Source organism: Marinicella gelatinilytica (assembly GCF_026410405.1).
GTDB classification, from domain to species: domain Bacteria; phylum Pseudomonadota; class Gammaproteobacteria; order Xanthomonadales; family Marinicellaceae; genus Marinicella; species Marinicella gelatinilytica.
Map to the genome: position 1 here is coordinate 1 of NZ_JAPMLN010000010.1, position 57671 is coordinate 57671.

Here is a 57671-nt window from a genome sequence, read left to right on the forward strand (position 1 = left end):
ACCCGTGGTGCATTTAGGCGATCTTGATTTTTAGGTTGTTAATATTCCTGTTTTCCAAATAATTTATCCATTGAATTATGGTCAGTGCAGTGATTTTTGCCATGATTCTGGTGGCGAACCCTTTAAATGTTTTTGCATAGTTTCTGCGAATCATAAATTGATCACACAGTTGAGAAAATAAGGTTTCAATGCGTTTTCTTGCCTTGCTGTAAACCCAAGGTAACCTCTTGTAATTTAATTGATTTTTTCTCATAGGAGTATGCAGGTTTATGTTCGATGCATCAAATAAATCCAGTTGCAAAGGATGACTCAAATAGCCTTTGTCTCCAATGATATGACAGTCTTTCATTAGCCCTTTTATATCATTGAGGTAATGTATGTCATGGACAGATGCAGGTGATAAGTCAAAATGTTTAAAAACGCCATCCACAGAACATACCGCATGTAATTTGTAACCGTAATATCTCATGCTTTGAGAGGCACAATAACCATGATTAGGTGCTGTATCGACATCATCGTTACAAATAGTTGAACGCCCTGCACGAGAAATCTTACACACTTCCAAGGGCATGCTGTCGATTAAAAAATGATCTTCTCCAGAGGTCATTTGATCTGCCATTTGTTGCCTAAGTGCTTCAATATAAATGAATAATTGTCTTTTTCGTCGGTTGTAAACCGAACGTTCTATCTGATCAAATAAGCTGGCAGGTAATCTGCGAAATAACTCCCTTTCTGAATCAATATTTAAGTATTCAGCTGTTAAAGCCAACGCGATAACTTCAATATCTGATAGTTTAGGTATTCTGATTTGATTCAAAAAGTTAGATTGTTCAATTAATTGCTGTAAGACAGACAATATTTTGATATAACTGCATTCTAAGTTACTCATAGCATTGGTAATTTTCAAGTTTCGAGACTTATAAATATACCGCATTTTGCTATGAGTAACTTCTTGTTTTTCAACTATTTTCTAAATGCACCACGGGTATAAGATATTGAACTATAAGGGATATTAGGCTTTTTTAATTTGACTGGAAAAAGCCGTTTTATTAATATCACCATTGGAATATGAGAGGTTATCGCTGTTAAATGGTATTAATAAACTTCCTTTGCTGATACTTTTGAGGAACTTAGAAGGAAGGTATTTTTGAGTTCATGACATAGCTGTTCAATTTAAATAAAAACACCCAGCAGATAACATCATACATTTATGCGTATAAATCCGGTAAATCATGATGGTTAGGTTTTTGTGATGTCTGAGGTGTTAGCAAACCCTGTTTATACAACTGATGCCAATCAATGGATTTATGATTAAAGTCTTTGTTGTAAAGTTGATTTTGTAATGTATCCAGTGCCTGGTGTGCTTCATTATCAGACAATTGTTGTCGAATTTGGCCGAGGTTAGTGACATGTTGGTTGGTTTGCTGATTCCACCATTTTATAAGTTTCACCTGTTGTTCAGCTGGGGTAAGGTGCTTGGTGTTTTTTAGCGATAAGGTTTGTTTTGGCAATTCCGGACGCTGTGGTGTTTGAATTGTTGGCCGTGCTTGTAGCTTTATAAGCAGAAAAACAACGGTCAATAACCACAAGGCAGCAAAGCCGAAGGTGCCGTAGCGCCACCAAGGGTTTTGCGTGCTGGATTTAACACCTATGGTTGATTCATCGGCAATCGGAACCTGGCTTGGTGATGGATCCGGGGCATCGAAATTAGCGGCTTGGGGCGGGGCTTGTTGTTGCTGTCCACCGGTAGCTGGTTTAATGTCCAAGGTGATGGCGGGTAAGCGCGTGGTTTGGGCTTCGCCGGTTTCGGTGTTAAACCATTCAATATCAAATCCAGGGATTTTAAGTGCACCCGCTTTGGTGGGAATTACAGCTTGGCTGATGGTTTTTGAGGACACCAGGTGATTACCGTTATTTCGGGTAATGGTGTCAGTTTTATCTTGGTAGATGCGGGCACCCTCAATATCAGTCACAGGGATTTCGGGTAATTGGGTTTCGGACAAACCTTGCGCAGTGATCTCCAGTTGACGCGTAATCGGCTCGCCGACTCGGTAGATTTGATTTTGTGGCCAGCTTTGTTCAAGGTTGAAGGTGGTGGCGGGCAACCAAGGTTTGCGAACAAAATCCGGGGGAATTTGTTTAATCTCCAGGTTTAGCATGGTTGATGATATTCTCACCGGTCGGCCTTGCCGTATAAACCCCCATTGGTCTCTGGTTTGGGGGTCTAATATCTCACCTTGAAATACCACCGGTGGAATAGTCAGTTCTCCGCTTTGCTCGGCAAATAAGGCGTATTTACGTTCCAATACCTGATAATCAATGCCATTTCTGCGGGTCGTGTATTGAATGGATTTATTGATGGGATAAACAATCAATCCGTCGGTTTTGGGGTCACTCAGACTGGCATTGTTAAGGCCCACCGCATAGAATAATTTAACGGTTAAAATAATTTCTTCTTGCACATAGGCACTGTCCTTATTAGTTGACCATTCAATAAATAAGTTTCCTTGTGTGGTGGCATTGGGGTCGGGTTTTTTAACTGTAATTTTAAGGGCCTGGGTTTGTTCGTTGCCGACATTGATGGGCGGAATAATATGACTGCCCAATGATTTAGGTACTAAAGTAACAGTCCAGCGGGTTTCACTTGAGACCGAGCCGTTGATGATTTTAGTGGACATTGAGCGGCCGGTTTCACCGACGTCAAAGACTGCAGATAACATATCAAAGTCAGGGTTGTTGCGTGTCGCCTCGTCGCTGGTAATGGTCAGGTTAACAGATTCTCCCAAAGCAATTTCTTGGCGGTCAATGGTTGCGGTTACAGTGGCACCGACCAGAGTAAAAAAACCGATTAATATCAGGCTAAGAAGTATTTGTTGGGTATGTACAGTTGGCTTCATGGTCACCAATCCTCAGTTGTTTGGTTATCGTAGGGTGTGCCGTCGGGGTTCTGGCGGTGATATTGATACAGAAACTTACGGCGCATTAATCCACCCGGATCATCGTCAATTCGTCTTAACCATTGTTCAATGGCTTGTTTTTCTTCGGCATCCAATGCCTCTTGCTGGGCCAGTTTTTCGGCCTGCTCGGCTTGGTCCTGTTGTTCTTCAGGGGTCAGTTCCTGCTGTTGCTTTTGCTCGTCAGTTTGTTCGTCATTTTGCGGCTCGGCAGCTTGTTGTTTGCTGTCTTCTTTTGCCGCGTCTTTTTCTGCTTGTTGTTTTTGTTGTTCGGATTCTTGGGCCTGTTGTTCCGGGTTGGCTTGGCTGTCCTGACCTTCTTGACCTTCTTGACTTTCTTGGTCTTGGCCATCGCTGTCCTGTTGCTCGGAGTCTGAATTTTGTTGTTGTTGCTGATCGTCGCCTTGTTGATTCTGATCTGAGTCCGATTGTTCTTGTTGTTGCTGTTGCTGTTGTTTTAAGGCTTGTTCGACGATGTTTTTGTTATGTATGGTGTCCTCATCTTCCGGCTTAAGGGCTAAAGCTTTGTTATATTGATTCAAAGCAGCTTCTAAATTACCGGCTTGTGCCATGGCATTTCCCAGATTGTATAAATCGTCGGCATTGGGCTGTTCTAGTCCTTTTAGCTGTTCAATGGCTTGCTGATAATCTTGGGCACGGTAAGCGGCCGTGCCTTTAAGGCGTGGGTTTTTGGCTAGTTGTTCGGCTAATTCGGGATTTTCGTCCAGTTTTTTAAAGGCTTGTTGATCTTTAGTGAGCCATAAATCCTGCCATTTAAATGCATGGCTGATTTGTGGGTGTATAAAGAATCCTAACGCCAAAACCATGAGCAAACCCCGACGGTACAGCAATGCGGTTAACGGTACAATCAGTATTAACAACCAAATGCCGTCATCCACAAACTGGTTATGCCCGGCAGTTGTCTCCGACTGATCATCGCCACTGTTATCGGCTTGGTCGTATAAGTTCATGTCATTGCGTTGATTCGACAGTACACTGAAACGGCCGTTGCCGGCTTCGGCGGCTTGTTTTAAGGTTTTAAAATCCACTTTGGGAATCACCACTTGCCCTCTCAAGTCTTTAACAAAACCACGGTTGGTTTTAATGGGGGCGCCTTCGGTGGTACCCACCGCCAGGATGTGGGTCTTGATGTTTTTAGCCGCCAAGGCAGTTAATTTTTCTTGGCTTTTGTGCATTTTGATGTCATCAGTAATCAATAAAATCTGACCTTCCGTTAATCCTGATTGATTTAATAAAGCTTCACCTTTTTCTAAGGCCGCGTTGGTGTTGGTGCCTGAAGTGGGCATAATGCCCGGCTCAATAACATCCAGCAGATTAACAATGGTTTCGGTGTCATCGGTTAACGGTGTGACCACAAAAGCGTCACCGGAAAAAGCAATTAAAGCGGTGAGACCATCTTTTCGTGAGGCCAATAAATCGCGTATTTTAAATTTAGCGCGACTCAGGCGATTGGGTTTTAAATCATCGGCCAACATACTGCGAGAAACATCTAAGGCAATTATCAGAGCTGCTTGACTTTTCACCACAGGCACATCTTTTTGCCGAATTGCAGGACCCGCTAAAGCCAGGATGCCAATCAAAACCACCGGCCAAAATAGATAACGCCAACGACTGGCCGTTCTACCACTGTTGACCCGCATGGCTGCTAATAAGTCCGGGTCACAATGTTGTTGCCAGCCGTCTTGGCTATGGCCTTGACGATGCCAACGGTAAAGTAGCCAGACAGCGGGAAGCAGTAACCACAGCATATGCGGCCTTAATAAATGAAAATTTGACCACAGAATTTCAGTCATAGCCACCGCCTTTGCAACCATAAACTAAACAACATAAGCCCCATGAAAACACCCATAGGCCAATAGTAAAGTGCTTTAGTCGGGCGATAAAACCGGTCTTCTTCCGCCAATGGCTCCAATTCATTCAGCCGATCATAAATGGCTTCAAGTTCACGGGTATTGGTGGCCCGAAAATACTGTCCACCGGTGAGTTCGGCGATACGGGTCATGGTGGCCTCATCTAAATCGGAAGATGGGTTGATGCGACGTTGTCCGCCAAAAAAGCTATTAACAATCATTTCATCGGCACCAAAACCAATGGTATAGATTTTAACATCTTCGGCTTTGGCCAATTGAGCTGCTTTTAAGGGTGTAATGACCCCGGCGGTGTTGGCGCCGTCTGTTAGCAATATGAGTACCCGGTTACCCGAATCCATGGTACGCATTTTTTTAACCGCTAAGCCAACGGCGTCACCAATGGCTGTGGACTTACCCGCCAAACCAATGACCGCTTCTTGTAACAAGCGATTTACGGTGAGAATATCAAAAGTGAAAGGTGCCTGTAAGTACGCTTTTTCACCAAACAAAATGAGGCCTAAGCGATCGCCTTGTCTGCGTTTAATAAAATTACCGGCAACATCTTTTAAAGCTGTTAAACGATCCACCGGTTGGCCGTTTAATTGCATGTCTTGTTGTTCCATGCTGCCTGATAAATCAATGGCAAGCATCAAGTCACGACCTTCAACCGGTAACGCCACCGCATCGCCGACCCATTGTGGCCGTGCCAATGCCGTCAATAGCGCCAACCACATCAGCCAACTAATTATTTTAAGCCAAGACTGTGCGCCGCTTGCAGATTTTTGGTCCGCAGGTAACTGTGCAAATATGGGGTAGCGAATGGTGCTTAATTGGTGACCGGATACCCGCGGAAGTTTTGCCATTATAAATGGCAGTGGTACAAGCATAAAAACCCAAGGCCACAGCATTTGGATCATGATTGACTCCGTTTTGGCTGTAAGCAGTGATGCTTCAAGAACTGATGGACTGCTTGTAATAAGGCCTGTGTTTGGTAATCATGTTGTTGTTGATAAAGTCCTGAATTTAAGGTGTTTGAAAACTGATCAAAGACCGGTTCTTTTAAACCTTTATTAAGAAAAACAACCCATTGTTCGCCGGATAAACCCGCTGCTTGTGGGTTTGTTAGCTGATGACGCACAAAGCGTCGCAGCAAATTAGATAAATCACGGGCTAATTTTGAGTCATCGCCGTGTGATTGATGATCTTGTTGAATGTTGTGCCACAATTGGCGCATTGTGCGCCATTGTTTTTGGCGTTGTCTTCGTTGGTACCAGCGAATAGAGAACCACACCAATAATGCCAATAAAATGGTCGCCAGTAACCACCAACCGGGTGCCGGTGGCCATAATCCCGGTTCTGCCGGTAAATGTATGTCCCGTAACGGTAGTTGTTGCTCGGCTGTCGGATTCATACAGTATCCTTGAGCCATTGTTGCATGGCTTGTTGTGGCCTGTTGAGGCCTTGTTTTGTTTGTATGACCCAGTCACTGTCGGTGGTAATCGGTAACAACGGTACGCCGGCATGAATAATGTTTTCAACCAGGCGCTGTTGATGTTTTTGTTGTTGCTGCTTCAAGCGATTACGGATTTTACGGTTGCGGAGATTGATGATGCGGTTACCCTGGTCACTGTGAACACCGTATAAAGCCGGTGGAGGCGTATCATGTTCAAACGGATCACTGACATAAACGGCTAACACATCATTGTGTTTGCGTAATTGCACCAAGTGCTTTTTACAATGTCTACCCAGGTTCAAAAAGTCACTAATAACAATCACCAGACTGCCCGGTCTAAGAACGCTGCGTAACTGTTTTAAGGTTAAGTCCAAAGGCACCTGTTCGGATCCCGCTTGATCCGCTTTGACCAGTTGTTGAATGACCGCCATCATGCCGCGTTTTCCGGCAGTGGCTTTCAAAATATCAATGCCACCGTGACCAAAGGTCATAACACCGACCCGGTCGCCTTGTTGTACCGCAGACCAACCTAAAGCGGTGGCAATTTGAGCGGCTATGACTGATTTAAATTGCCCGCGTGTGGCAAAATGCATGCTTTGATTACAGTCCACTAAGAGATAAACAGGTCGTTCTCGTTCTTCTTGAAATAATTTGGTGTGGGCAGTACCGGTTCGTGCTGTCACCCGCCAATCCATATTGCGAATATCGTCACCGGCTTGATAAGCGCGAGATTCCTGATAATCCATTCCTCGACCACGAAACCTTGAATCGTGTAGCCCAGATATCGCGGAGGTGGCTTTTTTAATGGCCGTTAAATTAAACAGACGAACATGACGTCGGGTGTTGACCAGGGTTTTCGTCAAGACCTGTGTTTTCGCTGTTATTGTGTCAGCATTGACCGCTGTCATGATATTAAGGTAAAGGTACTTTTTGCAGTAACTGATCCACCACCTGGTCAACAGTGAGACCTTCGGCTTCCGCTTCAAATGTTAAAATAATGCGGTGTCTTAAAACGTCGTGAATCACATTATGGATATCTTCAGGCAGCATGTGATCGCGTCCTTGTAAAAAAGCATGGGCCCGAGCACAACGGTCCAGGGCAATGGTGGCCCGTGGTGAGCCGCCATAGGCAATCTGTTGAGCCAACTGTTGGTCATAAGTGCTGGCATCTCGTGTGGCTAAAATCAACGCCACCAAATATTGCTGCAAATTATCAGCGACAAAAATATCCTGTACCGCTTGTTGCGCCGCAAACACCGCCTGCTGAGACAATTGTGTCGGCTTATTGGTTTCTTGACTGTAATTGCGTCGGCTTTGTTGCTGGGATAGCTTTAGAATATCCATTTCCGTGGATGCTTCGGGATAATCGATGGTGACGTGCATTAAAAAACGGTCTAATTGAGCTTCCGGTAAGGGGTAAGTGCCTTCTTGTTCAATGGGGTTTTGAGTGGCCATCACTAAAAACAGCTCAGGTAAATTATAGGTGGTTTTACCCACCGTAATTTGTTGTTCACCCATGGCTTCCAATAAGGCTGATTGGACTTTCGCCGGTGCGCGATTGACTTCATCTGCTAACACTAAATTATGAAACAAAGGGCCTTTTTGAAACTCAAAACTGGCGGTTTCGGCATGATAAACGTCGGTACCGGTTAAATCAGCTGGCAATAAATCCGGGGTAAATTGAATGCGATGAAAATCACCTTCGATACATTCAGAGAGTACCTTAATGGCGGTGGTTTTGGCCAAGCCCGGTGCGCCTTCCACCAGTAAATGGCCATGAGACAACAGTGCCATTAATAATCGATCAACTAATTTTTGCTGACCTAAAATCTGGGTGCTGATATATTGGCGTGTTTGTTGAAAAGCTTGGCTGAATTCAGCGATAGTTTGATCCATGGTTTTCCCGTAATTTTTTTAACGTCTTTGACTCGTCAGGCTTTTATAAGTTCCTGTCAATGGGCAGATTATAGGCAGAATTAAGACAGCTTAAAAGGATTGCCTGCTGTCTTGATATTTTTAATTCATAATATCCTTTGTGGGAGTTGATTCAAATCAATAATGCCCCCATTAATATTACAGCGCAAAGTTAAGCGTGCTATTATGCTTTTTTTAATCAAACAGTCTTAATTTAATCATGTACAGTCTTACCAGTGAACCCTTTAAACTCGAACGTGATGTGGAAGCCATTGCAGTTCCTAATGGCGATACCATCGATTTGCCGGCCGGTGTGGTGGGTTACATTACTCAGGCCTTAGGCGGCAGTTTTACGGTATTTGTTGATGGCAGTATGTTTATGATTCTGGGGCACAATGCCGATGCCTTAGGTCGTGAGCCTTTGCCGAGACCTGTGTTACCCGAAAACGCCACTTTCAAGGATGTGGAAGAGGCTGTCTGGGCTCAACTTCAAAACGTCTATGATCCTGAAATTCCGGTGAGTATTGTGGAGCTGGGTTTGGTTTATGAGTGTGAGTTAAAAAAATTAGATGACGGTTATCATGTGGTCATTGAAATGACCTTAACAGCACCCGGCTGCGGTATGGGCGAAGTGATTGTATCAGACGCACGAGAAAAGATTAAATTAATTCCGGAAATTAAATCTGTTGATTGTCGCATTGTTTTTGATCCGCCCTGGGATCAATCCATGATGTCTGAAGAGGCTAAATTAGAAACCGGCATGCTTTAACCTGACCATTTCGTTATACCGGTTTTAACTGCTCATCTTATAAATTTAGTTAAAGGGTAACCAATTCTTCTGCTGAAGTTGGATGAATACCAATGGTTTTTTGTAGTTGACGCCGGGTTAGGCCTTGTTTAATGGCGACCGCAAAGCCCTGGATTATCTCACCGGCATCTGTACCGACGATATGTATGCCGAGTACCTTGTCGCTGTCTTCGCAAACAATCACTTTCATAAATGTTTTTTCAGTGACTTCGCTCATGGCATATTTCATGGCGCGAAAAGTACTGGTATAGCATTTTACATTTTTATACTGTTCACTGGCTTCGGCCTCAGTTAAACCGCATCGACCAATTTCAGGCATCGAAAAAACAGTGCTCGCAATGTTATCGTATTCCATCAACCGTTCGCTGTCCTTAAATAACCGGTCCACCAGTAAATGACCTTCTTTAATGGCCACAGGTGTTAACTGATCGATGTTACTGACATCGCCGACAGCAAAAATATGATCAACATTGGTGGCTTGATGGTCATTGACTCGAATGCGTCCATCATCTTCAGTATCTACACCAATTTTATCTAAATTAAGTCCTTGAATATTGGGCACTCTGCCGGTGGCAAAAAACACACAGTCACTGTCAATCACGTTGCCGTCATCTGTCACACATTGATAGCCTTTAGAAGTTTTTTCAATGGCTTTAAGACTGGTGTTGGTGATAACTTCAATGCCTGATTCGCTGAATGATTGCTGAGCAAATTTGGCCACTTCATCATCAAAACCGCGCAACAATTGGGGGCCTCTGTAAACCAGTTTAACCGCCACACCCAGGGCATTAAAAATTCCGGCGAATTCCACTGCGATATAACCACCACCATAAATGACCATGGATTGCGGCAATTCCGGCAAGTCCAAAGCCTGATTAGAGTTAATAACATATTCAACACCCGGTATGTCAGGCATCTGTGGTAAACCACCTGTGGCAATAATGATGTGTTTGCCAGTTATTGTTTTATCACCGACTTGAATCGTGTGTTGATCCACAAAACTGGCAAAGTGTGGATGTAAAGTAACACCGGCATTGTTAATTAAATTATGATAAATCTGATTCAAACGATGAACTTCTTCGTCTTTATTTTTTAATAAGGTCGGCCAGTCAAAGTGGCTGTCAACTTCCCAACCAAAAGCTTTCGCCGCTTTGAACATTTTTTGATAGCCGGCGGCGTAAACCATCAGCTTTTTTGGAACACAGCCACGTATGACACAGGTGCCACCCAGTTTGTCGGCTTCACATAACGCCACTTTCTTGCCATAACCTCCGGCAATTCGAGCCGCCCGAACACCACCTGAGCCACCGCCAATCACAATTAAATCATAGTCATACTGAGTCATTTTTGTCACCTTAAAGTAAATAGTTTGCTATTAACAGGTTAACCATTTTTATATGTGCTTAAAAAATTTAGGTCAATGTTGCAAAATAGCGCTGTTGTTCACCATCATCATTCTTAACTGACATATTGAGGTTAAATGTATGCTTTATTTGTGCCAATTGTGAACAGAATATGGATTTCATGTTAAATAATAGTAAAAAAAGGTTGCTAATATACCCTTTATTGCTTATAAAATATAAGCACAAGGACGGATTCATGCTTATTGCTTGCTTATTTTATAAATAAAGGGGTTTGTGGCATCAATAAGTTTCGACATTGAATACAATAACATGAATTGAGGTTTAGACATAGGCTTCACAATAACAGTCGATGTAATTGTCACAAATCGTGATACTATAAAAAGAGGTCGATATCACAGCAATTTTTGGGAAAATTGCTGTGATATCATTTTAACGGTAATTAATACAAACATTTTTGCATTCCGTAAAAAACCGCATAGCTTCAAATCCACCTTCGCGACCCATACCTGAAGCTTTCATGCCACCAAAAGGGGTGCGTAAATCCCTCAATAGCCAACAGTTCACCCAAACAATTCCGGCCTCGATGTCTGAGGACATTTGATGGGCGCGTTTCAAATCATTGGTCCAAATACTGGCAGCTAAACCATAAGGACTGTCGTTGGCTAACTGCAATACCTCAGACTGACTGGAAAATTTTTGGATAGTTGCAACAGGGCCGAAGATTTCTTCTTGATTACTGCGACATTGGTTATTGAGGCCGATGATAAGTGTTGGTTTCAAAAAATAGCCTTCTTGACAACGAATTGGTAATTCAAGATCTTGATTGGTGGTTAAAATCTCGCCACCTTCGGCTTTAGCCAAATCCAAATAAGATTGCACTTTGGCTAAATGGTTGGCTGAAACCAGTGCGCCAAAATCCACTTTTGGATCAATCGGGTCACCCACATTGAGTTGTTTCATTCGTTCAATCATGGCAGCGACAAAGTCATCGTAAATACTGTCTTCCACATAAATGCGGGAACCACACAGACAGATTTGCCCTTGGTTGCTAAAAGCAGCGCGACAAGCGGTTTCCACGGCCTGTTTAAAATCACAATCGGCAAACACAATAAAAGGATTTTTACCGCCCAGTTCCAGAGAGATTTTTTTGTGTTGGCGCAATGTGGCTTGTTTAATGGCAATGCCGGTTTCAGTGCCGCCGGTAAAGCTGATGGCTTTAATGTCATCGTGAGTGGTTAACGCGGCACCGGCTTGTTGGCCGGTGCCGTGAACAATATTCAAGACACCGGCCGGAAAGCCGATGTCTATACACAGTTGCGATAATAAATAAGCGGTATATGGGGTAACTTCTGAGGGCTTAGCAACCACGGTATTGCCAGCGGCCAAAGCCGGTGCAATTTTCCAGGTGAGTAAATACAGCGGTAAATTCCAAGGGCTGATGCAAGCCACAGGCCCCAAAGGTTGACGTAAGGTGTAATTTATAGTGCGTGGATTGGTGGCATGAGACTCACTGCTGAATTGGGTGGCGGCATGGGCAAAAAAACGCAGATTATCATGTGCTCTTTGGATATCAACTGTACGGGTTAATTGTATGGGCTTTCCGGTATCTTTTGATTCTGCCTGAGCCAACATTTCATGGTTATCAGCAATGGCATCGGCTAATTTCTGAAGCCAATGACTGCGTTCACCGGGATTGAGACTTGACCATTGCGGAAATGCTTTTTGAGCAGCTTGTAGCGCGTTGTTAACATCTTGCTCGTTGCTTTGAGGTAAACGACTGTATACCTGGCCAGTGGCCGGTTGTACATTATCAAGGTATTGGTCATTTGTGGGGGGGCATAGCTTGCCGTTAATGTAATTGTCTAAAGTAATGACAGACATGTTACAAGCAGCCGGTACGTCCGCCGTCTACGGGCAAATTGATGCCATTAATATATGCGCCGGCATCGGAGGCTAAAAACCCCACCACATTGGCGAATTCTTCGGGTTCAGCAAAACGCCGCAAGGGGATGGCTTGCTTTTCTGAAGCGATCACCTCATCCAAGGTTTTGTTTTGGTTTTTGGCCTTATTTTCAAAAATCGCAGTCAGTCGTTTAGTATTGGTGGCGCCGGGAAGGACATTGTTCACAGTAATGTTATCAGGGCCCAGCTCTGAAGCCAGAGTTTTGGCCCAATTGGCCACCGCACCGCGGATGGTGTTAGAGACCCCTAAATTGGTAATCGGCTGTTTTACGGAGGTTGAAATAATGTTAATAATTCGACCCCATTGTTGCTGACGCATGTGTGGAATAACCGCTTGTGTGAACAATTGGTTGGCAATTAAATGTTGTCTAAAAGCATTGATATATTCTTCTGGTTCGGCTTTGTGGGCCGGTCCCGGGGCCGGCCCACCACTGTTATTAATAAGAATATCAATGTTGGTCTGCTGATTGGTTAATGTTTTTAACGAAGCCACCGCCTGTTCAGCTTGTTGTAAATCGACACTGATAAATCGGTGGTTTTGTTGATTGGGTGTGGGTAATTGTTGACAAGCTTTCACTAAGTTTTCTTCGTTGCGCGCCATCAGAATGATGCTCGCGCCTTGTGTGGCCAGTTGTTTCGCCACCGCCAGTCCGATACCCTGAGAAGAGCCGCCTACCAACGCTGTTTTGTTGATTAAGTCAATATTCATGCTTGTGTCTCTTTAAGTGCTTTGGTTAATAAGCCACGTGCTAAAACCGCTTCAGCGTGATTAGGGAATTTAAATTGCAATAAGTCATCGATAACTTTGACGTTAAACTGGCTATTTTTTTGGTCTTCGGCAACAAACACAGCACTGACAAAAACCACCTTATTTAACACCAAAGTAAAACCTTTTAGGTCGTAAAGTTGCATATTGTTGAGATTGCTTAACAAACATTGATTGTAATGATTTGTGATAAGAAAGTCAGCAATAAAAGCCCCGATACAAGATGAACTGTGTCGAGGCTTTTTAAAAATTACTGAGCTTCTTCAGTGTTATTTTGTGGCCATTCATTAAATGGAAATGGCTTATTATCGGTTTGCATGGCAATGTACTGCAAAAGCTGTTTTTGAAAACCAACCAATTGTCCGCCAAATTGATCCAATCGTTGATTTTTGTCGCCATCAAAAATAAGAAAACCAAATTGAACGACCACATAAGCAGCCAATACCCATAATGATAACCAGCCCACAAAAACAAATAATACCGTTAATAGAATGCGTGAGAATACTGAATTGCCATCATTTTTTTGGTTGTCTGAGGCATCAGTGTCGTGGTTTAATTCTTGTGTTGTCATGTTTAATACCTGTAATTTAACTTATAATTATTATCTCAAACAGTCCCCCAAAATAGATAGTGCCATTGGTAACGGGTTTAAATTCAGTGTTTATTCAGTGACCAATGGTTAATATAGCCTTATGTTAAAAAAAAACCGACGACCATGATTAAACGACTTTTTCCTTTAGCAGCGTTATTTTTAGTGGCCTGTGCCAGTAATGATTACCGCTATGACGATGATTATTATTACAGTGACAGCTATTATGGCAGTCAAGATGCCTATGATCCTTATTACGGCTATGGTAGCGACTACTCATCGGCCGGAGGTGGTGTTTATTATAATAATTATAATTACTACCCAGATCGCTGGGGTATAAATTACAGCACGGTTTATTACAGCCCTTATCGCTATCCACGTGTTGGCTTCTATTACAGTAGCAGTCGTTGTGGTTATGGTTGGTATAGTGGTTGTTATCCGGGTTATGGCTATGTATACAACAGTTGGCCAAGCTATGGTTTTAGTTGGGGTTTGGGTTTAAGCTACAGTAGTTATTCTTACCACTACTATAATAACAATTATTGGTGGTACAACCACTGGCGTAATCGTAATTACGAACCCTACCGGTACAACTCACGCTATAATAGTCGTTACCCGACAAATCGAGGGTATTATTCAACTCGGAATGAAGCCAGACGGTTGACTGATCGACAACGCTCGAGCAATTATAAAGGTCAGATAAATAACTCACGGTATAACAATACCCGACAATCGGTTCCCAGCCGTCGTCCTGTTAATCGACAGCCGTCTTCAAGTAACCGCAGTCCAAGTAACACGCAGCGTTATAAAAATAACACGCGGTCAAATCAGCAGATGAATTTGCCCTCGCGCAGTCGCTCAACATCGACTCGAGACAGCCACAGTAATGGACGCCAAAATCTTCGCTCCAATTATCAAAAACCGGCATCAACTGAACAAAGCCGTGGTTCAGATTCAGCCACCAGCCAAGTGATTAGACAGCGTTACCAAAATAATCAAAAAACGCCGTCCACAAGTCGTCAATCGAACAGACCCACGGTTATCAATCAAAGACAAACACCGGTTCGTTCACTGAACAACCAAAACCGCAGTCGACAAGTTGAACCACGTCAACCGATTAATGTGCAACGGCCTGTCAATCAACGTGTCATGCCAGGTTCAATCCAATCACAGCCGAATCGATACAGACAACCAAGCTCCACAGGCAATACCCATTTATCTAGACCAAATGCACCTGTAAATAATGTATATCGATCTCAAGCACCCACGCAGCCTCGGGCGATGCCAACCAGACCTGCGAACACTCAAGCACCGAATCGTGCAGCTGGTTCCGTCACAAGTGGCTATTCAAAACCAAAATCAAATGTCAGTACTAAACCGGCCGTGCGTGCACCAAAAGCACGTCCAAGCCAGTCACAAAGGCGTTCATCATCGCGCCAACGTGACCCTAATTAAACCTGTTAACAAAACATCTACTAAAAGCCGGCGCGTTCTTGTCGGCTTTTTTATTGGCAATAATCAATCGCCATCGATGCTGAATTTTTACCTGCCTTTGATGTAGAATGGCTTTACTTAAAACACATTGAATCACATGAAAAAAATATTCTTATTGTTCGCTGTGATGGCGTTGGCGGCCTGTCAATCACAACAGACCCGTCCTGATGAAAACAGCAAAAATACGGTAACGCAGCAAGATGCCGCTGAATTTTTACAAACCGTTGAGGACACATACATTAAGGAAAGTGAGTATGCCGCCCGTGTTGCATGGGTCCAGGCCAACTTCATCACCGAAGATACGGTTTGGTTGGGTGCGAAAAGTATCGAAAAAATGGGGGCGCTGCAAGTTAAGTTCGCCAACCAAGCAAAAAAATTCGACCATTTGGACTTGCCCGCCGATATGCGACGTCGTTTAGAAAAAATCAAAGGCAGTTTGACGTTGGCCGCACCGGATGATGTTGAAAAAAATGCCGAACTGGCACAAATTATGGCCAAATTAGAGGCCATGTACGGCGCTGGTAAATACTGTGTCGATGGTGAATGTCGCGATTTAGGAGAATTGTCTAAAGTGATTGCGGAATCCAGAAACCACAAAGAGTTATTAGACGCCTGGACCGGTTGGCGCACCATTTCCGTACCCATGCGTGATAAGTATGAACGTATGGTTGAATTGGCCAATGAAGGTGCCCGTGAGCTCGGTTTTGCCGATACCGGTGCCATGTGGCGTGCCGGCTATGATATGCCTGCGGATGATTTTGCAGTTGAATTAGATCGCCTTTGGGGTCAGGTTGAGCCATTGTATAATGCCTTGCAATGCCACGTACGCAGTGAACTGACTGAGCAATATGGTGAAGAAGTGATGGGTGATGATGGTATGATTCCGGCACACCTGTTGGGAAATATGTGGGCACAAGATTGGACCGCCGTTTATGATTTGGTTAAGCCTGCCAATGCCGGAGAAACCATTGATGTGACCGCGCGTTTAAAAGCACAAAACTACGACGCCAAGAAAATGGTTAAAACCGCGGAAAACTTTTTTGTTTCATTGGGTCTTGACCCTTTGCCTGAGACTTTCTGGGAGCGTTCTTTATTCTTAAAACCACAAGACCGAGATGTGGTTTGTCATGCCAGTGCCTGGGACATCGACAATGAAGAAGATATCCGCATTAAAATGTGTATTAAAGAAGATTATGAGGATTTTGTCACCGTACACCATGAGCTCGGTCATAACTTCTACCAACGCGCTTATAAAGATAAAAGCATTTTGTATCGCAATGGCGCCAATGATGGTTTTCATGAGGCCATAGGTGACACCATTGCGTTATCGATGACACCCAAATATTTTAAGGACATTGGTCTTATTGACGAAGTCCCTGAATCAGACAATGATTTGGGCATGTTGATGAGTAAAGCCTTGGAAAAAGTCGCCTTCGTGCCTTTTGGTTTAATGATTGATCAATGGCGTTGGCAGGTCTTTAACGGCGAAATTTCAGCCGATGAATACAATGCCGGTTGGTGGCGACTTCGTAACCAATACCAAGGTGTTAAGTCACCAGTTGAACGTGACGAGTCACAGTTTGACCCTGGTGCTAAATACCATATTCCCGGCAACACGCCTTATACACGTTACTTTTTAGCCCATATTTTACAATTTCAATTCCATCGTGAACTGTGTAAAGCGGCCGGTTTTGAAGGTGACTTACACCGTTGTTCAATTTACAACAATAAAGCCGCCGGTGACAAACTGATTAAGGTATTAGAAATGGGTGCTGAAAAGCCATGGCAAGATGCCATGCAAGTGATTGCCAACTCCCGAGACATGGACGCCACCGCCATGTTGGATTATTTTGCGCCATTAAAAGCATGGTTGGATGAGCAAAATAAAGACCGTCAGTGCGGGTGGTAATTTCGTTTTAAATGCTTAAAACGTTAAAGGCCGGTTAAATACCGGCCTTTTTCGTTGTGATATCAAAAACTTGAGGATTTAGCTACTGGAATAATGAGTGGTAAAATGTTACCCTTATTATCCAATAAAAATAAATTTAGGAGTTAATTTATGAGTGTAGCAAAAGTCACAGAAATTATATCAAGTTCCGACGAAAGCTTTGAAGATGCTGTTAACAAGGGTGTTGAACGTGCTAATAAAACCCTTAAAAATGTTACCGAAGCGTGGGTGGCAAGTCAGAAAGTAACCGTTGAAAATGGTCAAATTGACCAATATCGAGTTGTTATGAAAGTAAGCTTTATTTTAAAGGATTAATCTGGAATTGATACAAAACAAAAAGCCGGCTTAATTAGTCGGCTTTTTTTGTTTCTGCTTTATGCCGATTAAATATGATTTAAGTTGGCTGACATCCGCGGTTTGCTGATATTGTCTAATCAGTCTTTCCAGTAAACGGCGGCTGCGGTCAGACTGATTAGATTGATACAATGATTGCGCTGTTCGGTGGCCGGCATCGACGATGTCTTGGTGATGCTTTGGAAAGCTGCGAGACATTTGTTTATAGAAACGAATCACCCATTCATGGTTGTTGTTATGGGCATTGTAGGTAATTAATTCTTGTATAGTGACGACATTCTTTGCCTTGATCAAATGACCATCGCTGTGGTATTTCTTGATGTAAATCATGGCTTCGCGGTATCGTTTTGCCGCCACAAGTTGCGCTAAATGTTCAGCAGGTTCTGTTTTCTGTTGTTGCTTGGCCAAATGCTGGGCATTTAGTCGATAACGATCTAAATCGTGCCGTTGCTCATGTTCAGAAACTTCTTTAATGATTTTCAAAGCCTGTTGGCCATCGCCTACAGCCAATAAATCTTCAATTCGCTGTTTAATGGGATCATAATCACTATGCTTGTTTGGCTTTGATGATTGACGATCTTCCACGTTATCCATGGTTTCATGGCCAATGCTGTCTGCATGGCGATACATCACATAACCGATGACGGTAAAACTGAATACCAATAAAAAATAAAGCACCCAGGCCACTAAAACCACTTCAATTAAAGGTGGCAAAAGACCATTAAAAAAGTAGCGAAATAATAAATTAATCGCGGACAATAAAACAAAAAATAATGTCAAAACCACATACTCACCACCAATACGCGTGGCAATCTGGATTTGCGTCAATGGATTTAAGGCGCTTATCAGACTTTGACTTTCCGCTAAAATCATCAGAAAAGCCGGTGTCAAAATGGTGGTTAATAACAATAAAGCCGCACCGGTGGTTGGGTCATACCGAAACACAAAAATAAACAGCAGTAATTGTAGTACCGGCATACCCAGGGCTTTAAAGCCAATTAATTCGGTGACATGAAAAGCGAATGAATCTCGGTACTGAAATTCACCGCGACTCATGCTGCTTAGTACTTCAAAGGCAAGTTTGTAGGAGGCTAAAAATAAAGTAATTTGAACAAGCAATTGAATAATCAGTGAAGGAATGGCCAACAGCAGATTAAATGAAGCCAATAAAGTGATTTGGAAAAACAGCTTTTCCTGGCGGATATAGTTAAAGAAAAAACCAAAACGCCGCCAAAAAGGTGGCGTATCTGAATAGATGCGGGTTGCGGACATATCAGCGCTGAATTAAGGCATTGTGATAAATATTTTGCACATCCTCCAATTCATCCAGCATATCAATAAATTTATCAAAACGAGCGATGTCTTCTTCATCGGTAATGTCAACGGTGGTCTGTGGTACAAATTGAATTTCTGATACCTGAAAATCAATATCGCCATATGTCTCTTGCAGTGCTTGTTTGGCTTTATGAAATTCTGTGTGTGGGGTAAATACGGTGATGTTGCCATCTTCTGATTCAATGTCCGTGACATCAACATCTGCTTCTAATAAGGCTTCTAACACCGCATCTTCATCATCGCCGGCAAACATTAGAATGGCGCTGTGATCAAACATATGCATAACGGTGCCTTGCGTGCCAATTGAGCAGTCAGTTTTGGTGAAGCACAAGCGCACATCACCAAATGTTCGGTTTGGATTGTCAGTCAGACAATCGACAATTACCATACAGTTGCCTGGTCCATAACCCTCATAACGCGCCACATCAAAATCTTCACCGGTGCCACCATCGGCTTTATCGATGGCTTTTTTTATGACATGAGCCGGTACCTGACTTCTCTTGGCCTCATCCAATAAACTGCGCAACTCAAGATTGGCATCCGGATCGGTACCGCCGGATTTAGCGGAGACATAAATTTTACGGCTATATTTTGAATAAACACGGGCATTGGCATCCGATGTTTTGGCCATGGATTCTTTGCGATTTTGGTAAGCTCGTCCCATGTTGTTCTCTTAAATTAAAAGCGTTATTTTACTCTTCACAATGGCTTTTGTAAAAGTGCGCTGTGCTCAGGTGATAAAAGAAAGCGTTTGTTGCCACTTGAAGACATTAAAAGTGAGCCAACGCTTAACAAATAATAAATAATTTAGTGGTATAATTATTGTTCATCGAAGAAAAAATTGCCACTATGTACAAAGCACTTATGATGTCATTAATCTTGACTTTGGCCGCCTGTCACAGCAACCAAGTTAGACCCAAGTATGATCAATTTGTGATGGAGCAAGACTTAAAACAAGTCAGTCGAGTCCAACAATTTCGCTTTACCGGTTGGCAGCCTCTGGACAGTGATTATCTGATTTTACTGGGCACCCACAGAAAAGCCTATTTATTGGAACTGATGTCACCGTGTAATGATTTACCGTTTGCTCAAAATATTGCCCTCAAACAAACATCCAGAAGTTCGCTGGTGGCGAAGTTTGATAAAGTATTAGTCCAAGACCAAATGCCGGAATCCTGCACCATCGATAAAATCTACGAACTCACCGAAGAACAACATCAGGCCATTGCCAGCTACTCAGGTGGACATATTAAAGCCACAAAACCAATTGATTAAGTATTTTTTGTTGAATCTAATAATTTGACAAAAACATGTTGAAATAAAAGGCCTAACGACCAAGTATATAATGCTTGGTCGTTAATGGGCTTCGTCCCAATTCTCCCCAATTCCATATTCCACTTCTAAAGGCACATCCAAAGTCACCACGCTTTCCATAATGTCTTTGATTTTTTTAGACCATTGCTTTGCTGATTCTTGTTTAACTTCAAACACCAGTTCGTCATGAACCTGCATAATCAGCTTAATATCATCGGCATTTTTAATGCCCTGATAAACTGCCAGCATGGCTTTTTTGATGATGTCGGCGGCGGTTCCCTGCATGGGCGCGTTGATGGCGGCCCGTTCGGCACCGGCACGAACCCGGGCGTTACGATTATTAATGTCAGGAAAATATAAACGGCGCCCAAAAAGCGTATCCAAATAACCTTGCTCTAAAGCCTGTTCTTTAATGCCTTCAATAAAAGCTTCTACTTTGGGAAATTGGTTAAAATACTGCTTCATGTAACCGCTGGCTTCTTTACGTGAAACATGCAATTGTTTACTTAAACCAAAGGCACTCATACCGTACATTAGTCCAAAATTAATGGCTTTGGCGGCACGGCGTTGACTGCTATCCACCGCCTCTAAGGCCACATCGAACACCTGTGAAGCGGTTTGACTGTGGATATCGATACCATCTTTAAACGCTTTAAGTAGCTGTTCGTCTTGTGATAAATGAGCCATGATGCGCAATTCAATCTGCGAATAATCTGCCGCCACCACATGCCAGCCGTCTTCAGCAATAAAGGCTTTGCGAATTTTTCGGCCTTCTTCGGTGCGAATGGGTATATTTTGTAAGTTTGGGTTTGCGGAGGACAGACGTCCGGTGCTGGTGACCGCTTGGTGATAAGAGGTGTGGACGCGACCGGTTTTGGGGCTGATTTCCAGTGGCAATTTATCGGTATAGGTGCTTTTCAGCTTACTTAATGACCGGTGTTCTAAAATAATTTCCGGCAGTTCATAATCAGCAGCCAAATCATGCAACACGTCTTCAGCCGTTGAAGGCTGTCCACCCGGGGTTTTCTTTTTGACCGGAATACCCTGTTCTTCAAATAAAATTTGTTGCAGCTGCTTCGGTGAACCGAGATTGAATTCTTTACCCGCCGATTTAAACGCTTTTTGTTCTAAACCAATTAATTGTTCACCCAATTCCTGACTTTGTTTATCCAATTCAGCTTTATCAATCAAAACCCCGGTTTGTTCCATTGAAGCCAATACCTCAACCAATGGCATCTCCATCTCAGTAAAAACAGCACATTGCGGCTGTTCCTTTAAATCCCCCCAGAGTTTATGGTGTAACTGCCAGGTGATATCCGCGTCTTCGGCCGCATAGTCCACTGCTTGTTTAATCGGGACGTCAGCAAAAGCAATCTGTTTAACACCTTTACCACAAACATCCTCATATTTTATGGTTTGTCGGTTAAGATGAATATTCGCCAACGTATCCATATCATGGCGATTAGCTGCCGGATCCAGAACATAGGATTCAAGCATGGTGTCAAAAGCCAGAGAATCGATTTTTTGTCCGTAATTAGACAGCACGTTTAAGTCATATTTAAAGTGTTGGCCAATAACGTCAACAGTCTTTAAAACCGGTAAAACAATCTGTAAAACGTCATTGACCGCCAGTTGTTGCGTGTCCTCATTATGAGCCATGGGAATATATATGGCCTGATTGTCTTCACAACATAAAGACATCCCTACGATATCAGCCGCTATCGGTTGTAACGAGGTGGTTTCTAGATCCACCGCCACAATACCGGTTTTTTCAACTTTTTTAAGGTAGTTTTTTAAATCCTTGATGTCTGTCACGCAGGCATAATCGACTTTTACTTTGGATTCAGATTGGTCTGAGTCTTCGCTTAATTCAGCAAACCGCTTCATATTAAACTTCTGACCAATTTCATTCAGTGATTTAATGTCTTTTTGGCCAATCTCAAAATCACCCATTTCATAATTAACATCACAATCTTGCTTGATTACCACCAACTCACGCGATAGTTTAAGTTGATCAATACCTTCACGCAGGTATTCACCGACTTTACCTTTAAAGTCAGAGGCATTATTAATGATATTATCAACGGTTTTATACTCGTCGAGCCACTTCACCGCGGTTTTGGGTCCGACCTTATTGACACCGGGAATATTATCGGAAGAGTCACCAATCAAAGCCAGATAATCAATAATTTGTGACGGCCTGACGCCAAATTTCTCAAAAACACCGACTTCATCCATCACCGTGTCGCTCATGGTATTCACCAATGTCACATGTTTAGAAACCAGCTGCGCCAAATCCTTATCACTGGTAGACACCAATGTCTCAATACCTTGCGACTCGGCCTGCTTCGCCAAAGTACCGATAACATCATCCGCCTCCACATGCGGCACCTCGATCAGCGGAATACCCATGGCTTTAATCACATCCTTGGTCGGCTGTAATTGCATCCGCAACTCATCCGGCATCGGCGGCCGAGTGGCTTTATAATCGGCATACATATCATGCCGGAAAGTTTTACCCTTGGCATCAAAAACCACCGCCATATACTCAGGCTTATACTCATCCAGCATCCGCTGAATCATATTGCTAACCCCATATATAACCCCTGTGGGATGACCATCACTGCTGGTCAAACGCCGCAAATTAGGCACAAAAAAAGCCCGGTACAAATAGGAAGAGCCATCAACTAAATAGAGGGTTTTGTTTGCCATGAAAAACTATGAATTTAAAGCCATCATTATAATGCAATGGCATTAATAAAATCAGACCAATCTTGAGTGTTTTGAGTGTGAGTGATAAGTCGATTATTGTTTTGTAAACTAAATTTTTTCCAGCAAAATCATAACATGGGTTTCAGATGGTATTTTCAAGAGCTCATTAGCATTAAGAACTTGATTATAATCTTCAGATTTACCTATTAATGTGATTTGATAACCTTCATCGACTACTGAATGCACAAAGCCTTGAGGATTTTCATATCTCTTGGGGTTAAACTCCATAAGGATTTTTAATTTAGTATTGTCCTGTCTGATTCGTTTTGAGCCATGCCAAAACATTTCCTCAGCGCCTTCGATATCAACTTTAATGAAATCTATTTTTTCATTTTCAGGAATTAATTTATCAAGGGTGTTGCCTTTAACTTTTATTAGATTTTCATTTTCTTTAAGGTTTTCGGGGTTAATGTTATGGCTGTAGAGATGTCCATTCATAGGGCTATTGTTACGAAAAATAAAGTTTAAATCGTCACATGGTTCTTTGTAAATAGCACAATTAAACAACTCAACTTTTGATAGTTGGCCGTTCACACACATCGTATCATTCAAAAACTGAAAAATATTGGGGTTAGCTTCAATAGAATAAACCTTCCCATTATCATTACCCACTAAACCACACATCAGCAAGGTGAAATAGCCAAAATTAGCACCAATATCGATGACAGTCATATCTTTTTTAACTCTTTTGGCAATACATTCTGTATTTTGAATTTCCCAGAAACCTTTTGTTAATAGCTGAGCGCCAAAAGTCCTGTCTCTGGTATCAATAAAACAATGAAATCTGCCTAATACTTTGCAGATACTAACATGATCGCCCAAATAAGAGCTGGTAGCCATTTCTTGGATGGCTTTCAGGTTTTCTGCTCTTAAGTTGGTATTTTGCAATCGGGAAAAAATAAATTTGCCTAATTGATCTTTAATGCCACTCATATTGTTGTAATTCATCTGAACTGTATTTCAGTTAGCATTTAAAAGTCTCATCTATAGTCGGCTGTAAAGGTAATTGCTTAACTAACCATCGATACTGCTCGGTTTTCTTTTCTTCATCTGAAGTTACATGGTCTAAAAAGCCTGGATGTTGGAACCATCGATGGTAATGGATGTGAGTTAGGTCTGAAAATGACAAAGCTTCTGCTCTTTGTTTTAATCTAGGATGGAATGGAATAGGGTAGTTAATACTATTCGGTAGTAATGTAATCTGGTCTTTGTGCTTTTGTGCCGTTAAAGCTAAAGCGACTTGTTCTAAATAAATTGATTTAGAACCGTTTTTGCCAGAGTAAACGCTTCTTATATTAGAATTATAAATACTCTCAAAAGTATTTAGCCACTGACTGAAAAAACCCTTAACTCTTTTGGCATAAACAAAGCCCGCATTGTAATAAGGCCATATCTGGTCTTGACTAACAGTTGTTGTAATTGTCTTTTTTGGCTTATCAATCGATAAAAAGTTATATAATTTCTCCCAGAATTCGTGATTTTTATCAGATCTTCCCAAAGTACCAACGCCTTTATTGTCGACGGGTGTTAAAAAAAGTCCTGAATTTTCTGATTCCATCATAAACTCAAAATCATTTAAAAAAACAGTATCAGAATCAAGTAACATGACATCCTCATATTCTGGAAATTGCGTTTCAAAAAAACTGGCACCAATATGTCCATTGATTAGTGGGAATTCTACAAATTTGGTATTCAAATTATCATTAAAGTGATGGGTTACTTTTTGAGACAGGAAATCCAGTACAGCATGGCTTGGTTTAAAGTTTTCTCGGGGTGAAAATGTAAATATATCAACAGAAAAGTTTTTGCCTTGGTAGAATCTGAATATTGAATTTATAAGCAACATAGCTTGTTGTTCAATATAACCTCGTTCAACAACGAATAAGATTGCGACTTTTTTCTTCATTTGATTTAATAATTTGAGTTAACGTCTGTGCTTATTGTTTAGGCGAATATGATTGTCAGCTACATAGAATTAAGTATAGCCTCTTGATATTTTTTCAGTATACATCAAAGTATAGTTTGTACCAAAATTTGATATTGTTATTCAGAGTGATTTTGGTTTCCTTTCGGCTACGACAGACTTTTTGTCTAAATAGGTACTCAACATAAAGTTTCTGCAATAGAAATTGTTTGTAAATATTCAATACAAGTAATAAATCAAATCAGCAACATATCAATATGATTAAGAATAAAGGTATAATTAATTTTTATCAGTCTACATATTACAATGAAGTATATTCATGGGTATGTCCAACTCACAATTTAAAGGAAAATACTGGTATTACATATAAGTTTAAATTTTACCTATCAACTGAATTGTATAAAAGTTGAATAAGTTGCATTAAATATTTAATGGAAATCAGATTCTCAAATGAAAAGCAAATTATCCAAAATTGAAAGGACTAAATCAAATAAAAGCCAAGGATCAACTACACTTTTAACTCATGTTTTTTACAGCATAAGTTACATCGATTTAAACAAATTATTATGAAGGTTGTCATACTGGGCGGTTGTGGATTTTTAGGTCTGCATATTGCAGAAAAACTTGTTGCTAATAATATCAAAACGGTATTAGTTGATTCTAAAGCAAGATTGCATAAACCTATAGATTTCCATAAATATCAATTGGTTGAAATTGACTACCCGTATAGAGATGTAGAGGTTTTAGAATCAGTTTTAAAAAAGAATGATGTGTTTATCCATTTAGGGTGGTCTCAGGTCCCAAATGATAATTTGTATGGCTTTAAGAAAGATATATCTCAAAATATCTTGATCAGTGCCGAATTGTTCCACTTGGCCAGAAATTTAGGTGTTGGAAGAATTATATTCGCCTCCAGTGGTGGTTCAGTTTATGGTGATTTAGCAGAATCGCCAATAAATGAAAAATGTGCTACAAATCCTATTTCTTCTTATGGGGTTGCAAAACTAGCAACGGAAAAGTATTTAACACTTTTGACAGCCAATTCTCCAACAGATCACATTATTTTTCGTATTGGAAATGCTTACGGTAACCATCTGCTTCCCTGCTCTACAGCAACTGGACTTATTCCGTCGGTTATAAAGGCTCTTATATCTGACAATGAAATTGAAATATGGGGCAATGGACAAGTGATTAGAGATTTTATAAACGTAAAAGATATTGCTAATGCATTTTACTTGGCAACTGTTATGCCCAAAATAAACGGCATTTTTAATATAGGAACAGGAAAAGGAACTTCGATTAAAAACTTAATATCAATGATTGAAAACAAATTAAATAAAAGTGCAAAAATAATATGGTCTGATAATAGAATGTGTGATGTTAAAGAAGCGGTATTAGATTATGGGAAATTCAAAACTTTGTCTCAATGGACGCCTCAAATCTCCTTAGAAAAGGGTGTAAGTGAAATGATTTCAACATATAAAGGTTAAAATCCAAGATATGAAAAATAATCACCAGTCCAATTGTTCATTAGCACTGCTATATTAAATTAAATTTATGTTTTTTTAATTATTAACACTATATTATTAACAGCATTATACTCATATGACGACTCAACAATTATTATTCATAACAGGTTTTCAAAAATCTGGTACGTCACTATTAAACAGGGTATTAATGTCCCAAGATTTTATTGAAAACCCTTTTCTTCCAGAAGGTAAGTTTTTTTGGGGTGATGAGCCAGTTGGAAACCCGACCTCATCACCTTGTGGTGAGCTGTATCAAAAGCACTTGACTAAAAAAGGCTATCAACTATTAGCTGAAGACTTCGAGGTTTCACACCAAAATTTATTACTGAAAAGAATTGAGAAAGCTAATGTAAATGTACCAATTTTGATGAATAAAAACCCAAACCTTGTAGTGAGGTTGCCATGGTTAAAAAAAATTTTCCCAGAATGTAAAATAATTGTGGTGTTAAGAGAACCAGTTGCAAACATTTACTCGTTTTCAAAAAAATTATACAAAAAAAAACAAACGAATAATGACTATTGGTGGGGTATTAAACCTGAAAACTGGGAGGCCTTAATAAGTTCTAATTCTTTGACTCAAATAGTGTCTCAATGGAAAGCTGTTTTTAGTTTTTTAGTTAAGTATATTGATTGTGTTGATTTGTTTATTAATTACAGCTCATTTTGTGATAGCCCTGAGAAACACTTACTAAGAATAGCAAATAATATAAATTTAACAAATGTGGACATAAATATACCTTTTGAAGGCCTAACATGTATGGATGGGGAGTATAAAAGTGGAGGAAGTCTGGAGTCGAAAAATATTTTGTTACGAAGGGATAAGTCATTTGAGATTTCCAAATCTAATCTTACAGATAAAACATATCACCCGTTTTCAGATGATGAAGTAAAGTTTATAAATAATGAAACTGATTCATTATGGGAGTTACTAATTAATAAAACTCAAGACAAACTCATACAGTGAGTGTTTAATTTTGTTTTTCCAGCCTTTAATAAATCTCGTACAAGCTAATCAGGTTATTTGATGAAAATTTGTGGGTATATATGAAAATGACTGGTAAAATCCGTTAATCAGTATAAGTGAATGATTACAAGTTAAATTATTTAGTAATAGTTTGTAGGAATCTTTTCTTATTGCCATTTTAATAAACCGAATTGTTATTAGACTCAATGCTAGGTTCGCCTGATAAGCCTAGTATTCTATGAATTATCCAGACGAGGAGTAGTTGTAATGCTTAGCAAAAACTTAATTGATTTTTTTAATGGAGGAAAGCACAGAAGAATCAGTAAATGGCTGCATTATTTTCCAGTATATGAAACGTATTTAAGACCTTACAGAAAAAAACCGATTAAAATGCTTGAATATGGCATTGGGCATGGTGGTTCTTTACAGATGTGGAAATGGTATTTTCATAAAAAATCTCTAATCGTTGGAGTTGATATTAAAGAACGTTGTAAATCTTTAGAAGAAGATCGAATAGAAATTCGAATTGGCGACCAGGGTAATAATGAAACCCATGATAAAATTCATGAAGAATTTGGCGCGTTCGATATTATTTTAGATGATGGCGGGCATCATATGCATGAACAAATCGTCACATTTGAAAAGATGTTTCCGAGATTGAAAGAAGGTGGTTTATACATAGTAGAAGATTTACACACAAGTTACTCCGAAAAGCATGGTGGTGGGCTTGAAAAACCAGATACTTTCATTGAATACAGCAAGAATTGGATTGACCATATGCACGGTTGGCACAAACGGTTTAACGAGGGTCTTGAACCAAACTACTACACAGAACATATTGCAGGCATTCATTATTTTGACAGTATTGTTGTGTTGGAAAAAAGGAAAAGAGAGAAGCCTGTTACACAAAGAATCGGCCCCGACAGTTTTTAAAATACTGTCATTTTAAAGATGAGTATAATTTCCAGCGGCTATTAGTTGCTTAGATGACCGATTAATTTTTTCAGGAAGCTGAATTTATTTTTCCGAAATTAAATTATATTTGTAGTTATCAGGAAAATTTGATCAATAACTGACGTGAAGTCGGTTTTAATAACAATTCATCATTGGTTGTTTTTAACAGTTCTGCTCCCAGTAAGCTAACTGGTTTTTGGTTGCTTCTTAATGAAATTAGAGATTTGTTATTAAAATTAGCTACATTTATTCTAATTTCTTTATTCTTATAATTAATGTCAAAAGGCATTATATTTATTACTTTGTTAACATAATATTTCATTCTTGTGGTTGGGGTAATAATAACCTCTTTGATTTTCTGGAAGTTATGAGCATATTCCGTTACTTTGAGTGTGTTTTCTGAATAATAAGCTATGGCATTTCTAATTTGCCACAATACTTTAGGCACTTTTATAACCACACTTGAAGTTTCGCCTTGGTACCTCATGGTGTTAATATCAGCACTTCTTTCAAGGGTTGTGCCTTGCATTTCAGCGAAATTATACTGTTTGCTATTTATGCTTATTGAAGTCGGCTTGTGTTGCTTTATTTTTTTAGAGAGGGCCATTTTTGAGATGATGAACTTACTCGGAAAAGCCTTTAGTTTGACAGAAAATTTAATATACTTGTTATTCCCTGACGCTTTTTCTTCAGGAATGTTGGGGACTAATAAATCTACTTTATATAGTCCAGGTTTTTCATCCTGAACTTGCTGATATTTGGATTCATATAACTTATTTTGATTTTCATCATAAATTAAAAATTGAATTTCAAATGCGGAATTAGCGGTTTTGCCAAGTATTTCAGATTCGACATGAAAGCTATCACCAGACTCGCACCTGAAATAACTTCCTCTAACCATAAAGTTCTGTTTTGTAAAATGGTGCTTAGGAAACTTAAAGTTAATATCATTTTGATTTTCTAATCGACTGATTAACAATCCATTGTCAACAGATTTTCTTTCGGTTGAACCCGGTAAAAGTTGATAGCCAATTAATCTATTTACTTTCCTCCCACCAGCAAAAAATAACTCAGTGGTAAACCCAAAATCATCGTTATCATTGATGATTCTTTGGTTATATGATTTATGGAAAAGTTGATTAGAATGTGCAGATAAATAATGATTTTTAAGTTCATATTCGACATTATCAGATAGTTGGCCATGTCCAAAATAATAATTACATTCAGAATATGGATCAAAACTGGTTTTTTGTTTTAGTGAGTTAGTTAAATTACTATAACCTACTTCATCCAAGAACTTATTTTTTGTGGCACTAAAGCACCTGACCAGTAAGCCATTTTTATTAATTTCGAAATAAACTCCTCCCAGATGACCTTGTCCAAATGGCCCCCAGGAGGTAGGTGGGTTAAATCCGCCAATGCGTCCGTTTGAAACATATAAGCGATCATCAAGATTTTTAACCTCATATTGGTGATTGTGACCATGAAACCAACCAAGAACACTTGGATGTGAATTTATAATTTCAAGTAGCTCATCACTGTTTATGATTACTCGATAACTTGTTTCTCCATTGTTAAATGTTGTTCCCGCAATACTGTTATGAGAAAAAATTAATGTGGTTTTATCTCGATTCATTAATAAATCATGCTCAAGCCATCGAATACTTTCTTTGTTAATTAAAATGGTGTCTGTTAATTGCGGCAATGATACAAAGTGAACGCCCTTATAATCAAAGCTGTAATAAGGTCTGAAATTCATGCTGCCAATTTTTGTTGCAGTAATCTCTGTATCAAAAGGGCCTTTGCCTAATTCATGGTTGCCTACTATGTAATGGAACAATGATCTAGGAAACTGATTTGCCATTTTTGATAGCCAATGGTTTCTGGCTTCATTTCTTTCTTTTTCGTTTAAGTATCCATGGTGAATATCTCCTGTATCAAAAACCACATCAAGATTTGGGAACCTATTTTTGATTGTCTGAATAGCTCTTGATTGTTCTTCTATAGAAGGTTGTTGTGCTTCACGCATGCCAATATGAGCATCAGAAATAATAAACCCTGAAATATGATTTTTTTCAGGTAATTGATTTCTGCTGTTATCACAGCTTAATAACAGTCCTGAAGCAGAGCCTACGATTACAGACGATTTAATAAAGTCTCTTCTTTTCATTGAATAACTCAGTTTATTTGGGTCATGTTATTTGTTAGGTTAAGATGTTTTTATTATTTCTTTATTATGCAATATTGCACTTTTCATCTATTGCTAAATAACCCTGTAATGATAACATAGCTTAATGAGACGCGTATTACATATTGAGCAAGGGGTTATTTAAGGGATAAAATTGATTGTAACTTGATTTTATTTATGTATAAAAAGTTGTTGAGTAGCATGTTTAATTTGTGCGATTGATTCATTCAAAAACTTATCTTCAGATACAAAATATGGCAAGGTAATTTTTTCCTGTAATGCAATAATAAGTTGGAGTGAATAATCAGAAATACAACGTTTTAACTCAAGCACTTTCGGGTGGCGTTGTTGATGTTTATTGTAATGATATTCCAATTCTTTTTGATTAGGAAGAATGGGCGCTATAAATTCCTTTTTGATTGTTTTACCGCCATTAATAAAGCGATTAATGGCTCCGGCCAGACCACCAAAGTGACAGACTTTGTCCGTATTTAGATGAGTGATGGTGTTTTTATTTAAATGTAAAGCCAGAGATAACGCTTTACAGGTGTCAACTAAAAAAGGTTCTTTAAGTGCTTGAATATCTTTATGCCCTGCTAAGGTTTTAGGGATTTGACTTTTTCTGAAGTATTGCTCAAATCCTACTTTATAGTTTATATTGGCTAAATTTACAGCAGGTCTTTTAAAAACCGAAAAAAAAGACGTAGCCAACGGTGTTCCTGATTGTGTAGCAATAGCAGATGCAGCAAAGCCCTTATAGTCTGTAGTTGTGTTTTCCGGGCGATCACCGAGACAAACAACATCAAACTCGAGCAATGCGGATTGTATGTCTTCAATAATGGGTTGAGTTGGAAAAATGTCATGGTCCGCGAAACAAAACAATTCATCCTGACTTTGCTCAAAAGCATAATTTAATGCTTGGCCGTGGCTTAGAATCCTTTTTGTTGGGATGTCTAAAATATCGATAAATGAGTATCTTGAAGTGTAAGCTCTTAGTGCTTTAATTTCATCCAGGTTGAACCCATTAGCAACAAGTATAATTCGTTCAAATCCGTATTTATTAAAGGCAGCAGACAAATCTACCAAGTAAGGAAATGTTTGTGGTAAGTGTACAATGTGAATATTCATAAAGCTTCAGCGTAATACTGCTTAATGATTGTTTCTATTGTATCAATCTTCGACAAAAAGTTTTCATCTGATAAATCTTGGGTCGGTTTAGGCGTCTCATCCACATAATGGGATATAAGTTGAAAACAATAACGTGCTGCTGCAAGACGTTGTTGCCTTCTTAAGTAAAAAATTTTATTATCTGTGTCTCTTTGGGAGTTTAAGTTAAATAGCCAAGAGTCCTTTGAGGCTATTTCATATAAATCGGTATCGGTTAAATTATACTGAGCATGAATAAGTGTTTTATCGCCATTGAGCATCCAGGAGCTCATACCGCCAATATGAAGTAAGCTAAGTATTTCAACATGAGTAAACGAATGACGGTCTAATTCAAGTGCCGCTGTTAAAACTTTGCCTGTATCGAGTTTGCGACTCGTTTCGTCAATCCCTTTTTGATTCAAAATTCGTCGAATTTTGTCTGATTTAATTTGCTTAAAAATAGCATTGTCAAATCCAATATTGTATTTATCTATAAGATACTTTATTGTTTCGGTGTGGTAGATACAAAAAAAAGATGCTAAGTTATCACTACCGTCAGGCCATCGATTGCAACGCCCTAATACACCTTTAACCTCGCTATCATCCCAAAACATCGCATCACAGGAAGAAATGGCTTTAATTTTGTTGTTTATCTGAATGTCATTGGCTTGTGAATCAATTGAAATGATGTCAGAATCACAAAAACAAAACCAGGGATCATTGTGTTGAGCTAACAGCACGTTTAAGGTTGCGCCATGTGATAATACCTTTGATGTTTTTAGTTGCAAGTAGTCACATTGTATTTGATTACAAAATGTTCTTAATTCAACATCTTCTTTGTTAGCTAATCCGTTTGCAACTAAAACAATATTAATGTCTTTCCGCTTATGCAAACTCCATAAGGCAAATTTAAGAAATCTTAAAGAATTTGGGGTAATAATAATATAAAACTTAAATGGTGTCATTGTCAGATATCTTGAACCCAAGGGTTTTCTTTCCACTTTAATAAAGTAGGTAATTCATACAACTCAAAATGTAAATTATTAACTAATGTATCATGGGCATCTTTAGAAAGGCTAGACGAGTAGCTTCCTTTATGAGAGTGCTCATAATTGTTTATATCTAATGGTTTAATATTCATGGAAGTTAAAATTTGAATTAATGCTTTGCCAGGATTTTTCCATATTAACTCAGCAGAAAATATATGACACTGTGAAGAAGGAAAATATTTCCATAAATTTAATAATTGTGGATAATATCGACTTCTATTTATATACTGAAAGCGGTCATGAGATCTGCTTTTAGAGTTACCGGCTAATTCCGCATTTAAAGCCTCTTCAAAAGACAGTGATTCGGTTTTTCGATTGACTTCCATATTCCAGGCAGAATAGGCTCGCTGGATTGGATTTCTAAGTAATATAACCCAATTTGCATTTGGGTTGTACTTATGAACTCTTTTTACAGCATTTTGGCGAAAAATATAGTCAGGCGATATATCGCACAATATTTTAGTGCTTGAATTTATTTCAAAATCGCTATGATATCTATCTATTGCTGATGACAGGGGTATATTGTTAGTAAAATTCTTATCTACATCAAAAAAGTGACCCTCTTTTTTGCAATGAACTGAAATATTTTTATGATGGCGAAAGTAATTACTAATAGATCTAGTTCCTGACTTTTGAACACCACCAATAAAGGCAGACACTAAAATTGAATTAGACATAAAAAAAGGCGGTTAAAACCGCCTTTTATGGTATCACGAATAAATGAATATTCAATGTAGATTATTAATTTGATCCAATGAATGTTTGACGACGGGATTCAAATTCATCAAAATGTAATTCTTCGTTTCCAAGTACATTTGCATAAGCTTGTGTTGCACCAACAGTACCGATATTAACGCGTTTTACACCTACAAGTAAGTTGTTATCAATGCCGGTCTGTTCCCAGTTAGGTGAAGATTCAACGTCGTTGTTTACCCAAATACGACACTCGCCTGTACCGGCTCCCATTTTAATTTCAACTTCAACAACATTCCAACCTGGCTGCAAAGTGACAGTACCTGGATTAACATCATTAGGATCTCCAAAACGAGCGCGGTTTCCAGGTGAATTCAAGTCACGACAAAACCCTCCAAGACGGGCTTCATTATTGCCTAACCCAACAATAAACATTTGCAAAATAGAAGGTCTTGCGCTTATATCAATATTAGTTCCAACTTGATTTTCGAAATTTCCTGCAACAAATGCTTTTGTACGATGTTGAGGCCCCATTGCATTATTCATTATATTAGTTGCATCAACATAAAAACGAGCACGATAGCTTGTTTCTGCTGAAGCCAAATCGTCGCGTACAGTACCAATGCCGTTATTATTAGGACCATGGGTAACTGTTAGTTTGCAATCAGTACCTGCAGCTCCAGGGCTAGTAACAGCAAAAGAACCGCCGTTTGCGGCATTACTAATATCCCAAGCAGCAGGTGTTGCTGGGCAAGTTTGTGCATATGCGCTCATGGATAAGCCAAATAATGCACAAACGCTTAAAGTTTTAAAAATTTTCATTTGTTGTTCCTCTTAATTAAATGATAGTTGTGGCCATCAAAAGATGTAGACCTAATATTGAAAACGTAAACAGATTTAAAAACGGTCAAATTAAATTATAAATTATTTATTTTGTTTAATTATTTGATAATTGATTTTTGCAAAATCAATCTGTCTCTTAAGTTAGTCTAGTTATAAATTTTGATTAGCATTAGTTCAATCTCATAAACCCAATTGCTTCATCTTCGGAATTAATTTGGGGTATCTCTGGGAGGGATTTTAGCAGAATTTGACCGTAGGGTTTGGTTTTGAATCTTGGGTCGCAGAGGATGAGGAGGCCGTGGTCGGTTTCGCCGCGGATGAGGCGACCGGAGCCTTGCTTTAGGGTGAGGGTGGCGTGGGGAATTTGTAGTTCCTTGAAGGGGTATTTGCCTTGATTTTTGAGGTGATTTTCTTTGGCTTTCTGTATTGGGTCATCGGGGTGCAGGAATGGGATGCGGTCGATGATGACACAGCTGAGACCGGTGCCGCTGACATCGACGCCTTCCCAGAAGCTGTAGGTGCCAAGTAGTAGGCCGTTACCGTCATTTCTGAATTCTTCTAAGATTTGGGAGCTGTTGCTGTCGCTTTGTACATATAAATTTCGGTCGATGGCGGCTTGTTCAAAAAATGCTTTGGCGGCTTCGCGGTTTCTTTTCGCGGTGAACAGGAAAAATATACCGCCTTGTATGGTTCGGATAATCGGCAGCAGGTATTGAAACAGCTGAATGTTGTAATTGTGGTGATTGGGTTCGGGCAGTCTGCCAGGTTCCGGTAGCAATAATCTGGCTTGTTGGCGGTAATTAAATGGACTGTCTACAAATAGGGTTTGGGCGTTATTGAAACCAGTTTGGGTTTGAAAGTGGTTAAAACTTTGGTTGACGGTAATGGTGGCTGAAGTCAGGATCCAGGCGGCGTCGATTTTGGCTTTAAAGCGACTTAAGGGCCCGGCAACATCTAAGGGTGATTTGTGCAGGGCAAAGCGGTTGTTACCGGCTTCGTACCAATAGACATGATCTGTGCCATCTGCTTTCATCATGTCGCTCAGTAGATCCAATAAACCACCGAGTCGCAGATAGCATTGTTCAACAGCTTTATCGGCGGCGACCATGGATTCCAGGGCATTGAGTAAATCGCGGCCATTTTGTTCAAATAAGCTCAGTTCATTACTGATGTCTTCGTTATTAAGCAGTTCTTCCATGGAGCGCCGGTTGTCGAGTGCCACCATGGTGCTTTGGGCTTTTTTTAGGCTAATTTCAAAATCGAAAAAGCTGTCTTGGATGGCGGCAAATCCACCTTTAACTTCGCCGACGGCGGTTTTAATGTCGACCAATAAATCTTTGCATTGTCGGCTGGTGATGTTTTGACTGAAAAATCGCTCGGCGATGCCTGATAATTGATGGGATTCGTCAATTATGATGACTTCTGCATTGGGTAGCAGTTCGCCATAGCCTTCTTCTTTGAGCGCCATATCGGCGAGCAATAAATGATGATTAATGACCAGAATGTCGGCATTCATGGCGCGATTTCGTGCTCGGTAAACAAAGCAGTCATTGTAAAGCTGGCAGTCTTTACCGAGACAGTTCTCTGCCGTTGAGGTGATTTCTCGCTGGACAATGTTGTTATTGAACTCGTCACTGAGTTCTGCTAAATCACCTGAGTCAGTTTGCTCAATCCATATGGGTAGTTTTCGATAAAGTGTTTTGTTGGCCGGGTATTTTGCCACGGCTTTGTGCAAAGACTGTTGGTAGCGGTAATGACAGAGATAATTATTGCGACCTTTGAGGAGTCTGATTGTTGGGTTTTTTTTGAATTTAAGTTGTGATAATAGAAAGGGCAAGTCCTTGTTAAATAGTTGATCTTGTAGATTTTTGGTGCCGGTGGAGATAATGGTTTTTTTGCCGGATAATAAGGCCGGGACCAAATAAGCGAAGGTTTTACCGGTTCCGGTTCCGGCTTCGGCGATCAAGGTTTTATTATCGCTAATGACATCGGCAATGGTTTGGGCTAAATCAAGTTGGGTTTGGCGTGGTTGAAAGCTGTCCATAGCCGTGTCCAGCAAGCCTTTTTCACCTAATACGCGTTCAATATCCATGAGGCTTATTGGCAATCATTGAGCGCGGCCAAAGCTCTTGTTTGTACATTGATATCGCCCATGGCTTCGGCCGCCAGTGCCAGGGTTTGTCTGGATTGGCTGCACAGGGGCTCAGTTTTGGGCCCGGTGTTAATCACAATATCGGCCCAATAGGCAGCTTGTTGGTAACGGCCTTCGGCGAGGTAGGCTTCGGCCAGGCGTTGTTGGATTTCAGCGGTGGCCGGGCTAATTTGCAAAGCCCGTTGTAAATAATTAATGGCTTGAGACGATTGGCCTTGGCTGAGAGCTTGATCAGCTTGTTCCAGTAGCGGTCGCACAGAATTCGGCGCTTGGTTTTGGCTGGTGATGCGCGGTTGTTCGCTGAGGTCTTTAACTTCGGCTTTGCTGCTGTTTTGTCTTTGGCTGCAATGGCTGAGCATTAAAACAACGATAATAAGGCCGGTGACTTTAAATAGTTTGTTCATGGTGGCTGGGATGACTATAAGGTAGGTAGTTTAACGAATTTTTTTGGGATTTGTTATGGCTTGGAGTTTAAAAGTTATTTAAGTTTGCTTCTAATCCAAGTTGGTTTTTTTCTGCAATCTAAAACAGCATAAACATTTATCTCTTGTTGGTCTGTTTGATAATAAATTGCGAATGGAAATTTATTGGAGAGTTTTCGGTGAAAATGATTGAAAACTATTGGGTGAATACCTGCCGTTGAAATCAAATCCTGAATATCTAAGTAAAGTGATTCTAAAAAGTAATGTCCAATACCACGTTGTTGCTGCTCATAAAAATAGTAACCTTCAATTAAATCATCTTTTGCTGAGCCAAGAATATTGAGTTTCATTGAATGGCTTTGTTGATAAGCTTTTTGGCCTCCTCAAAATCTAAAAATTTATTGGGGTTTTTTTGAGCATCTTTATGGCGTTTTTCCAAAATAGTTTTATGCCATAGCGGTGATGGAAATTCTTCAGGTAAGTTAGTTAAGGAATCCCATAATCTTTCCATGGTGTCTAATTTTTCTGATACGGTCATTTTATCGATGTGTAATTCAGGTTTCATTTTGATAATCGCCATTGTGTTCAATGAAATTATAGCATGATGATGCGTTGTTTTTGATTATAGATTTTTAAACAAATTAGCCCAGAGTATCAGGGCACCGTTGCTGCCTGAATAGGGTGTGGGTTGGTTGTCATCGCGACCAACCCAGACGGTCATCAGATGATCTTGGTCGAAACCGCTGAACCAGCTGTCGCGGCCGTTGTTGGTGGTGCCGGTTTTACCGAATAAAGGCTTGGGCAAATCGAAGGTGGTGGTAAGTCGACGGGCGGTGCCACGGGTGGTGACGGCATTTAGGGCTGTGTTAATTTGATCAATATGTGCGATTTGGAGGTTTTGCTTTCGGGGTTGTATGGCGCGTGACAGCACTTTGTTGTCATTATCTGTAATGCTGATAATGGCATTAATTTGGGTGGTATTGCCGCGTGACGCGAATAGACTAAATAGATGCTGAACTTCAAAAGGTGATAGTTCAATGGCGCCGAGAAATAATGCCGGATGGGCATTGTGTTTAATGGATAGTCCAAGTTTATTTAAAAACTTAAGCAGTTTATCAAGCCCGATTTTTACCCCTAAATCGACGGTGGCTTGGTTTCGAGATTGTACCAGGGCTTCCATAGCGGTGATGTCGCCCAAACCTTTGTTGTCCCAGTTTTGAGGTTGCCATGGGCCTTGCGGGGTTTTGATGCTAATAGGACCGTCATGTAGTTCTGTGTTTAAATCAAAATCTGACAAAGTTTCCAAGGCAGCTAAATAAATAAAAGGTTTAATCAATGAACCAATTTGGCGCTTTGCTAATAACGCCCGGTTATATTGTGAGCGTGGGTTTTTAGAGCCGGTGAGTGCCAGTAAGCCGCCGGATTGACTGCTGCTGACGATAATGGCTGTTTCCACTTGATCAGACAGCCAGTCATCGGTTTTTTGTGCCGTTTGGCTGGTGCGGTACTGAATGTAGGGATCTAAATGGGTGAATACCCGCAGTCCATTTTGTTTCAATTCGTTGCTGGAGAAACGGTCACGAATTTGTCGCTTAACAACATCGATGTAGTTGTCATAGTCGCCTTTGAGTTGCCGGCTTTGTGACAGCTGCAGTGCTTTATTTCTTGCTTGCTGGTGGGTTTTGTTATCAATTATGCCGGTTTCAAGCCAGCTGTTGAGCACCACATTTCGGCGGGTTATGGCACGTTCTGGGTGTTTATAAGGGTTGTACCAAGAGGGTCCTTTAATTAAGCCGATTAATGTGGCTTGCTCAGCTATAGTGAGTTGTTGGATGTTTTTAGCAAAGTAAAACTGAGCGGCTTCAACCACGCCATGAATCGCGACCCGACCATTTTGGCCCCAATAAATTTCGTTAAAATACATGGCCAAAATATCACGTTTATTGAGCTTGGTCTCCAATAATGTGGCAGCCAGTAACTCGTGTAATTTTCGTAAAAAAGTTTGTTCGTGGTAATGGAGTTTGTTTTTGACCAGTTGCTGCGTTAATGTACTGCCACCTTGTACAATGCCACCGGCCATTAAGTTTTTAACAGCCGCTCGCATAATGCCTGACCAAGATACGCCATGGTGGTGCTTGAATTCTCGGTCTTCGACGGCTTGCAGGCCCATTACCATGGTGTCGGGAATTTCACTCAGGGCAATCGGTCGACGGTTTTCAAAATCCTGGTTGAAAAAATGGCCGATGACTTTGGGTTCTAATCGGGCTAAGGCGGGCGTGATATGTTCAATACGATTATTGTTCAGGTTAAGTTCTATGCGGGTGGCCTGGTCATGACCATCTGCAAAATGAAAGCCCTTAGAATAAATCTCATAATGACTGCCTTGTTGACGGTATTGGCCAATCCCCGGGGTTGTGTTGACCGGTTGGTAGCCCAATAAATCCAATTCATAGTTCAGTGCAGCAGCGCTGAGTCGGCGATTGGGATAGAGCTCCAAAGAGCGTGCAAAAATAACCGATGGTACTTCAAAGGTGTCATTGGCAATGGTGGTGGTTACATGGTTAATGTAAGCATACCAGGGCACAGACAAGCCTGCCATCATGCCAGTTGAAAATAACAGAATACGTAATAGCCAGAATTTGAATGAGGTGGTCTTTTTTGTCACAAAATGCGGCAAGGTTCACATAAAATAAGGCGAAATATTAACATGAGATTAAAGTCTTGTGAGTACAATAAGCTTGTTCATAACAATTAATGAGGAAAATTATGCGCATGAAAACGCAATTACTATCAATTTTAGGTGCCGGTACAATGTTTGCCGGTGTAGCCGTTGCCGATACCACTTTAATTTATGGTGATGACAAAGGCCAGGAAACAACCCGCATGATGTTAACTGCAGACGTGGTTAAGGTAACCACCAATGCTGACGCCAACGCAGATGTCATATTTGACGGCAACAAGACTGAATTTGTGGTCATCAACCACGATGAAAAAAGTTTTATGGTTTTTGGTGAGAAAGAAATTGAAGCCTTGTCCGATGTCTCTGCCATGATGGATCGGATGATCGAAAAACAAATGGCCAATATCCCCGAAGCCCAACGTGAGCAAATGCGCGGCATGATGGAGTCCATGATTAAAAGTCAAATGCCAGAACAAAAGGCAGCCCCGACTTATCAGAAAAGTGGCGCCACTAAAGAATATAATGGCTACAGCTGTGATGTGGTGGAAAAAACCGTTGCAGGTAAAACGACTGGAGATTTTTGTGTCACTGATTACGGAAAACTCGATGTGGCACCGGGTGAATATGCAGTGATTGCCAAGTTTATGAAAATTGCTGAAAAAATGGCCTCTCAATTTGGTCAAGACACCAGCATGAATTTTGACGCCATTGGTCAGGTTTTACCGGTCTATTTTAAAGATGCGGGACAAACCGGAATTTTGATGGATGTTAATAACGACAAGCTTGATGCGGCTTTGTTAACTGTACCAGAGGGCTATAAACAACAATCTTTGCCTGAAGAAATGTTTTAAAACCAGCAGTTAAGTTGATTTAAAAGCCTCGAAATTATTTTCGGGGCTTTTTTATGTGTATAAAAAGCTGATGGTTTTGGTAGAATGCGCGCATGGCAAAACGGTTTGAAGTTGTTTATTACAACAGTCGTCAGGAGCAAACGACTGGTGAAGAATACCGGTGTTTAATTCCTGAATTAAATGCTGATTTATTGGCGTGGGTTAAATCTCATTGTTCAGGTACAGCTGTCATTTTTATAAACGCTGAAGCAATTTTACCGAAACATTGGCAACAGCGATTACTGGCCCCCTTTGCTGATAGTACGGTGTCTGCGGTTACGGCTTTAACCACCCGTCATTATTTATTGTCGCCACTACCCGCTGATGATTTATTTCCAGGCGATGCATTAGATTTAGATGCTTTGTTAAGTGTTATAGCGCCTGCAAAGACCTACTTAGCGAATACCTATAACCCGGCTCTATTGGCACTGGCTGACATTGATCAATTAATGAGTTTGGATTTGGTGCACGTGACGGCTAATTTGTTGGTGCAAAAAAATGATGTACCTTTAACAACTGAACAACCCGATATTGGTGACCAACATCCCTTGCCGGCTCATCCGATGGCGGCCATCCAATGGTTAATCTCTCAGCAAAAAATAACGAAGGTTTGCAGATTTGATTATCCGCTGTTTAATGATAAACCCAATTTATTACATGTGGTTATGGATTGGGGTGGCGGGGTTCGCCAATGGTTACAAGATTATATCGCGGCCGATGGCTTACATAATCACTTTGTACTTATCAGCAAGGGAGAATTTTACCGCCAGTCTTATGGCGAACAATTCACATTGTATTATGGTGGTTGTGAGGGATTATTACTGGCTGAATATGAGTTGTCGCCCAGTATTGACACGGTGATGGTTCATCACCAACCCTATCAAGATATGTTACGGCAAATCATGGCTCATTATGCGATGAGCGGCGTCATGGTATCGTCTTTAATTGGTCACTCTATGGATTGCTTGAGTACCGGCTTACCGACAGTGCGGGTGTTACATGATTATTTTCCCCATTGGCCGGGTTTAATGGCGCGGTTAGATGCTGATGTCATTTATAAAGAAGATATCCAAAAAGCCATATCTGATAAAGATGGCACACCTTTTAGTGATGTCGATGGCCGCCAAGTCAATGTCTGGCAGCGTGCTTTAAATAAAAAACTATCCGATAAACAAGCACAAATTGTGGCACCGGATCCATCGGTGATTGTCAACATCCAAAAACTTCCACACAGCGATTGCTATCAAAAAGCGGTGGTAATCAGCCATGGTGTCACACCGCTTAAACCCATCCAATACCAAGCCAATAAGAAACCGTTTACGGTGCTGGTTTTGGGCCGGTTAATTGCCGGCAAGGGTAAGCAACTTCTGCAACAGTTGGTTGCTCATGAGCGTTTGTCAGATGTGCATTGGTTGTTATTAGGCAGTGGTGATGACGGTGATGATTTTAAGAATTTTAAGCAACTAAAAATCATTAAACATTATCAGCGGCATCAGTTGACAGAGCTGTTGAATGAAGAATTGCCGCAGATGGCTTTGATGCCGGCGGTGGTCTCTGAAACCTTCAGTTATGTGCTCAGCGAACTGCAAATGCTGGCGATACCGGTGTTGGCGACGCGTGTCGGGGCCTTAAAAAATCGTATTCAAGATAATGAAACGGGGTTTTTGGTCGATGCTGAATGTGAGGAAATTGCAGAAAAGATTTCAGTCCTGAAGCAACAAGCAGACAGCCGGCAAATTGTGCATAACAAGCTGTTAGACATCACCTGTAAGTCGTTATCTCAGATGGCTACAGATTATCAAAAACTGTGGATTAATTTAAAGCTGATTAAGCCTGTCCGTGAATATCAAGGCTTGATGTCGGCAGATATTAAGGCTGAACGCTTACAGCGCTTAGCTCATCAAAGTCGGCAGTTAATGGCTTATAACCATGAATTGAAACAAGATCTTACGGAAAAAATCGATTGGGCCAAGGGTTTAAATCATCAGATTAAACACCTGACTCACAATTTAGAATTAGCGAAAAAAGATTATGATGATTTGGACCGGCAGTTGACTCACAATTTAGAATTAGCGAAAAAAGATTATGATGATTTGGACCGGCAGTTTGCACAAGCTCGGAATGTTTATGAGCAACGAACCGCAGATTTATCAAATGAAATAAGCGATTTACAATTGTCAATGGCAGAATTAAGTCATCAGTTACAGTCCGCACAGGCAGAAGTGGCTGAAATTCATCGACAAAAACATGAATTAGAGCACCAGAAAAATCAATTAAGTCAACAACAACAGCTTATTATTCAAGAACGTGATCAGGCCCGGGATTTGGTTGATCAAATGATGCGTTCACGGTCTTGGCGTTTAACGCGGCCACTGCGCGGCGCAACACGTGTGGTACAGTTGGTCAAAAACAAAACCAGTTATCGTTTTCGGCAAATGGCCGGTTTACCGAAACGGGTCAAAAATAGCCTCAAAACCCGGGGTGTCAAACCGACAATACAGTTGGCTAAACAGAAATTAAGTAAAAACCAATCTCAGGTTGCTGACAAGGCCAAAGCAATCAGTACAGATTATCAGCCTTTAAAGTTGAACACCTCGGCACAACCGCTGGTCAGTGTTATTATTCCGGTTTATAACCACTTTCAGCATACCTACCATTGTTTACAGTCAATCAGTGAAATCAGTGATAAAACCGCATTTGAAGTGATTGTGGTGGATGATTGTTCCAATGATGAAACCCAGGAATTAATGCCTTTGGTAACAGGGGCTCGTTATCATCGGCAAGCAAAAAATGGCGGTTTTATTCGCAGTTGTAACCAGGGGGCACAATTGGCGAAAGGCGATTATTTGTTGTTTTTAAATAATGATACTGAGGTGAGTGATCAATGGCTGGATGCCTTGCTTGATACCTTTACAACACATAAAAATGTGGGTTTAGTCGGCAGTCAATTACGTTATCCCGACGGTCGTTTGCAGGAAGCAGGCGGTATCGTTTTTAGTGATGCTTCGGGTTGGAATTACGGGCGCTTAGAGTCGCCTGAGCAACCTGAAGTGGCGCATGTGCGCGCGGTTAGTTATTGTAGTGGTGCCAGCATTATGGTGCCAACAGCCTTGTTCAAAAACTTAGGTTATTTTGATGAGCGTTATGTACCGGCTTATTATGAAGACACCGATTTGGCATTTGCGGTTCGTGCCGCCGGTTTACGGGTGTTGTATCAACCACGCAGTCGGGTGATTCATTTTGAAGGCATTTCATCAGGAACGGATGTAAGCACCGGGGTTAAGAAATACCAAGTTGTTAACCAACAAAAATTCGCTGATAAGTGGCAACAAGCATTAAAAAGTCAGCCGCCACCGGGAACAGCCATTGAACAAGCCCGTTATCAAGAAACTAAACAGCGAATTTTAATTGTTGATGCCTGTACCCCGACGCCGGACCAGGATTCAGGTTCTTTGCGGATGCTGAACTTAATTCAAATTGTGCAAGAATTGGGTTTTCACGTCAGTTTTATGCCGGAAAATATGGCGCACTTTGGTGCTTACACTGAACAACTACAACAATTGGGTGTGGAATGCGTTTATGCCCCAACCTACACATCTCCGGTGGATTATTTAGCCAAAAAAGGCCGCTATTTTTCTTTGGTTATTTTATCGCGTTATTATGTGGCGCAACCCTTATTAAAATGCCTTGCTGATTATGCGCCTAAAGCAAAGTTATGGTTTGATACCGTTGATTTACATTATCTACGGGAACAGCGCATGGCTGAGTTGGCAAATGATAAACAGGCTTTAAAAACCGCCAATCAAACCAAAACTAAGGAGCTGGCGGTGGCCAAAGCTTGCGATTTGACGCTGGTGGTGAGCCCGTATGAGCAGTCAGTTTTGGCAGAAGAATTACCGAATCTATCGGTGTCGGTATTATCCAATATCCATGAAATTTACGGCTCTCAAAAAGACTATCAGGAACGGCGTGACATTGTCTTTATGGGTGGTTATCAACACACGCCGAATGTGGATGGTATTTGTTGGTTCGTGGATGAAATTTGGCCACAAATTCATGCCGCATTGCCTGATGTGGTTTTGCATATAGTGGGGTCTAAAGCCCCCGATAAAGTGATCCAGCTGGGTCAGAAGCCGGGAATAAAGTTTCATGGCTTTGTGGAAGACATTGCGCCGCTGATGTCTGATGTGCGGATTGCTGTTGCGCCGTTACGATTTGGTGCCGGGGTTAAAGGTAAGGTCAATATGTCCATGAGTTACGGTCAGCCGGTGGTGGGTACCACGGTGGCTGTGGAGGGTATGTATACCCAACATGAAAAAGATGTTTTGATGGCTGATGATGCCGATGGTTTTGCTCAGCAGGTCATACGTCTTTATCAAGATGAAGACTTATGGCGTGCCTTGTCAGCCGGTGGGCTGGATAACGTCAAACGTTATTTTTCTTTCAATGCCGCGAAAAACGTGATTGCAGATTTGTTAAAAGATCATTGCTCATTGCGCTAAACTAAACTGATTTTTAACTTAACATTCGGTAGAATGTTTAATTTGCGTGTGGATAGGGTATGAAGGAACATGTGTCGTTTGTTCTTAAGTCAGTCATTTTGGGTTTGGCTCTGGGGTTTTTGTATATTTGGTTTTTTGGTTCAAATCTAAAAACAGTTAATCCCGCGGGTTCCGCACCTTTTTCTTATGCGTCTGCCATTAATCGCATCACCCCGTCGGTGGTGAGTATTTATATTCAAAGCAATGAATTAATCAGAAACCCGGGTGGCGGCGTTTCGCCACAAGCACCTTTTGTTAATAAAAACTATTTAGGTTCCGGTGTTATCGTTTCAGAAACCGGTCACATTGTGACCAATCGTCATGTGATTGATGATGCCAGGCGAGTGGTGGTGTCTTTGTGGACTAATGAGCAATTTGAGGCCAGTTTTGTGGGTGCCGATGAGTTCACTGATTTAGCGGTGATCAAGATTGATGCCAAAAATTTGGTGCCGGCCCAATTTACCGACAGTGATGCGGCCAATACCGGTGATGTGGTGTTAGCGGTGGGTAATCCCTACGGGCTCAACCAAAGTGCTTCTTTGGGCATTATCAGCGCCACCGGTCGCCAGGGTTTAAATATCAGTGCCGTTGAAAACTTAATTCAAACAGATGCAGCCATTAACCAAGGTAACTCCGGTGGCGCTTTAATTAATACCCTGGGTGAGGTGGTGGGAATCAGTACCGCCAGTTATAACCAGATTGGTGCTGAAGGCATTAATTTCGCAATTCCGGCGAATACCGCGGCACAAGTGGTGCAATCGGTTATTAAATACGGAAAAGTTATCCGTTCGGGGTTGGGTCTCATGTTTTTAGGGGATTATGATCATATGCGTTTTCGCATTCCAAAACCGGACAAAGGCATTATGGTCTCTTATGTTGTTCCTAAATCGCCGGCAGAAAAACAAGGCATTCAATCTCGGGATGTCATCACCCATGTTAATAATATTGCAGTGAATTCTTTTCAGGAATATCGGCAAGCTGCACTGTCATTTACCCTTGACGAAAAAGTAACCTTACGTGGTTTTAATAAAGACGGTGAATTTAGCAAAACATTGGTTGTTGAATTGCCGACTCAAAATTGATTCCTTACTTTAAACAAATTCACCGCATTGCCTTGCCAATGATGGCGGCCTCCGTGAGTGTGCCGTTATTGGGGGTGGTGGATACGGCTATTTTGGGGCATTTAGATTCTCCTGAATATCTGGCGGCGGTTAATATCGGCGTCACTGCCATGAATATGTTGATTTGGGGGTTTGGGTTTTTACGTATGAGTACCGTGGGCTTGGTGGCACAAGCGGCCGGACGCGGTGATTCTCGGCTAAGAGCACATCATTTGGCCCGCGCATTAACAGTGGCCTTAGCGTTAGGCGTTTTGGTGGTGCTCAGTCAATTTCTGTGGTTACCAGGCTTGTTATGGCTTTTGTCAGACGGAGGTTCGAGTGAAGCTTTGGCGCGTGATTATTTAGTTATCCGTTTATGGTCGGTGCCATTTCATTTGTTACTGTTTGTGATAAATGGATATTTTCTGGCAGTTGATCGGGCACGGTTGGTGATGTATCTCATGCTGATAAGCCAGGTTGGCAACATGTTGCTCGATTATTTGTTGGTGATGGTGTTTCACTTAGATGTACGCGGTGTGGCTTGGGGCTCTTTAATTAGTCAAGCTGTGGCTGCTTTGGTGGGTATTGGTTGGTTACTGAATAAAGACTATTTAACCTCTGAATTGTGGCGAAGTCGACGTCAGTGGTGGCAAAAATCACAATTACGGGCTTTGTTTAGTTTAAACGGTGATGTGTTTATCCGTACCTTGTGTCTAATGGCGGTGTTTGCCTTAATGACCCGTTTTAGCGCAGAACAAGGCGCACTTATTCTGGCCACCAATGCAGTTTTACTCAACTTCTTTTATTTAACCTCTTATGCCTTAGATGGCTATGCCCATGCCATTGAGTCCATCAGCGGTCGTCTTTACGGGCAGAGAGATTGGCAGTCTTTAAATTTAGCGGTGGCTTCAGTCTTTAAAATATCTGCTGGGGTGGCAGTTGTGATGAGCGTATTGTTTATAGTTAGCGGTCAGTCTGTGGTGTCTATATTGACCGATTTACCGACAGTCAGAGCGACAGCCAGTGAATATTTGTGGTGGGTATATATATTACCGGTGGCGGCTATGTTGGGATTTGTTTACGATGGCTTGTGTGTAGGCATTACGGCTTCTAAAATTATGCGAAATGCCATGTTGGTAGCCACTTTATTGGTGTTTTTACCCGCATGGTATATCTCTGGTTTATGGTTTGAGCAAGTGGCTGATAATCATCGTTTATGGGCTTCATTTATACTGTTTTTCATTTTTCGTGGTGTCATGATGCATGTGTTGTATAAACGCAGCCATAACAACATCACCACAAAAGCTTAATTTTCTGTGGTTAAAAAATAGAAATTTGCTAAAATTTTTACATTTTAAGGAACAAGTCGACTGATGACTGGATTGACACGTGTTTTATTAATTATTGGCTGCTTGTATGGCTGTCTGGCGGTAGCGGCTGAGACTCGACCAAAAGTTGGGTTGGTATTATCCGGTGGTGGTGCACGTGGTATTGCTCATGTGGGTGTCATTAAAGCTTTGCATGAAAAACAAATTCCCATTGACTACATTGCCGGCACATCCATGGGTGCCATTGTCGGCGGTTTATATGCAATTGGCATGGCACCGGATGACTTAGAATGGGCGGTCAAATCAGTGGATTGGGACAAGGCCATCAATCCCGGCAGTCCGCGGGTGTTGAAAAATTACCGACAAAAGCAGGAAGAAAAAGACTACTTTACCGAATTAGAAATAGGCATTTCTAAAGAAGGCGCTAAATCAAATGTTGGGCTGGTCGGCGATCATCGGGTGATGCTGGAGTTACAACGGCTTGTGGGTAACTTTAATGTTCAAGATTTTGATGATTTCCCGATTCCATTTCGAGCAGTAGCAACGGATTTGAATGCCGGTGAGCCTTATGTGATGGATCATGGCGATTTAGCGATTGCAATGCGTGCATCGATGGCTGTTCCTTTGGTATTTGGGCCGGTAAAGCATCAAGACCGCTATTTGGTGGATGGCGGTATTTTAAATAATTTGCCCGTTGATGTGGCTAAAGCCATGGGTGCGGATATCGTAATTGCGGTAAATATTTCATCGCCATTGGGTCAAGTTGATGACAAGTCATCGGTGGTTTTGGTGACCTATCAAAGTATTGACGTGGCTTTGGTGCAAAACACCAAGGAATCTGAAAAATTAGCTGATATTGTTATTAAGCCGGCATTAAAAAACATACTGCCAAACATGTTTAATCGAACAGACGACATGATTAATGATGGTTATTTGGCCACTTATGCCCAATCTGAACAGTTAGCCGGTTTGGCGTTGTCAGATTATGAGTATTTGACCTATTTAGAAAGTCGTAATTTTTTACCCAGAGAAATTCCAAGTCGCATACAGTTTGTTCGTTTTGAAGGCAATAATCGAACCGCAACAGAGCGTCTTCGGGAACATGCCTCAGCGATAATGGGTAAGGATTTTCAGGCCGGTTTGGTTCAGGATTTTGTGGATCAAGTGGTGGCTTCAGAACCTGATATTCAGAATATTACTTATAAAGTTGTTGAGGACAATAATCAGCGGGGTATTCTATTAAAGGTACAAGAAAAACGATGGGGGCCGGATTATTTGCGTTTTGGTTTGAAAGTGGCAGATGATTTTGATTCCAATACCCGTATCTCTTTATTGGTTCGACATCAGCGTTTTAATATTAATTCGAAAGGCGGACATTGGACCAATGATATCAGTATTGGCTCAGTATTGGCGTGGGAATCGGAACTGTATCAACCGATAGATTTTAGTAATGAATATTTTGCCACCTTTAATGTGGAGGCTGTTAAGGACACTAAACGACTATACCAAGGCTTGGATGCTGTTGGTGAATATGATCATAAGAGATATGGAATGGGGCTTAATATTGGTTACAACCCTACGCGTAACAGTGAATTGCGTGCCGGTTTATGGTTTAAAGATGAAAGTGTTACGCCGGTGATTAATGATTTAAGTTTTCAGACTGCTGTTGATGATACGGTTGGGGTTAAAATTAATTATGGCATTGATACCTTAGAAAAGACCATTGCCCCACGCTATGGTTATGATTTGCAAACTGAAGTGGGTGTTTTTGATCGTGTTCAGTATCTGAGTTTTGATGGTTTTAGACGATTTCCTTTATTTGAAAATTCTGCAGCGCATTTGCGTTTTAAATTTGATTTTACTGATTTGGTTGATGATAACGAGTATTTTAAAGCCTATGGTGGGGTGGATGATTTTGCCGGTTATCCGACAGATTCTTTATTGGGTTTAAACATGTTTGTTATGGAAGCCGGTTGGTTTACCGGTTTGGATCAGATTATTTTACCGGTGTTAGGCTCGCCTGACCTAACCGTTAAAGCGCACTGGGGAAATGTGTGGCAGCGTCATATAAGTGTTGAAGATATGCTGTATGGTTTCTCGGCAGGAATTTCTTTTGATGTACAAAACAATGTTTTGTATTTAGGCAGCGGCTATAGCCGCGATGGCGATTTACGCTTTTATTTGCGTGTAGGTACCGGTTTTTAGGGTAAATCAGCTGTTTTTAGATAAAAATGTGAACCGGTTTCTCTAATCTTAACGCTTCTCTTGCTACACTTTGAGCTACTCTTTTAAAGAGAAAGCGAAATGAGAATGAGAAATTTAAGTAAACTGGTCGCGTTGGCGGTTTTGTCCGTGGCACCTGTTGTTAATGCCGATGTGGCATTTGTGCTGGATGGTCATAAATATTCGAGCCCATCCAATATTATTTATCGCACTGATAACCAAAAAATCAAAAATCCGATGGTCACAAATTGTACCGCCGGTGGCATTCCTGTGCCGGACATTCAAGTGGGTACCACTTTTAAAAACGGTGACAATGTCCACATCCCCTTAAACGCTGTTTATTACAACTTGGCGCAAGGTCGTTTGTATCTGACTTCAGTATTTGGCAATGTTGAATGTCAGAATGGTACTTATGAGGATGGCTTGTTTATAGGTGGTTTTGAAGTGGGTTCTTAAAGACTGTTAAGTTGTTTAAGTAACCAGTCTTCATCCACAACGGTAACACCTAAAGACTCCGCCTGACTAAGTTTAGAGCCGGCATCCGTGCCGGCCACCACGTAATCGGTGTTTTTAGACACCGATCCAGTGACTTGTGCGCCTAAATTTTGTAAGCCTTGTTTGGCTTCACTGCGTGTTAACTGGCTTAATTTACCGGTTAACACAATGATGGTGTCCTTGAGTGGTAACCGGTCCTGGTCTATGCTTTTAATGGCGGGCCAGTGGATACCATTATCCAACAAAGCTTTAATGGTTTTATTATTGGCTTCATTATTAAAATAAACCCGAATTTTCTGCGCCACCACTGGTCCAATATCCGGTAATTGTTGCAGTTCATCGCGACCTATATTTTGAATGGCTTGTAACGTTTTGAGTTCATTGGCTAAGGTGAGCGCGGTGGCTTCACCCACTTCTCGAATTCCCAATGCATAAATAAACCGCGGCAAAGTGGTTTTTTTGCTGTGAGTGATGGCGTTAAGTAGATTTTGTGCTGATTTTTGTCCCATACGCTCTAAACCGCTTATTTGCGATTCTGTTAATTGGTATAAATCAGCGGCAGTATCAATAAGCCCGGCATCAATTAATTGATCCACTAATTTATCGCCTAAGCCATCAATATCCATGGCTTTGCGAGAGGCAAAGTGTTTTATACTGTGCTTTTTTTGAGCGTCACAAGACAAACCGGCAGGGCACCTTAAAACAGCCTCATCTTCAGGCTTATAGAGCTCGCTGCCACAAACGGGACATTGACTGGGCATCACAAACTCTTGACTGTTTTCTGGGCGCTTTTGCACCACAACTTTAACAATTTCAGGAATCACATCACCAGCTCGCCGCACAAAAACGGTGTCACCAATGCGTACATCTTTACGTTTGATTTCATCTTCATTATGTAAAGTGGCATTGGTCACTGTCACCCCGCCGACTGTAACGGGTTTTAAACGCGCCACCGGTGTGATGCTGCCGGTACGACCCACCTGGACGTCAATGTTTTCAATGATGGTGGTGGCTTCTTCAGCAGGAAATTTATAAGCAATGGCCCAGCGTGGTGCTTTGGTGATGAAGCCCAATGATTGTTGTAATGTGAGATCATCCACCTTAAAAACCGCGCCGTCAATATCGATATTTAAAGCGTCACGCTTTTCGATTAATGTTTGATAATACTCAAAGCAAGCATTGAGTCCTGAAAGGGTGGTGCATAAATCATTGACCGGAATAGCCAAGGTTTTTAGCCAGTTAAGAATTTCGGAATGGCTGCTAAATGTTCCTTGTGGCTCGGATAAACCAATACCGTAGGCGAAAAACTGTAGCGGTCGTTGTGCGGTGATTTTTGGATCGAGTTGTCGCAATGAGCCGGCCGCTGCGTTACGTGGATTGGCAAAAGTTTTATCACCACGTTGTTCAGCTGCCTGGTTGTATTGTTTGAAGCCATCTTTGGGCATCACCACTTCGCCGCGTATTTCCAGAACATCAGGTAAATCTTCTCCTGCGAGCTGTAACGGAATGGATGTTATGGTGCGGACATTATGGGTAATGTCTTCACCGGTTTGGCCATCGCCACGGGTAGCGCCTTGTGCCAGTCGACCATGTTCATAACGCAAACTAAGTGCCAGACCATCAAACTTCGGCTCCGCAGAAAAAGTCAATGTATCCATTGCAATGCCATCTTGTTGTAAGCGTTTTAAGAGACGTTGATAAAAAGCGGTCATGGCGGCTTCATCAAAGGCATTATTTAATGACAGCATGGGTGTTGCATGTTGAACCTGGGTAAAGGCGTCTAGAGGCTCATCGGCAACCCGCTGTGATGGTGACACATCGGTGACCCAATCGGGGTGTTTTTGTTCGGTGGTTAGCAGCCGTTGATAAAGCTGATCGTATTCAGCGTCTGCAATTTCAGGGTCATCTAATAGATAGTATTTTTGCGCATGGTGATTTAACGTGTCGACTAAATCTAAGTAGTCTTTTTTTGATCGGCAAAGATCCATTTATTTTTCGGAGTCCAGATTGGCCTCAAAAATACGCATCTCTTCCCGCATCGAGGCAATCCGTTGGCGGGAAAAAGTGCTGTGATTTTCATCGGTTAAGGTGCCGCCAAGTAGCTCTTCCATGCGTTTGGCCACGGGGAATAAGGTGTCCCAAAGGTCTAAAGCATCCATTTCACCGGGCAACGTCATGATAAAAACCAGGCCACTGGTTCGCATATCCACATCAAAAACCCCGGGTTTCAGCATATTGGCGACTAAAAATAAAACCTTTTTTTCACTGCCTAAACGCCGGTAGCGGTAAAACAAGTGATCATCGCCGTATTCCAAACCGGCTTTATTGGCAGCATCTTTGATTTGATGCCAGTCAAACTGTAGGCCATCTTTGGCGTGGAGAAACAAAGTGATGATTTTCTTTGTGGATTTAACAGGGGTATCTGCAGAATCGGTTTTCGATGGTTTCACTGCAGGACTTTCAAGACCCAAATCCGGATCAATATGAAACAGTTCGTCACTGTTGACATTAATATCATTAGGCCGAGCTGATTTGGTGTGAAAATAATAAATCAGCACCAAAACAATAACTCCAATAAGACCAATAATAAGGCGCAGTTCCCAGGGTGACACGGTGACGTTTTAATCCGAGATAAGAAAAGAGAATCATACAAAATCAAAGCCTTTTGTTCAAGCGTGATGGTGGTATTGACTGACAAATTTTGATTGTTGTAAACAAAGGTAGGGTGGCGCTCACTATTAATATTCAATATAGCTTAATAAAAACCATAAATAGCCACTATTCGGTTAAAAATTCGTTAAAAAAATCGTCATCACAGAGGGCTATTGTTAAAAATGAGAAATAGGTCACAGAAATATGTTAGAAGACAAATATTGAAATGATTATAGTATGAAGATTAAATTTTTGGAGTTTAAAGATGATTATAAAAAAATTAATGGTGTTGGGTTTTATGACATCAGGTCTGTCTATGGCCGGGGATTTTACTTTAAATGCAGATGATTTAAGTCACTTTACAGCCAGTGACAGAGAAGTCATTATTGCAGCTTATCCTGAACTGGTTGACAAAAACGTTACTCAGGGTGCGGCTGTGGTGGCAACCATCGGTTTCAGCAGTAATTGTACTTTTAATGCATCTGTTCGAACAACACCCATTCAGGATGCAATCGATTTTACAATAAACACCTATACAGAGCTACGCCTGGTTGAGGGCGTGTATGACGAGGAAAATATTACGCTTAATGATCGTGACATGGTGATTAAAGGGGGCTATGCCAGTTGTCCAGACGCTGCCAATAATATTCAGACCAGTCCAAATTCCTTAAATACCATTATTCAATCGAGTACTGATTCAAATCCGGTATTTCGCATCGATGGAAACACCGGTAGAAACTTTATAACCTTGCAAAATTTAGCCATCAAAAACAGTGGTGCCAGCAATTGGTATGGCGGGGCAATCCGTATCAATAGTGCGAATGCTTCTATATCACTTTATAAAATAGCGCTGAGTAACAACACTGCTTGGAAGGGTGGCGCCATAGGAATTACCGGTAATGGTGGTGACATGAACGTGAATTTAAGACAGGTGCAAATGAATGCTAATCAGGCTGAAGCCGGTGGTGGTATTTATTGTCGCAATCCCAATGCTCAAATCAATATTTTTGACAGTGATGGTTTGGAACATGGTATATACAGTAATACGGCCACAGCCGGAAGTGGTGGCGGTATTTTGCTGGAAAACGGTTGTGAGATGATTACCTATCAAGGCAGTCAGGATGTACAGCTTTTTGGCAGTGATATGCGTGGTATCAACTTTAACACAGCGACGGAACATGGTGGTGGTATTGCCATTATGGGTGGTGCCAAAGCCACATTGCGAGGACGGAATAGTTGTTTTCCTCTGAATAATAATTGGATATGTCTATCGGGTAACAATGATGAGCCGGTCAGTATGTTATTTAACTTTGCCAATTACGACGATAATGGTCTCGGTAATGGCGGCGCAGTTTATGTGGATGGCGTGGGCAGCGAACTGGTTGCTGAAAATGTCTACATGATGGCGAACATGGCCTTTGATGGTGGTGCTGTTGCGGCTGAAAATGGTGCGACAGTGACCATAAAAAGTGCCTTTGAAAATGAAGCGGGTGCCATTGGTTGTTGGAATCCAGGTGCTTGTGTTGATTTGAATACTAATTTTGCAACCAGTGTAGGTGGTGGATTGTATGCGGCCACGGGTGCAGATATTGATGTTGCTAACAGCGCGTTAAGAGGTCATCGAGCAACCGCCGGTGTGGTGGGGTATGCCCGTGATAGTGGCAGTAAAATAAAATTTGAGGGCAGTGTATTCTTTAATAATGGCAGTAATGGAACCGGTAATTACAACGACACTTATCTGTTTAGAGCCTTTCAATCTTCAGAGATATTGATTTATTATTCAACAATCGGTGAGAACCAGTCTACGTCTCGAATAATAGGTAATAATGATGCCCGTGTGGGCTTAGCGAACAGTATTGTCTATGATCCTGATGGTGTGGATATTTACTTAGAATCAGGCAATAATAATCCCACACGTTTTATGGACTGTCTGATTCTTCATGAGGATCAGTCTGTAGTAGCAACCCGTAAATTTACGTCCGATCCTATGTTTATGGATACCGGCAATCAAGATTATCGTCTTAAGGATGGTTCGCCCGGTATTGATATGTGTAATCAACAATGGGTTTCACCTTTATTTCCGGATATGTTGGGAAGTGACAGGCCTGTTGATTTACCGGAATACACCAATTTGTACGGGGCTGAAGATGTAGGCGCTTATGAAGCCACGGCCACAGACATAATCTTTAAAGATGATTTCGAATAACCTTTAAAGTTCATTCTCTGAAAAAAGCCCCGAATTAATTCGGGGTTTTTTATTTAAGCTCAGTTTTTAAAGCCGCGATTTTTTTGTTTTTGGTTTTAAGCGTTGAACTGACTTATGTCATCATAAATCTAGATGGAACTTATAATATCGGTGGCGAAGAAAGTCCTATCAATGATGTTATTTTCAAAGATGATTTCAAGTAACTCAAACTAAGTTAACTAGATTTAAAAGCTCCACAATGCTGGAGCTTTTTTTATGGGTTTTGATTTAGCTGGGCTTTTAAAGCAGCGAAATTTTGCTTGGTTTTGGCTTTATGGGCAGGGTTGTCGGGTGCCATCATAAATTCAGCAGGGATTTCATCAATAAAACGACTGGGCCCGGTGCTGGTTTGTTGTTGCGTTGGATGCTTTGATTTGCGTTTTTTGACGTAGCTTATGGTTAGTTTATTTTGTGCGCGGGTCATGCCGACATACATTAAACGCCTTTCTTCGGCCAGTGCTTCAGATTGATCTTCAGCTTCTTCGAGGCTGCTGCTGTGAGGCAGTAAACCTTCTTCAATGCCGATTAAAAACACCTGATTAAATTCTAAGCCTTTGGCTGCATGTAAGGTCATTAACGCCACGCCTTGGGTGTCGTCATCGTTGCTATCAGTTTGTAAAGTCAAGTAGCTGACTAATTCTTCTAGGTCGGTGGGTTTATTTTTGCAGATGGCATTCACCCAGCGAACAAAATCAGTGATTAATTTACGCTTATTAACTTTTGCGACTTGATTCGCGGTGTTATGTTCTACCCAATTTAGGTAGTCAGTTTGATTGAGTAGTTGGCTTAGGATGACATCGGCGGTTAATTTTGATTGGCAAAAGTTAGCTATCATGCGTTGAAAGTCATGTAATTTAGCGGCCATACGCGGCTCAAAATGTTCATCCAGTTTTGCTTGTGAAATAAAATGGAAAAATGACCGGTTGCTTAGTTTGGCTGAATGGGCAATGTGTTTAACTGTTTGCATACCGATACCGCGTCTTGGTGTGTTGATGACACGGAGAAAAGCGGCATTATCAAATGGATTAGTGAGTAACCGCAAATACGCCATCAGATCTTTAATTTCGGTGTAGTCGAAAAAAGACCGTCCACCAGAGATATGATAAGGAATATTAAAACGACGCAAGGCTTGCTCAATGGTGCGAGCCTGGCGGTTAGATCGGTATAGGATACCATAATCACCGGCCTGGTGATGGTTATGCTGTATAGAGAAGTGTATGGCGGTGGCAATGTGTTCAGCTTCTTCTTCAATGGAATCATGACTGCTGAGGTCAATTAAGTCGCCTTCGCCTAAATCGCTCCAGATTGTTTTTTTAAATGGGTGAGGGTTATGCTGCACCACGGCATCGGCGGCTTTTAAAATGGTGCTGGTGGAGCGGTAATTCTGTTCTAATTTAACCACCTCCAGTGTCGGAAAGTCATTCGCCAAGAGCTGTAGGTTTTCAGGTCGGGCGCCGCGCCATCCGTAGATTGACTGGTCATCGTCGCCAACACAGGTTAAGCCTTGGTTGTTAGCAGTTAATTGTTTGATGAGTTGATACTGGCAGGCATTGGTGTCTTGGTACTCATCAACCAACAAATAGCTCACTTGATTTTGCCAACGCTTTCGAACCGTTTCATTGCCTTGCAACAGCCATAGACTCATGGCGATTAAGTCATCAAAATCCACGGCATTGATGCTCTGCATATATTCAAGGTAACGGCGGTAAATGTCTTGATTTAATGGGTTATTCGAAGTGGCGTCTGCGGGCTTTAATCCGGCATTTTTCCAATCAGAAATTTGCCATTGAATGTCATAGACTACGTTCTTTTTTAAGCCTTTGGGGACCAGTTCCTGAATAATTTGAGTGCATTCAGAAGGGTCTAGAATACTAAATCCGGGAAGTAAGCCGGTGTGTTTTACTTCAGATTTTAACAGCCGTAAACCCAAAGCGTGAAATGTGGAGATGTTGATTAAATCTGCCTGCACATAGCGCTTTGCTAAACGTTGCTGCATTTCTTTAGCGGCTTTATTAGTAAACGTGATGGCGTATAAATGATCAGGCTGACAAAAATGGCTGTTAACAATGTGCAACATTTTTTCAACGATGACACGGGTTTTACCGCAACCGGCACCGGATAAAACCAGTAAAGGTGTGTTTAAATGCCGAACGGCAGCGGCTTGGTGTTTATTTAGCACGGTAATTAATTAAATGTTATTGGGGTCTTGGATGGTGTGTAAATCGCCGGGATGACCAAATAAGTAGCCTTGGAAATAATCACAGCCGAGTTTTTTTAACAGTGTAAATTGCGCTTCGGTTTCGACACCTTCAGCCACAGTTTTTAAATTCAGGTTTTTGGCCATGGACGTGATGGTGCGAATAATGACTTCGGCATTGTCATCGGTTTCAACGTCGTCGATAAAACTTTTGTCGATTTTAAGATAATCAATAGGTAACTGGCGCAGATACTGAAGCGATGAATACCCGGTACCAAAGTCATCTATGGCAATTTGCACCCCAAAATCTTTTAATCGGTTAAATTTATACTGAATTTCATTGAAATTGCCCACCACCACGCCTTCGGTTAATTCAATGGTTAAACTATTGGGTTTAATATTAAATTGGCTGATGATTTGTTCTATGTATTTAATAAAGCCCTGCTGATGAAATTGCTTTGAGCTGACATTAATGGAGATATTATGCCCTGATTCACTGGCTGTATAACAGGCATTAGAAATAACCCAGCGACCCAGGGATTGAATTAAATCGGTGTC

Annotated in this window: 46 protein-coding genes and 1 pseudogene (1 of these 47 running past the window's edge); 16 read left to right on the forward strand and 31 right to left on the reverse strand. The window is 41.2% G+C overall.

Features of this window, described 5'->3' with window-relative positions; all coding sequences use genetic code 11:
• Positions 1 to 13: 13 nt before the first annotated feature.
• The 7 genes from OS173_RS07745 to OS173_RS07775 all read right to left on the reverse strand — a co-directional run bounded on the left by OS173_RS07745 (position 14) and on the right by OS173_RS07775 (position 8174).
• Positions 14 to 889 (reverse strand): IS982 family transposase, encoded by an 876-nt coding sequence (locus OS173_RS07745; protein ID WP_267183791.1) that lies wholly within the window; start codon positions 887 to 889, stop codon positions 14 to 16.
• Positions 890 to 1208: 319 nt separating this feature from the next.
• Entirely contained in the window at positions 1209 to 2897 is a 1689-nt protein-coding gene (locus tag OS173_RS07750; RefSeq protein ID WP_267183701.1) for a BatD family protein, read from the reverse strand.
• A gap of 2 nt (positions 2898 to 2899) precedes the next feature.
• On the reverse strand, positions 2900 to 4768 hold the full coding sequence (locus OS173_RS07755; RefSeq protein ID WP_267183702.1) for a vWA domain-containing protein: 1869 nt from the start codon (positions 4766 to 4768) through the stop codon (positions 2900 to 2902).
• Positions 4765 to 5742, reverse strand: a complete 978-nt coding sequence (locus tag OS173_RS07760) for a vWA domain-containing protein (RefSeq protein ID WP_267183703.1) — start codon at positions 5740 to 5742, stop codon at positions 4765 to 4767. The genes OS173_RS07755 and OS173_RS07760 overlap by 4 nt, the downstream gene beginning before the upstream one ends.
• Entirely contained in the window at positions 5739 to 6236 is a 498-nt protein-coding gene (locus OS173_RS07765) for a DUF4381 domain-containing protein (RefSeq protein WP_267183704.1), read from the reverse strand. Before OS173_RS07765 ends, OS173_RS07760 begins: the two co-directional genes overlap by 4 nt.
• On the reverse strand, positions 6233 to 7141 hold the full coding sequence (locus OS173_RS07770; RefSeq protein WP_267183705.1) for a DUF58 domain-containing protein: 909 nt from the start codon (positions 7139 to 7141) through the stop codon (positions 6233 to 6235). The genes OS173_RS07765 and OS173_RS07770 overlap by 4 nt, the downstream gene beginning before the upstream one ends.
• 49 nt (positions 7142 to 7190) lie before the next feature.
• Positions 7191 to 8174, reverse strand: a complete 984-nt coding sequence (locus OS173_RS07775) for an AAA family ATPase (protein ID WP_267183706.1) — start codon at positions 8172 to 8174, stop codon at positions 7191 to 7193.
• A 238-nt stretch (positions 8175 to 8412) separates the two neighbouring features.
• Here OS173_RS07775 and sufT point away from each other — a divergent pair, with 238 nt between their 5' ends.
• Positions 8413 to 8961 carry a putative Fe-S cluster assembly protein SufT gene (gene sufT / locus OS173_RS07780; RefSeq protein ID WP_267183707.1) on the forward strand — a complete coding sequence of 183 codons (549 nt, stop codon included), beginning with the start codon at positions 8413 to 8415 and terminating at the stop codon, positions 8959 to 8961.
• A 49-nt stretch (positions 8962 to 9010) separates the two neighbouring features.
• Here the strand turns inward: sufT and gorA are convergent, their stop codons facing one another.
• The 5 genes from gorA to OS173_RS07805 form a co-directional block, all read right to left on the reverse strand.
• Entirely contained in the window at positions 9011 to 10345 is a 1335-nt protein-coding gene (gene gorA / locus OS173_RS07785; RefSeq protein ID WP_267183708.1) for a glutathione-disulfide reductase, read from the reverse strand.
• A 448-nt stretch (positions 10346 to 10793) separates the two neighbouring features.
• Positions 10794 to 12245 carry an aldehyde dehydrogenase gene (locus tag OS173_RS07790; RefSeq protein WP_267183709.1) on the reverse strand — a complete coding sequence of 484 codons (1452 nt, stop codon included), beginning with the start codon at positions 12243 to 12245 and terminating at the stop codon, positions 10794 to 10796.
• 1 nt (position 12246) lies between these two features.
• Positions 12247 to 13035 carry an SDR family oxidoreductase gene (locus OS173_RS07795; RefSeq protein WP_267183710.1) on the reverse strand — a complete coding sequence of 263 codons (789 nt, stop codon included), beginning with the start codon at positions 13033 to 13035 and terminating at the stop codon, positions 12247 to 12249.
• Positions 13032 to 13238, reverse strand: coding sequence for a hypothetical protein (locus tag OS173_RS07800; protein ID WP_267183711.1), 207 nt, complete (start codon positions 13236 to 13238; stop codon positions 13032 to 13034). The genes OS173_RS07795 and OS173_RS07800 overlap by 4 nt, the downstream gene beginning before the upstream one ends.
• Before the next feature lie 104 nt (positions 13239 to 13342).
• Positions 13343 to 13663, reverse strand: a complete 321-nt coding sequence (locus OS173_RS07805; protein WP_267183712.1) for a DUF4389 domain-containing protein — start codon at positions 13661 to 13663, stop codon at positions 13343 to 13345.
• A 144-nt stretch (positions 13664 to 13807) separates the two neighbouring features.
• Between OS173_RS07805 and OS173_RS07810 the strand changes: the two genes are divergently transcribed.
• The 3 genes from OS173_RS07810 (at position 13808) to OS173_RS07820 (ending at position 17438) form a co-directional block, all read left to right on the forward strand.
• Positions 13808 to 15136, forward strand: coding sequence for a hypothetical protein (locus OS173_RS07810; RefSeq protein ID WP_267183713.1), 1329 nt, complete (start codon positions 13808 to 13810; stop codon positions 15134 to 15136).
• 136 nt (positions 15137 to 15272) lie between these two features.
• Positions 15273 to 17084, forward strand: a complete 1812-nt coding sequence (locus tag OS173_RS07815; RefSeq protein ID WP_267183714.1) for a M2 family metallopeptidase — start codon at positions 15273 to 15275, stop codon at positions 17082 to 17084.
• 150 nt (positions 17085 to 17234) lie between these two features.
• Entirely contained in the window at positions 17235 to 17438 is a 204-nt protein-coding gene (locus OS173_RS07820; protein WP_267183715.1) for a dodecin family protein, read from the forward strand.
• Positions 17439 to 17468: 30 nt separating this feature from the next.
• Here OS173_RS07820 and OS173_RS07825 read toward each other — a convergent pair whose 3' ends face one another.
• Both OS173_RS07825 and OS173_RS07830 read right to left on the reverse strand, forming a co-directional pair.
• The gene (locus OS173_RS07825) at positions 17469 to 18749 is read right to left on the reverse strand and encodes a hypothetical protein (protein WP_267183716.1); all 1281 of its coding nucleotides are present in this window, start codon (positions 18747 to 18749) and stop codon (positions 17469 to 17471) included.
• Between the two features lies 1 nt (position 18750).
• Positions 18751 to 19476, reverse strand: a complete 726-nt coding sequence (locus OS173_RS07830) for a YebC/PmpR family DNA-binding transcriptional regulator (protein WP_267183717.1) — start codon at positions 19474 to 19476, stop codon at positions 18751 to 18753.
• Between the two features lie 185 nt (positions 19477 to 19661).
• Here OS173_RS07830 and OS173_RS07835 point away from each other — a divergent pair, with 185 nt between their 5' ends.
• Positions 19662 to 20087 (forward strand): DUF6491 family protein, encoded by a 426-nt coding sequence (locus tag OS173_RS07835; protein WP_267183718.1) that lies wholly within the window; start codon positions 19662 to 19664, stop codon positions 20085 to 20087.
• A gap of 81 nt (positions 20088 to 20168) precedes the next feature.
• On the opposite strand, the gene polA is transcribed toward OS173_RS07835, so the two are convergent.
• From polA to OS173_RS07850, 3 genes are all read right to left on the reverse strand, one after another.
• Positions 20169 to 22838 (reverse strand): DNA polymerase I, encoded by a 2670-nt coding sequence (gene polA / locus OS173_RS07840; protein ID WP_267183719.1) that lies wholly within the window; start codon positions 22836 to 22838, stop codon positions 20169 to 20171.
• Between the two features lie 108 nt (positions 22839 to 22946).
• Positions 22947 to 23831, reverse strand: a complete 885-nt coding sequence (locus tag OS173_RS07845; RefSeq protein ID WP_267183720.1) for an FkbM family methyltransferase — start codon at positions 23829 to 23831, stop codon at positions 22947 to 22949.
• Between the two features lie 31 nt (positions 23832 to 23862).
• Positions 23863 to 24804, reverse strand: a complete 942-nt coding sequence (locus tag OS173_RS07850) for a glycosyltransferase family protein (RefSeq protein WP_267183721.1) — start codon at positions 24802 to 24804, stop codon at positions 23863 to 23865.
• Positions 24805 to 25388: 584 nt separating this feature from the next.
• Here OS173_RS07850 and OS173_RS07855 point away from each other — a divergent pair.
• From OS173_RS07855 to OS173_RS07865, 3 genes are all read left to right on the forward strand, one after another.
• Complete coding sequence (locus OS173_RS07855) at positions 25389 to 26312, forward strand: NAD-dependent epimerase/dehydratase family protein (protein ID WP_267183722.1); 924 nt, start codon at positions 25389 to 25391, stop codon at positions 26310 to 26312.
• A gap of 115 nt (positions 26313 to 26427) precedes the next feature.
• Complete coding sequence (locus OS173_RS07860; protein ID WP_267183723.1) at positions 26428 to 27315, forward strand: sulfotransferase; 888 nt, start codon at positions 26428 to 26430, stop codon at positions 27313 to 27315.
• 267 nt (positions 27316 to 27582) lie between these two features.
• On the forward strand, positions 27583 to 28248 hold the full coding sequence (locus OS173_RS07865) for a class I SAM-dependent methyltransferase (RefSeq protein ID WP_267183724.1): 666 nt from the start codon (positions 27583 to 27585) through the stop codon (positions 28246 to 28248).
• Positions 28249 to 28366: 118 nt separating this feature from the next.
• On the opposite strand, the gene OS173_RS07870 is transcribed toward OS173_RS07865, so the two are convergent.
• The 10 genes from OS173_RS07870 to OS173_RS07915 form a co-directional block, all read right to left on the reverse strand.
• A complete protein-coding gene (locus tag OS173_RS07870; RefSeq protein ID WP_267183725.1) occupies positions 28367 to 30439 on the reverse strand; it encodes a metallophosphoesterase family protein in 2073 nt (690 codons plus the stop codon).
• Positions 30440 to 30628: 189 nt separating this feature from the next.
• Positions 30629 to 31585, reverse strand: coding sequence for a glycosyltransferase family A protein (locus OS173_RS07875; protein WP_267183726.1), 957 nt, complete (start codon positions 31583 to 31585; stop codon positions 30629 to 30631).
• Positions 31582 to 32568 (reverse strand): hypothetical protein, encoded by a 987-nt coding sequence (locus tag OS173_RS07880; protein WP_267183727.1) that lies wholly within the window; start codon positions 32566 to 32568, stop codon positions 31582 to 31584. The genes OS173_RS07875 and OS173_RS07880 overlap by 4 nt, the downstream gene beginning before the upstream one ends.
• A 2-nt stretch (positions 32569 to 32570) precedes the next feature.
• The gene (locus OS173_RS07885; RefSeq protein ID WP_267183728.1) at positions 32571 to 33329 is read right to left on the reverse strand and encodes a sulfotransferase domain-containing protein; all 759 of its coding nucleotides are present in this window, start codon (positions 33327 to 33329) and stop codon (positions 32571 to 32573) included.
• 64 nt (positions 33330 to 33393) lie between these two features.
• Positions 33394 to 34167 (reverse strand): hypothetical protein, encoded by a 774-nt coding sequence (locus tag OS173_RS07890; RefSeq protein ID WP_267183729.1) that lies wholly within the window; start codon positions 34165 to 34167, stop codon positions 33394 to 33396.
• A gap of 190 nt (positions 34168 to 34357) precedes the next feature.
• Positions 34358 to 36280 (reverse strand): ATP-dependent DNA helicase, encoded by a 1923-nt coding sequence (locus OS173_RS07895; protein ID WP_267183730.1) that lies wholly within the window; start codon positions 36278 to 36280, stop codon positions 34358 to 34360.
• Between the two features lie 5 nt (positions 36281 to 36285).
• On the reverse strand, positions 36286 to 36744 hold the full coding sequence (locus OS173_RS07900) for a tetratricopeptide repeat protein (protein ID WP_267183731.1): 459 nt from the start codon (positions 36742 to 36744) through the stop codon (positions 36286 to 36288).
• Positions 36745 to 36818: 74 nt separating this feature from the next.
• Positions 36819 to 37112 carry a hypothetical protein gene (locus tag OS173_RS07905; RefSeq protein WP_267183732.1) on the reverse strand — a complete coding sequence of 98 codons (294 nt, stop codon included), beginning with the start codon at positions 37110 to 37112 and terminating at the stop codon, positions 36819 to 36821.
• Positions 37109 to 37327: an addiction module protein gene (locus tag OS173_RS07910; protein WP_267183733.1), complete on the reverse strand. Its 219-nt coding sequence runs from the start codon at positions 37325 to 37327 to the stop codon at positions 37109 to 37111. Before OS173_RS07910 ends, OS173_RS07905 begins: the two co-directional genes overlap by 4 nt.
• A gap of 57 nt (positions 37328 to 37384) precedes the next feature.
• Positions 37385 to 39427, reverse strand: coding sequence for a transglycosylase domain-containing protein (locus OS173_RS07915; protein ID WP_267183734.1), 2043 nt, complete (start codon positions 39425 to 39427; stop codon positions 37385 to 37387).
• A 107-nt stretch (positions 39428 to 39534) separates the two neighbouring features.
• Here OS173_RS07915 and OS173_RS07920 point away from each other — a divergent pair, with 107 nt between their 5' ends.
• The 7 genes and pseudogenes from OS173_RS07920 (at position 39535) to OS173_RS07945 (ending at position 49980) form a co-directional block, all read left to right on the forward strand.
• Positions 39535 to 40293, forward strand: a complete 759-nt coding sequence (locus OS173_RS07920; RefSeq protein WP_267183735.1) for a hypothetical protein — start codon at positions 39535 to 39537, stop codon at positions 40291 to 40293.
• 1067 nt (positions 40294 to 41360) lie between these two features.
• Positions 41361 to 42056, forward strand: a pseudogene (locus OS173_RS13465) (glycosyltransferase); the annotation flags it as partial.
• 711 nt (positions 42057 to 42767) lie between these two features.
• Positions 42768 to 44834 carry a glycosyltransferase gene (locus OS173_RS13470; protein WP_456085708.1) on the forward strand — a complete coding sequence of 689 codons (2067 nt, stop codon included), beginning with the start codon at positions 42768 to 42770 and terminating at the stop codon, positions 44832 to 44834.
• A 59-nt stretch (positions 44835 to 44893) separates the two neighbouring features.
• A complete protein-coding gene (locus tag OS173_RS07930) occupies positions 44894 to 45955 on the forward strand; it encodes a S1C family serine protease (RefSeq protein ID WP_267183737.1) in 1062 nt (353 codons plus the stop codon).
• Positions 45952 to 47283: an MATE family efflux transporter gene (locus OS173_RS07935; RefSeq protein WP_267183738.1), complete on the forward strand. Its 1332-nt coding sequence runs from the start codon at positions 45952 to 45954 to the stop codon at positions 47281 to 47283. Before OS173_RS07930 ends, OS173_RS07935 begins: the two co-directional genes overlap by 4 nt.
• 63 nt (positions 47284 to 47346) lie before the next feature.
• Positions 47347 to 49506: a patatin-like phospholipase family protein gene (locus tag OS173_RS07940; protein ID WP_267183739.1), complete on the forward strand. Its 2160-nt coding sequence runs from the start codon at positions 47347 to 47349 to the stop codon at positions 49504 to 49506.
• A 105-nt stretch (positions 49507 to 49611) separates the two neighbouring features.
• On the forward strand, positions 49612 to 49980 hold the full coding sequence (locus OS173_RS07945; protein WP_267183740.1) for a hypothetical protein: 369 nt from the start codon (positions 49612 to 49614) through the stop codon (positions 49978 to 49980).
• On the opposite strand, the gene ligA is transcribed toward OS173_RS07945, so the two are convergent.
• Positions 49977 to 52007 (reverse strand): NAD-dependent DNA ligase LigA, encoded by a 2031-nt coding sequence (gene ligA, locus OS173_RS07950; protein ID WP_267183741.1) that lies wholly within the window; start codon positions 52005 to 52007, stop codon positions 49977 to 49979. The genes OS173_RS07945 and ligA overlap by 4 nt on opposite strands.
• Complete coding sequence (locus tag OS173_RS07955; RefSeq protein WP_267183742.1) at positions 52008 to 52631, reverse strand: cell division protein ZipA; 624 nt, start codon at positions 52629 to 52631, stop codon at positions 52008 to 52010.
• A gap of 305 nt (positions 52632 to 52936) precedes the next feature.
• On the opposite strand from OS173_RS07955, the gene OS173_RS07960 reads away from it, so the two are divergent.
• Positions 52937 to 54877, forward strand: coding sequence for a hypothetical protein (locus OS173_RS07960; RefSeq protein WP_267183743.1), 1941 nt, complete (start codon positions 52937 to 52939; stop codon positions 54875 to 54877).
• Between the two features lie 253 nt (positions 54878 to 55130).
• On the opposite strand, the gene OS173_RS07965 is transcribed toward OS173_RS07960, so the two are convergent.
• Positions 55131 to 57095: an ATP-dependent helicase gene (locus OS173_RS07965; RefSeq protein ID WP_267183744.1), complete on the reverse strand. Its 1965-nt coding sequence runs from the start codon at positions 57093 to 57095 to the stop codon at positions 55131 to 55133.
• A 9-nt stretch (positions 57096 to 57104) separates the two neighbouring features.
• Positions 57105 to 57671: the end of a bifunctional diguanylate cyclase/phosphodiesterase gene (locus OS173_RS07970; RefSeq protein WP_267183745.1), read on the reverse strand. The gene runs 2196 nt beyond the window's last position; only the last 567 of its 2763 coding nucleotides appear in the window; its start codon lies off the right edge, out of view — the gene reads right to left on this strand; it ends in the stop codon at positions 57105 to 57107.

Excerpts from the sequence above, each read along its gene's own strand:
- OS173_RS07825 (WP_267183716.1), bottom strand. The coding sequence starts at position 18,749 with ATGTCCGCAACCCGCATCTATTCAGATACGCCACCTTTTTGGCGGCGT.
- OS173_RS07820 (WP_267183715.1), top strand. The coding sequence starts at position 17,235 with ATGAGTGTAGCAAAAGTCACAGAAATTATATCAAGTTCCGACGAAAGC.
- OS173_RS07850 (WP_267183721.1), bottom strand. The coding sequence starts at position 24,804 with ATGAAGAAAAAAGTCGCAATCTTATTCGTTGTTGAACGAGGTTATATT.
- OS173_RS07875 (WP_267183726.1), bottom strand. The coding sequence starts at position 31,585 with ATGAATATTCACATTGTACACTTACCACAAACATTTCCTTACTTGGTA.
- OS173_RS07960 (WP_267183743.1), top strand. The coding sequence starts at position 52,937 with ATGATTATAAAAAAATTAATGGTGTTGGGTTTTATGACATCAGGTCTG.
- OS173_RS07745 (WP_267183791.1), bottom strand. The coding sequence starts at position 889 with ATGAGTAACTTAGAATGCAGTTATATCAAAATATTGTCTGTCTTACAG.
- OS173_RS07760 (WP_267183703.1), bottom strand. The coding sequence starts at position 5,742 with ATGATCCAAATGCTGTGGCCTTGGGTTTTTATGCTTGTACCACTGCCA.
- OS173_RS07835 (WP_267183718.1), top strand. The coding sequence starts at position 19,662 with ATGTACAAAGCACTTATGATGTCATTAATCTTGACTTTGGCCGCCTGT.
- OS173_RS07930 (WP_267183737.1), top strand. The coding sequence starts at position 44,894 with ATGAAGGAACATGTGTCGTTTGTTCTTAAGTCAGTCATTTTGGGTTTG.
- polA (WP_267183719.1), bottom strand. The coding sequence starts at position 22,838 with ATGGCAAACAAAACCCTCTATTTAGTTGATGGCTCTTCCTATTTGTAC.
- OS173_RS07855 (WP_267183722.1), top strand. The coding sequence starts at position 25,389 with ATGAAGGTTGTCATACTGGGCGGTTGTGGATTTTTAGGTCTGCATATT.
- OS173_RS07865 (WP_267183724.1), top strand. The coding sequence starts at position 27,583 with ATGCTTAGCAAAAACTTAATTGATTTTTTTAATGGAGGAAAGCACAGA.
- OS173_RS07800 (WP_267183711.1), bottom strand. The coding sequence starts at position 13,238 with ATGCAACTTTACGACCTAAAAGGTTTTACTTTGGTGTTAAATAAGGTG.
- sufT (WP_267183707.1), top strand. The coding sequence starts at position 8,413 with ATGTACAGTCTTACCAGTGAACCCTTTAAACTCGAACGTGATGTGGAA.
- OS173_RS07845 (WP_267183720.1), bottom strand. The coding sequence starts at position 23,831 with ATGAGTGGCATTAAAGATCAATTAGGCAAATTTATTTTTTCCCGATTG.
- OS173_RS07750 (WP_267183701.1), bottom strand. The coding sequence starts at position 2,897 with ATGAAGCCAACTGTACATACCCAACAAATACTTCTTAGCCTGATATTA.
- OS173_RS07815 (WP_267183714.1), top strand. The coding sequence starts at position 15,273 with ATGAAAAAAATATTCTTATTGTTCGCTGTGATGGCGTTGGCGGCCTGT.
- OS173_RS07920 (WP_267183735.1), top strand. The coding sequence starts at position 39,535 with ATGAAAACGCAATTACTATCAATTTTAGGTGCCGGTACAATGTTTGCC.
- OS173_RS07945 (WP_267183740.1), top strand. The coding sequence starts at position 49,612 with ATGAGAAATTTAAGTAAACTGGTCGCGTTGGCGGTTTTGTCCGTGGCA.
- OS173_RS07905 (WP_267183732.1), bottom strand. The coding sequence starts at position 37,112 with ATGAAACTCAATATTCTTGGCTCAGCAAAAGATGATTTAATTGAAGGT.
- OS173_RS07870 (WP_267183725.1), bottom strand. The coding sequence starts at position 30,439 with ATGAAAAGAAGAGACTTTATTAAATCGTCTGTAATCGTAGGCTCTGCT.
- OS173_RS07755 (WP_267183702.1), bottom strand. The coding sequence starts at position 4,768 with ATGACTGAAATTCTGTGGTCAAATTTTCATTTATTAAGGCCGCATATG.
- OS173_RS07885 (WP_267183728.1), bottom strand. The coding sequence starts at position 33,329 with ATGTCTAATTCAATTTTAGTGTCTGCCTTTATTGGTGGTGTTCAAAAG.
- OS173_RS07895 (WP_267183730.1), bottom strand. The coding sequence starts at position 36,280 with ATGGATATTGAACGCGTATTAGGTGAAAAAGGCTTGCTGGACACGGCT.
- gorA (WP_267183708.1), bottom strand. The coding sequence starts at position 10,345 with ATGACTCAGTATGACTATGATTTAATTGTGATTGGCGGTGGCTCAGGT.
- OS173_RS07910 (WP_267183733.1), bottom strand. The coding sequence starts at position 37,327 with ATGAAACCTGAATTACACATCGATAAAATGACCGTATCAGAAAAATTA.
- OS173_RS07860 (WP_267183723.1), top strand. The coding sequence starts at position 26,428 with ATGACGACTCAACAATTATTATTCATAACAGGTTTTCAAAAATCTGGT.
- OS173_RS07880 (WP_267183727.1), bottom strand. The coding sequence starts at position 32,568 with ATGACACCATTTAAGTTTTATATTATTATTACCCCAAATTCTTTAAGA.
- OS173_RS07775 (WP_267183706.1), bottom strand. The coding sequence starts at position 8,174 with ATGGATCAAACTATCGCTGAATTCAGCCAAGCTTTTCAACAAACACGC.
- OS173_RS07830 (WP_267183717.1), bottom strand. The coding sequence starts at position 19,476 with ATGGGACGAGCTTACCAAAATCGCAAAGAATCCATGGCCAAAACATCG.
- OS173_RS07940 (WP_267183739.1), top strand. The coding sequence starts at position 47,347 with ATGACTGGATTGACACGTGTTTTATTAATTATTGGCTGCTTGTATGGC.
- OS173_RS13470 (WP_456085708.1), top strand. The coding sequence starts at position 42,768 with ATGGCCGGTTTACCGAAACGGGTCAAAAATAGCCTCAAAACCCGGGGT.
- OS173_RS07900 (WP_267183731.1), bottom strand. The coding sequence starts at position 36,744 with ATGAACAAACTATTTAAAGTCACCGGCCTTATTATCGTTGTTTTAATG.
- ligA (WP_267183741.1), bottom strand. The coding sequence starts at position 52,007 with ATGGATCTTTGCCGATCAAAAAAAGACTACTTAGATTTAGTCGACACG.
- OS173_RS07810 (WP_267183713.1), top strand. The coding sequence starts at position 13,808 with ATGATTAAACGACTTTTTCCTTTAGCAGCGTTATTTTTAGTGGCCTGT.
- OS173_RS07765 (WP_267183704.1), bottom strand. The coding sequence starts at position 6,236 with ATGAATCCGACAGCCGAGCAACAACTACCGTTACGGGACATACATTTA.
- OS173_RS07805 (WP_267183712.1), bottom strand. The coding sequence starts at position 13,663 with ATGACAACACAAGAATTAAACCACGACACTGATGCCTCAGACAACCAA.
- OS173_RS07795 (WP_267183710.1), bottom strand. The coding sequence starts at position 13,035 with ATGAATATTGACTTAATCAACAAAACAGCGTTGGTAGGCGGCTCTTCT.
- OS173_RS07790 (WP_267183709.1), bottom strand. The coding sequence starts at position 12,245 with ATGTCTGTCATTACTTTAGACAATTACATTAACGGCAAGCTATGCCCC.
- OS173_RS07890 (WP_267183729.1), bottom strand. The coding sequence starts at position 34,167 with ATGAAAATTTTTAAAACTTTAAGCGTTTGTGCATTATTTGGCTTATCC.